Genomic DNA, 42134 nt, shown 5'->3' on the forward strand with positions numbered 1-42134 from the left:
GGCCACCTTCGGGCCATTTGGTTCTCGAACCGCTCGAGACTGGAAATCGCTGACACCGACCGCGCTGTTCACGACTTTCCACACAGTCTGTTTGAGTTTTGCATCAGGCGCCCGAAGTTTGGTCTCGACTGCGGTCTGCTAGACGAGTTTAGCCGGGAGGAGTACGTCACTAGAATGGCGACCTACATGGCAGGGGTGCGAGGGCGGCTTCGTGAAATGTTGGTTGTCGTCGCTCAGACGCTGCCGATCTTTGTAGTCGTCGCATATTTCTCGACGGCCGAGAAAGCTCTGGTAGCTACGATGGCCTTCTTCTCAATTTGGATCGGCGTATCGGCGCGCTGGGAAGGGCGTTCCAGATCAGGTTTTTGGTGGCTGGTCGGCCTAGTGGTGCTTGCCAACGTAATCGCTATTTGGGCCGTTCCTATCAACCATAGGTTTTCGTCAGGCCATGCCGTCGCATATCCCCTGGGCATGGCCGAAGGCTTCCTCGTCTATTGGCTGCTCGGATGGTGGATTAGCCGCGATCGAAGCGCTCAATAGCGGCAGTCCGTTTGGAGCAAAACTTTTGATTTTGCATCAGAATGACCGGCTTTGGAAGGAAAGCGGACCTTGGCTTTCAGCCGGTCGAGCCGATTGGGAAGGATATGCGTCGCCCCGGAGTTGTGCAACCTTGCGCGAGCGAGTGACGAAAATTGGACAACGATGCAAAAGCCAGAAGATCGAGATTACGACTTTTTCGCAACGATTAGTATGCGGGATAAGATAATCGGGTGGGCTATAATATTTACTCCTATGCTTGCGATGCTGCTTCTTTTAAAGCTGTGTTATCGACCAGAGTCCATTGATCCTCGCTATGTATATGGCTGCTACGAGAGCAAAGTAGCCCCCCGCATACTTGTCGATGTGAAATCAATTTCATTTGATGGTTCTAGTATTAGTCCGAAAGACTATGAAGTGGGAGCGGAGAAACAAGGATACTCTATTTATACGAAAGCGAATCTTATTCTCGATCGAACGACAGGTAGCCAGTTTGCGTTCGTGAGATCGCCCGATGAAACGTGGTTTCCACTGCTACCCGAGCATTACAGCGAACCACGATACCTTCGGCACCTAAGCGAATTTAGTGGTAAATTCTACGCGTTCTCTCGTCAGGCGGATGAAGTGGTCTACTCGCGGATAACGCCGAAGGGCGCATGCCTCACGCAACCGAGTGTCCGTTAATAGGCGTTTTTGTCGTCCCCACCCTTTCTCGGAAAGGAACCTCCTGCCGGAAGAATCTGGCCGGTCGCATTCTAAAATTGCGTCGAGCTATCAATTTCTCGAAATCTGTTCCCGATTGGCTTTTCTCGAAATTAACGAATTTGGATGGGAAAACGGGAATAGCGGCGCGAGAAGACGTTGCCGATTTTGAATTTTGAGCATGATAAGGGAGGATGTCTTGAGGTGGACTGCGTCTGCCCCAGGCCCCGCCCCATCGATCGGCGAAATCGATCACTGGTTGGCCTGTCGGGAACCACACGATTGTCGGCAGGTGGTAGGACAGGCGACCGAGGCTGTCCCAACCTTTGCGTGGCACATGCGACAAACCCTGTCGCCTTGTCCGATTGTGCGGAAAACAAAATCTAGAGGTTTTCCGTCACCTACCAAAAAGGGCAGGACGTCACGCTCAGCGTCAATCCGGGTATACCGTGAGTGAACACACTGCGCTGGACAGTCTTCCCGTTCAATCAGGGTCACTTGCATAGAGATTGAACACTCCGTGCAGGTGGTCTAGAACCTGATTGAACAAATGAGGCTCCAATGACGCTTTTTGGTTACGCGCGAGTATCGATCTCTGAGCAGGATCTCGGAATACAGGAAACCGCGCTGCAGGCCGCTGGCTGCCAGACCATCCGCTCGGAGAAAAAATCAGGGAGCGAGCGCGGCGCACGGACCGAACTGCAAGTCCTGCTCGACTTCCTTCGCAAAGGCGACACTCTGGTAGTGACCCGTATTGATCGGCTCGCTCGGTCGATGAAAGATCTGCAGGATATTGTACACGAGCTGAAGGGCAGGGGGATCGCTCTCAAGGCGACGGAGCAACCGATCGATACAAGCACGGTAACGGGAAAAGCATTTCTCGATATGCTCGGCGTATTTGCAGAGTTCGAGACGAACCTCCGACGCGAACGGCAACTTGAAGGTATCGAGGCAGCAAAGGCGCGGGGCGTCTACAAAGGCGGTAAGCCGCGTATTGATCCCGACGCGGTGCGTAAGCTGATCGCCGACGGTATAAAGCCCGCACATATCGCTCGCCAACTCGGCATTTCCCGAGGCACCGTCTATAAGTTCGTCCCCAAGCTAGATACGGCAGCAGACTCGGACACGTAGGACAGCTTTTCGGCCTTTCGTGGTGGAAAGCGGAATGGCCGCTTTCGGGGAGGGATCGGCGTAAGTAGACGTTCATTCAGGCTGTGAGGCAGAGGTCTGGCTTACCGTTTATGGCAGCAAGCCAACGATAGGCAGTAAATAGCCGCTCGTTTGAAGACGACCGTAATCGAATAAAGTTGCGTTTGGTGTGTACCGGCCCAGCCGTCAAAGCGATGTCGTACTCATTCTGCGGCTAGTTTCGCATCTCCACGACGGTTTATCGTCAACATGACGCGGTCAGTATCACTGTAATTTCGCCAGACGGCATCTGCAGCACCCCCTGGGTTGCCGTTCTTCACGAAGTTGATCAGATACTGGCTCGTCAAACGGCCGACACGTCGGTCGGTATCTGTAATTTTCGTGCCGTATTTGACGGCGACTGTATCGAAGAAAAAGGGAATATCAGTTGCATGGGCGGCGCCGCCGGTTTCGGATGTCTGCGCAGAGTTCGCTACGTAATCGAAGCGATAGTAGTATACCGGCAGATTATTGTGTGCGAACAACATAGCAAGATCGCGAGCGCCTTTGATCATTAAGCCAGTCGGCCCGCCAATGTCGTCGCTGGTCGCGCCGATCATAATCGGTACATGCAAGAAGCGTCCGGCACGGTAGGCGGCGATGCTATCCACAAACGTGCGGCCATCTGGCACAGGTCCGCTATAGTCAGGCCGGGACATTGTTGCGAGATTGAGGCCATCGACGACCTGATCTGCGGGTAGCGCACGCAATTTGATCGCAGCGTCTCCATCTTCGGGTGCGATACCCTTGCCGACTGCGAATTTCGTGCCCGAGGCCCGAGCAGTCGCCATAGACGTCCCATTGGCCGAAGCGTCGCCACCTGATTGAATCACGGCACGTTGAAACAGGCCAATTGCGTCTGGCGAGGTAAGTAGCGCATGGACGGACTTCCCGCCGGCACTCTCTCCAACAACCGTCACATTATCGGGGTCGCCGCCGAACCGCGATATATTCTTCTTGACCCAACGCAACGCCGCCAATTGATCCAGTAGGCCATAGTTAGCCACTTCCGAAGCAAGGCCAGGGTGGGCGAAGGTGCCGAACCGACCCAGCCGATAGTTAAAGCTCATCACCATGATGCCGGCACGTGCGAGTGTTGCACCGCTATAAGTCGGGGGTGACGATCCTCCATTCACAAACCCGCCGCCATAAATCCATATCATTACGGGTAACTTCGATGTCGCTTTGGCAGGTCGCCAGATATTAGCGTAGAGGCAGTCTTCGGATGGAGTAGTACCTAGCGGAGCAGCATCGCTCGGGAACGGCAGCTGCATACAGTCGGCAGCGTAGTTCGACGCCACGCGTACCGCGGTCCAAGGTTTTGCTGGCTGCGGTGGTTGCCACCGTAATGCGCCAATCGGCGGAGCGGCGAAGGGTACGCCTTTGTACGAAATCACATCAGCATTGCGTACGCCGCGAACCGGCCCAGTTGCCGTCCGCACCACGGTCTCGGTTTGTGCGGGTGCTGCACTTGCTATGGCGACGCCGGTCAGCGTAACGACGCGTAGAAATCTACCCGGCATGCTCTTATTCTCCATAGTTTACTGCGCTTTGGGCAAGATCCAACATAGTTTTCAGTTCAAAGCGGCCATCGTCAACATATTCCAGCCACGCGTTTTTCTAGCCTGTCAGCAACCGATGATCGAATAGGCTGACCCGCGCGAACCTTCCGCCAGGTATTATAGCTAATGCCGAAAGCGGCCATGAGCGTAGCATCCTGCTGAACCGGAAGACCTCGCTGCATTGTATGGACGACATTCTCGTCCACCGGTCGCATTCTACTCCCTGCCGATGTCATGCAGATCTCCATCGATATTATTGGCGAACCTCTTACACATCAAAAAAGCTAGCAATAATGCCCAAGGTATTCACTTCTGAGTCACGGCTACCCTCGGCTGAAGGGTAGCTTTCCCGAGGCACATGGCGCAGGGCGTTGTTCGCGGAAGATCAGTGCCAGCCCTTGACCGTTCGCGGTGCGCCACTGACGTCGAACGTCCCATGATTTGTCGTGTTTGAGCTATTTCCGAGCCAGACGTCGAACTTACCGGGATCCACGACCCAATCCTTTACGGCGGCATTCCAGTATCGCACGCTAGTTTCATCGAGATCGAATGTGACGGTACGGCGTTCGCCAGGCTGAAGGGTGACTCGCTGGAAACCTTTCAGCTCCCGTACCGGGCGTGATGCGCGACCGGCCTGCTGATGAATATACAATTGTACGACTTCGTCACCCGAACGACGTCCTGCGTTCGTTATTGTTGCCGACACCGTGACTTTACCGCCTGGAACCAGAGCCGTCTTGTCTAGGTTTGGCGGCGATATGGTGAAATTGGTGTAGCTCAGGCCGTAGCCAAATTCGAATTGCGGGGTGGATGGGATATCCCAGTAGCGTTTGCTCTGGTCTTTTGGGGCATGGGTCGTGTTGTGAGCGTAGTAGATCGGCACTTGCCCGACCGACCTTGGCCATGTGATCGGAAGCTTTCCACCAGGGTTTACATCGCCGAACAGCGCGCGGGCAATGGCTACGCCGCCACGACTTCCGCCATACCAGGCGTGAAGGATTGCGGGCGACTGGTCGAGGACCTCACCCAGTTCGAGGGGCCGGCCGCTCATGGTGACGACGATAACCGGTTTGCCTAGCGCCTTGAGCGCAGAGAACAGCTTGATCTGGTCTCCAGGCAACTTGAGGTCCGACCGGGAGGCATTCTCTCCGCTCATATCCTCGGCTTCACCAAGGGTAAGAACGACGAGGTCGGATCTCTTGGCGAGGGCGACCGCTCGATCGAACTCACTTGCCGTTCGTGCTGCGTCCCAGCGAGGCTCCGGTTTGGCGGTGCCAGGGATGACGATGCTGTCGAACATCGACGGTACAGCCCGTTTGAGCTGGACGCCGGGTGCCGTCTCCACCGATACTGCGCTACCAAGTCGGTCTCTGATGCCTTCAAAAACCGTTACCGTCTCGGGAAGGTCATACTGGAAAGCCCAGGGGCCGAGCATGTCCCGCTTCGAATTCGACGTCGCACCGATAACGGCGATCTTTTTCTGTGCACCAGCCGTCAGCGGGAGTGTGTTCCCGTCATTCTTGAGCAGGACAAGCGCACGTTCGGCAGCGAGCTGCGCAACCTGGCGATGTTCGGGCGCTGACAATATGGTCTTGGCGGCGACCTCGTCGACATAAGGATGCTCGAACAGGCCCATCTTGAACTTTCCGGTCAAGATGCGCTTCACGGATTGATCGAGAGTGGCTTCGGAAAGCTTTCCGGCACGCACCGATGCCGCGAGCGTTTCTGCGGACGCAGCCGGGCCGAATGACATTTCCATGTCGTTCCCGGCGCTGACGCTTTTGACGGCTGCGTCTGCGTCGTCCTTGGCGAAGTTCTGGATGACCTGATTCTTGGTGCCGTTCGCGTCGGAAACCACCCAACCCTTGAAACCCATTTGCTCGCGCAGGACCGTCGTCAGCAGCCACTTGTTTCCGACTGCCGGTATGTCGTTGAGATCCATGTAGGCGCTCATGACGTTGCCCGCACCGGCTTGCACGGCCGCAGCGAAGGGGGGCAGGATCACATTGTAAAGTTGAGAATCTGAGATGTAGACGCTGTCATAATCTCGGCCGCCGTCGGCCGCGGCGTATCCGGCGAAATGCTTTGGACCCGAAATGATGTGCCCCGGCGCGCCGATTGCAGCGCCTTGGAAGCCGCGGACCTGCGCACGCGCCATTGCCGAACCAAGGAAGGGATCCTCACCGTTCCCTTCGACAATGCGGCCCCACCGCGGATCTCGGGCGATGTCGAGCATCGGGGAGAACGCCCAGTGGATGCCGACGGCGCGCGCCTCCGAAGCCGCAACGCTCTGCGCCCGCTCGACGTTATCGGGATCCCACGAAGCGGCATTGCCGATCGGCACTGGGAAGATGGTACGGAAGCCGTGGATGACGTCGTATCCGAAGATCAGCGGTATTTTGAGACGGGTGTCCTCGACGGCGACCTTCTGCAGCCGGTTGATGATCGCGGGATCGGTGACGAACAGCAGCGAGCCCACCTTCTGACCGCGCACTGCGGGGGCGAATTGTTCGAATGCGCCGAACATGAACTGCTGCGAAACCTGGCCGGCCTTCTCTTCAAGGCTCATCACTTTCAGCAAGGCTTCCGCCCGTTGTTCGGCGGTCAGCGACGCGTTCATCCAGGGCTTCGTACCCGCTCCGGTCTGCTGCCGCTGCGCAACCACGGCGCCTGCAGCGAACGTCGTGCCGGCTACGCCTGCGAGTGCCAGCGCAACGATCCCGATTTTTTTCATATTCATATTCCTTCGCATGCCGGAATCGTACTGTCAGCGTTCGATCGTCAGCAATCTATCGCCCGCCGGGCCGCTCTTCCTAACAAGCGGCACCGGCAACGGATCGAGGCAGCTGATTACCGCGTCTCTTAAAAGCCTACGCGCGTGCGAATGCCGAAGTAGCGGCGCGAATTACGCGGCAGGAGCTGCGCCACGGCCTGGAAATTCGAGCTTCCGGTGTAGCCGAGCGATGTCGCGTATTCCTGGTCGAAGAGGTTGTTGACGAAGAGCGCTACGCGAAAGTTGCCATCCTTGCGGCCGTCGATACCGATGCTGCCGTTCACGACGCCGTAGGAGTCCTGATACGAGACCGGGCTTCCCAAAAGGTCGAGCTTGACACGGCTCTGGTGTGCGAATTCGGCAGTGACGAAACCGTCGAAAGGCAGAGAAGGCAGCGCGACGTCATAGGTCGCAGCGATGTTGTATTTGAACTTTGGTGAGTTCGCGAGCTGCGCACCGGACAGGTCCTGTAGGGTCGTGTTACCCGCGGGACGGCATCCCTGTGCGAGCGTCTGACCGCCGAAGCAGGGTGCGTTCGTAAAATCCCGAATTTTGGCGTCGGTATAGGCAGCAGACGCATCGATGCGCAGTGCTCGCGTCGGCTTGGCGGACAACTCAGCTTCGACGCCCTTGCTGCGCAGCTTGCCGACGTTGCTGAGCTGGGGGTTCACCGTACCGTCGGGCAGCGTGACCGCACCCTGAGCCTGGAAGTCCTTGAAGTCCGTCCAGAAGCCCGTGACGTTCAACTGAACCTTGTTGTCGAGGAAACGGCTTTTCACGCCGATTTCGTATGCGTTGCTCGTTTCCGGACGAACCGGGTTCGCTGCTCGGGTCGGGTTGAAGCCCGTGCTGATATCGAAGCCCTGGCCTTTGTATCCGGTCGAGTAGGAGGCGTACGCCATCACCGCATCCGTCAGATCCTGTCGAACAGACACCTTGTACGTGACCTGGTTGTCGCTGTCGCGACCGCTGCATTGCGTGAGGCACGTGGCGTTGTTGGCTACGGGAACAGCCCCTGCAGTTACGTTCTGGAAAATTGCCCCGATCTTTTCACGATTGAAGCGGAGGCCACCGTCGATGTGGGTCGTGTCGGTCACGTCGTACGTTAGCTGACCGAAGGCAGCAAACGTCTCCGTCGATGCGCTCGCATTCCAAGCAGTCGCCGCGTTCGGGCCTCGGTTCAGATCACGGGTCGTATCACCGTTCGCGTAGAAGAGCGCGAACAGGTAATCCAGCCTGCGGCTTCCCGACGACACAAGTCGAAGTTCCTGAGTGAAATTCTTTGCATGGAAGCTGGCGAGGGCGGCAGACCCGAACGGAAGTACGGTGCTCGCCGGATTGGTCGGCACCAGAAGGGTTGGGGAGCCCAGCGTATCGAGGTCTTCGATAAACCGGAAGCGCCAGTCCTGATACGCCGTGATGGAAACCAGGTTCGCACCACCAAGATCCAGCGTGGCCCGCCCGGTGAACATTGCCTGCTTGCTGCGATTCTCCGGCTCGGTGTCCAACCTGATGCGGTAGTTGGTATCGGAGGGCGTAATTCCGACAATCGAGTTCGCAACCGGCGCACCGAAGACAGTCGCACCGGGGTTCACGCTCCTGAAAGTCCGGACCTGGCCATCGGTCTTCGTATTCGTGTAGGTCCCGGTCAGCGCGATATTTAGATTGTTGACAGGGTCCAGGTCGACGCGGGCGCGGGCCCCATAGCTACGTTCGCCGTTTAGCTTGTTGCCGGTGTTGAGGTTCTTCACATAGCCGTCGCGGTCATCGTAGAAAGCGTTGAGCCGGAACCCAACGCCCTGCGCGACCGGTCCCGAAATCATTCCCTCGATGCGATACTGATCATCCGTGGTAGCAACCGCCCCGACCGACCCCGTCAGCGTGGATGTCGGCCCCTGGGTTACGATATTGATGACGCCGGCAGACGCGTTCTTCCCGAACAAAGTTCCCTGGGGACCACGTAGGACCTCGAGCCGTGCAATATCGTTGAGACCCGAGAATGCCTGAGCCTGCTGAAGCAGTGCAACGTCATCGACGACGATGGCCACGCTCGGCTCGATGCCGATGCTGAACGAGAAAGTACCGATACCGCGCAGATTGATACTGTTGCCGGTAGCGTTCGTATTTTCGGTGATTGTCAAGCTGGGCGACACGCGAGCAACGTCGGTAACAGCGACGACGCCGCGAGCCTCGAGTTGGTCTGCCGTAATAGCAGTGACGGCAACGGGAACGGACTGAAGGCTCTGCTCACGCTTCTGTGCCGTAACCACAATCTCTTCGAGGGAGCCGTTGTCCTGGGGCCCAGCTGCTTCCGAAGTGTTGGACCCCTGCTGCTGACCTGGGGGCGCCAGTGGACTCGCGACCGGGCTGGTAGGGGAGGGAGGAGCCGGCGCGATCGCACCCGTCTGTGCGGCTGACGATAGAGGCGACATGGTGGCGATGGCGACCGATGCCAAAAGGACATGCTTCATCTGCATTATATCTCTCCCTGAGGTCAGCCTTGTACCCCGGCTGATTTTCTGCCTGACCAATTCCAGAAACCTATTTGCGAGTCAATCACTATCTAAAGAGGTGTTGAAAGTACCCGGTGGTCCTATCGCCTAGCCACTACGTAGCTCTAGCGTTTCTGTTGGCTGCATTGGTAAGATCAATCGTATCGTCAAAATGTTTCGCCTCGGTATCTCAGTTTGCCTTGGCACAACTCCAAGAACGAAACCCGGCGGCGAGGTCGACCTAAAACGGCACGGCGTAGTAGATTGACGGTAAAAATATGATATTGGTCAGTCAGCTACCACCTAGAGTGAACTATTATGGCCACGCGTTTGAATCCCGTATCCGCCCCTGCGGCAGCAAATAGCGAGCGGCTATACCAACGCCTTGCTCGCCTTCTGATTGATGACATGGTCGCAGGGCGGTACACGGTTGGTGACAGGCTCCCCGCCGAACGTGAGCTCTCAATCGAGCATAATGTAAGTCGTCCTGCTGTTCGTGAGGCCCTCATTGCGCTTGAAGTGCAAGGTTTCATCGAGGTTCGAGTGGGGTCGGGAGCTTTCATCCTACGCCTTCCAGGCGACAGTGATGATCGCCCGGATTTTGCGATAACTGCCTTTGAGTTGACTGAGGCTCGGATAGTTTTTGAGGGTGAGGCTGCGGCCCTGGCGGCAGTACATATTACTGACATAGAATTGGATGAACTGACACATCTCGTTGATCAGATGGCAACCGCAGCATTTGATAACGCTGAGGTCGCTGACCGTGCATTCCATTTTCTCATTGCAAAAGCGACTCGCAACAAAGCCATTCAAATGACAATCGAGGAGTTTTGGCGGGTCCGTTCCACATCTCCCGCCTGTACCCTTCTACATAATAAGGCGAGAACGGCGAACGTGCGTCCAGTGGTTGAGGAGCACCGGGTTATACTAGCGGCATTGCGTTCTAGAGATAGCATTGCTGCTCGCTCGGCCATGCGAACTCATCTTACTGCTGTTATGGATCACCTTTTGTTTGCAACTGAAGAACGCGCGGTCGAGGAAGCGCGGAAGGCTGTGGCATCTACCCGAGCGCGATACCGCCTAGCGGCTCAGACTTAATATGACTGCTCGGTTGCGACGATAGGTTAAACGGACTGGTAAGGCCGGTTGGTTGATGCTATTTCCCAAAAAAAGGGAGAGGGTAGATGACCCGTCGTTTTGCAACGTTAGCTGCGGCAACTGTGATGCTGGCAGGTATTCCGTTAGCGCCGAGTTGGGCCCAGGCGTCCGGCGGTGTTCCGCAGTCCAAGAGTTCTCGCGCCGCGAAGGTTCTTGATGATGGTTGGCGTTTCCGCCAAGGGGGCGAGCCGGCAAATGTCACGGACAACGGCTTCGACGACTCTGCGTGGCAGACCGTATCGGTCCCGCACACGTGGAACCGCGTCGGGTTCTACCGGCCTGATCCCGCGACCCACATCCACCGTGCTGAGACGGTCGACAAGACGCAGGGCTTGGGTTGGTATCGGCAACGCTTCACCGTCCCCGCCGAAATGCGGGGCAAGAGCATCTGGCTCGAGTTCGATGCCGCCAGCCGCATCGCCAGCGTCTGGCTGAACGGCAAGAAGCTGGGAGATCATGCAGGTGGCTTCTCCCGCTTCCGCCTGGACGCCAGCAAGGCGCTCGTACCTACCGGCGAAAACATACTGGTCGTGCGAACCGACAATACCGCGCCGGGGGGCAAAGATGCCACGACCGCCGACGTACTGCCGTTGACGGGCGACTTCTTCGTCCATGGCGGATTATACCGCCCCGTACGGTTGATCGCGGTCGATCCGATCCACGTCGATCTCGCGGATTTCGGCGGTTCCGGCATTTTCGCGACGACGGCCGGTGCCACGGCCAACCAGGCCAGGATCGACGTACGAACGCGAATCACCAACACGGCTGCTCGCGCCGCGGCGGCACGTGTGACCGTAGGCCTGATCGATGCCGAGGGACGAAGCGTCGCAACCGCACAGTCTTCGTTGAAGCTGGCGGGTGCGGCCACGCAGGAGGCGGCGATCGGTCTTGACGTTGCCAATCCGCATCTGTGGCAGGGCGTTGACGATCCGTATCTCTACACGCTGTCGGTCGCCGTCTTTGATACACGAGGGCGATTGCTTGACGAAGTTCGCCAGCCGTTCGGTATCCGGACGATCCGTATCGATCCCGATAAGGGCTTGTTTCTCAACGACAAGCATGTCCAGCTGCGCGGGGTCGGTTACCATCAGGACCGCGAAGGCAAGGGCTGGGCGATCACACCCGCCGACGTTGCCGCGGATGTCGCGATCATGCGCGAGATGGGCGTAAATGCCATTCGCCTGACCCATTATCAGCACGGGCAGACGATCCATGACCTTGCCGACCGGAACGGCATTCTGGTGTGGGATGAAATCCCGTTGGTCTCCGCGTGGACCCGGCGCGGCGAACTGGAGCCACGCGCCGCACTCGTCCAGAACGCTCGGCAGCAAATGCGCGAGCTGATCCGCCAGAACGGCAACCACGCGTCTGTCGTGACCTGGGGGATCGCAAACGAAGTCGATTTCGGCAATTCTTTCCCGGCTTTTCTGACAGGCTATCCCGATGGCAAGACGCCCGACCCGATGCCGTTGTTGAAAACGGTGCAGGAGATCGCTCATGCCGAGGATCCGAGCCGACGCACGGCGCTGGCGACTTGTTGCGAAGGGCGGCTGTTCGATGACGGCGTTGCTATCCCGACGACCGCGGAGGCCGCCGATCTTGGCGGGGCAAACCGCTATTTCGGTTGGTATTTCGGCGTGCCGGGCGACCTCGGGCCGCATCTTGACGCGCTGCATGCCAAGCGGCCGCAACAGCCGCTTTCGGTGACCGAGTACGGCGCCGGTGGCGCTACCAGCATTCATACCGACGACGTCCTTGGCGGGCCGATCGATTCGCGCGGCGTCATCCAGCCGGAGGAATATGAGAGCTACATTCACGAGGAGGCGTGGAAAGCCTTGAAGGCTCGCCCGTATCTCTGGGGTACGTTCCTGTGGAACTCGTTCGATTTCGCCACCACCATTCGTGCCGAGGGTGATGCGCAGGACATCAATACCAAGGGTCTGGTCACCTACGATCGCGCTATCCGCAAGGATGCGTATTATTTCTACAAGGCCAACTGGAGCACGGCGCCGACCGTCCATATCAACGGGCGGCGCTACGCAGATCGCGCCTATCCGGTCACCGACGTGCGCGTGTACAGCAATGCGCCTTCGACCGAGCTACTGCTGAACGGACGTTCGCTCGGTATCCGTGCAGACTGCCCGGATCGCGTCTGCGTGTGGCGTGACGTCACCCTCGCCGTGGGGAGTAATACGGTGTCGGCGCGTGGCGGTACCGTTGAGGATCACGTGACTTGGACAGTATCCGATGACGTAGCCAAAAATGTGAGGATCGACGCAGGTGCGATCGTTGCGGCTAAAGCAAGCAGACGGTTTGGATCTGATGCCTACTTTACCGGTGGTAAGGCCGGTACGCTGACCAAGCCAGCTGAGTATGGTAAGCCAGCCGTGGCTGCCGTGATAGCCGGTACGAACGACGTTGGCATCGTTGCGACTTACCGCGAAGGGCGCTTTAGTTACGCCATACCGCTCGCCGACGGACTCTACACGGTGACGTTGACCTTCGTCGAACCGACGCTTGCGGCGGGCGCGCGCGTGTTCGACATCTCCGCCAACGGCAAGACGATCGTCAAGGCGGTGGACATAGCCCGCGAGGCGGGTGGGCCGGCCAAGGCGTTGAGCCGGAGTGCGTCCGTCGTCGTGCGCGGCGGCAAGCTTAATCTGGCATTCGTCCCCCGCAAGGGCGACGCGATCGTCTCGGCAATCGAGATCGCGCGATGAGCAACGGCCACCGAGTGTGGCGCGACATACCACTGAGGTGGCGGCTGATCGGGCTGGTCACGCTGGGTACGATCCTTAACTATCTCGCGCGCTCGACGCTGTCGGTCGCGGCGCCGCAGTTGAAGACCGAATTCGGCATGACCACGGAGGATTACAGCTGGGTCGTGCTCGCGTTCCAGGCGAGCTACACGGTCATGCAGACCGTTGCCGGCGGCGTGCTCGACGCGCTCGGCACGCGGCTCGGTTTCTTTCTGTTCGCTGTCGGCTGGGCTCTGGCTAATATGGCGCATGCATTGGCGACCGGCTGGCCAAGCCTCGCGCTGTTCCGCGCCTTGCTAGGCGCCAGCGAGGCGGCTGCGATCCCGGCCGGTGCCAAGACCGTGTCCGAATGGTTCCCCCCGCGCGAACGCCCGCTGGCGACCAGCGTATTTCAGATGGGCACCAGCGTCGGCAACATGATTGCACCGCCGCTGGTCGCGTTCTGTATCCTGGCGTGGAATTGGCAAGCCGCGTTCATCGTTACCGGCGCGCTGAGCCTCGTTTGGGCTGGCCTGTGGTATTGGAGCTATCGCAGCCCGGCGGATCACCCGGCACTGACGGACGTCGACCGTGCGGCGATGACCGCAGCACGCGAAGAGGATGTCGGTGCCAAGCCAGCAACGCGCAAGGACCTGCTGAAGAGCCGCGCCTTCTGGGGGATCGCGGTACCGCGTTTCCTAGCCGAGCCGGCGTGGCAGACGTTCAACTTCTTCATACCCTTGTATCTCGTCTCGGTGTGGAAGCTTGATCTTAAGAGCATCGCGTTATGGGCATGGATGCCATTCCTTGCCGCAGATTTCGGCAGCTTGGCGGCTGGCATGCTTCCCGGCTGGCTGATGAAGCGCGGCGTGCCGATGGTCGCGTCGCGCAAGATCACGATGACCGTCGGGGCGCTTTGCATGATCGGTCCGGCTTGCATCGGGCTGGCGGGATCGCCGGGTGTCGCGATCCTGCTGTTCTGCATCGGCGGCTTTGCCCACCAGATGCTGAGCGGCGCGCTGATCACCTTATGCGCGGACATGTTCGACAGCCGCACCGTGGGCACTGCAAGCGGCATGGCGGGGACATCCGCCTGGGTCGGCGGGATGCTGTTCACGCTGCTGATCGGGCAAAGCGCCGATGCTTGGGGGTATGATCCGCTGTTCGCAGCATTGGCGGCGCTCGATCTGCTGGCGGCGGGTGTTTTGTGGAGCCTGTTGCGCGCGACGCCGCGCACGGCTCGGGTTACTCAGGAAGGCGAATAAGCGTGTTGATGACACAGACTATGCGGTGGTTCGGGCCGAACGATCCAGTGCGACTGCGCGACATCCGTCAGGCAGGTGCGACCGAGGTCGTGACCGCGCTGCACGAAGTGCCAAACGGCGCTGTTTGGACGCTGGAGGCAATTGCCGCGCGGAAATCCCAGGTGCGAGCGGTAGGGCTCGACTGGACGGTGGTCGAGAGCCTGCCGGTAGACGAGGCGCTGAAGACCCGGTCGGGCGACTGGGACAGGCTAATCGACCATTACTGCCAGAGCCTGCGCAACCTGGCGGCATGTGGCGTTCGCGTCGTCACCTATAATTTCATGCCGTTGCTCGACTGGACGCGGACCGATCTTGCTTGGGAACTGCCAGATGGCGCCCGCGCGCTCCGCTTCGAGGCGGTCGCGGTTGCGGCGTATGACCTGTTCATCTTACGTCGCCCCGGTGCAGCCGACGATTATGACGTCGCGACGCAGTCAGCGGCCGAAGCGCGCTACGCGGCGATGGACGATGACGCACGCGCGACGCTCGAACGGACCATCATCGCCGGGCTTCCGGGTAGCGAGGAAGGGTTTACGTCGCCGCAATTTCTCCGTGCGATTGACACCTATGCGGGCATCGATGCATCGACGTTGCGCGACAACCATGTCGCGTTCCTCCAGGCAGTATGCCCGGTTGCGGACGAGCTTGGCATGCAGCTGGTGGTCCATCCCGACGATCCGCCATTCCCGATCTTCGGCCTGCCCCGGGTGGTCAGCACCGAGGCGGATGTTGCCAATCTGTTCGCGCGTGTCCCCAGCGCCTCGAACGGCCTGTGCCTGTGCACCGGCTCCTTCGGCGTGCGGGCCGACAACGACCTGCCGGGCATGGTCGACCGGCTGGGGTCGCGGATAGGCTTCCTGCATCTGCGATCGGTCCAACGTGAGCCACTAGGTGCATTTCACGAGGCGGAGCATCTTGGCGGGGATGCGCAAATGGCGGCAGTGATCGCCGCAGTCCACAACCTGTCGGTCCGTGAGGGGCGGAGCATTCCGATGCGGCCAGACCACGGCCATCAGATTCTCGACGACCTCAATCGTACGACCAATCCGGGCTATTCTCTGCTCGGCCGGATGCGCGGGCTTGCCGAACTTCGCGGCCTCGAACGCGGCATCGCGCATGCGACGGGACTTTCGGCATGACCCGTCCGCTGCGGCTTCATCCCGACCGGCTGTTTCCCGCCGATCCGACGACGCGCAACATCGCGCGTACTTTGTATGCGGAGATTGCCGACCTGCCGATCGTCAGTCCGCACGGTCATGTCGACCCCACATGGTTCGCGGATGATCGCAACTGGACCGATGCGACAACGCTGCTGCTCGCGCCCGATCACTACCTGTTCCGCATGCTCTACAGTCAGGGCATCGACCTCGACTCGCTGGCCATCCCGAACCGCACCGGCATTCCGGCGACCGACCCGCGCGCGGCGTGGCGAATGCTGGCTCAGCATTACCACCTGTTCCGGGGCACGCCGTCGCGGCTGTGGCTTGATCACGTCTTTGCCGAGGTGTTCGGGTTTGAGGTCGCGCTGGAACCCGCCACCGCCGACCTGTATTTCGATGCGATCGGCGCCGCGCTCGCGACCGATGCATTCCGCCCGCGCGCGCTGTTCGACCGGTTTTGTATCGATTTCCTCGCCACCACCGAAGGCGCGCACGACAGCCTCGATGCGCATCATCGAATCCAGGCGAGCGGCTGGGACGGACGTGTCGTCACGACCTATCGCCCCGACGGCGTTATCGACGTCGAGCATGAGCAGTTCGCAGGTGCCTTGGAGCGCTTCGGCGATCTGACCGGGGAGGACGTTCACAGCTGGCAGGGCTATCTCGCCGCGCATCGTCGGCGCCGCGCCGACTTCCGCGCGGTAGGGGCCACTGCCACTGATCATGGCCATCCCACCGCCGCCACCGCCAACCTCTCCACGTCCGAATGCGAAGCACTGTTCGCGCGGATCGTCGGTGGCAGCTGGACCGCGGCCGACGCCGAACTGTTCCGGGCGCAGATGCTGACCGAGATGGCGGCGATGAGTGTAGAGGACGGGATGGTGATGCAGATTCATCCGGGATCGGTGCGCAATCACAATGCGGGGCTTTTCGTGAGCCATGGCCGCGACAAGGGCGCGGATATCCCTGGGCGTACCGACTATGTCCATGCGCTCAAACCGCTGCTTGATCGGTTCGGGACCTCGACCGATCTGTCGATCATCCTCTTCACGCTCGACGAAAGCGTCTACGCGCGGGAGCTGGCTCCGCTTGCCGGGCATTATCCGTGCCTGAAGCTTGGGCCGAGCTGGTGGTTCCATGACAGTCCCGAGGGCATGCGCCGGTTCCGCGAGATGACGACCGAGACCGCGGGCTTCTACAACACCGTCGGCTTTAACGACGATACACGCGCGTTTCTTTCGATCCCGGCACGCCATGACGTCGCGCGGCGGATCGACTGCGGCTTCCTCGCGCGCCTGGTTGCCGAGCACCGGCTGGAAGAGTGGGAGGCCGTCGATCTTGCGCATGAACTAACCAGTGGGCTGGTACGCAAGGCCTATCGGATATGAGGTTGTCACACGCGACCGTGGCGATACTTGCGGGCGATGTGGCGCGGCCCTCCGTGCAGTCCGAGCCGGCGAAGCGGATCGTTCATCTTGGGATCGGCGCGTTCCACCGGGCGCATCAGGCGGTCTATACGCAGGATGCGGGCGATGGCTGGCGGATCACGGGGGTATCACTGCGCTCGCCGCAAGTCCGCGATACACTCGCCCCGCAGGACGGGCTGTATACGGTGACCGAGCGGTCGAATGGTGCGACCAGTATCCGACTTATCGCTGCGATCGACACGGTCCTGGTTGCGGCAGAAGATCCCGACGCAGTGATCGCCGCGCTCGCCCACACCGATACGCACGTCGTCACGCTGACCGTGACAGAAAAAGGCTATTACCGGGATCCCGTGACCGGCCGATTGCGTACCGACGATCAAATGATCGCGAGCGACCTTGACGGCGGCGTTCCGGAGACGATCTTCGGCTATCTCGCCGCCGCGCTTGATCGCCGAAGGGTTGAGGGGGCCGGGGGGCTGACCTTGATCTCTTGCGACAATCTCTCGGGGAATGGCAGACTGCTCATGAGCCTGCTGCTAGAATTCGTCGAGCGTCGTAACACCGATCTCGCGGTGTGGACGCGCGAACATGTCGCGGCGCCTGATACTATGGTCGATCGGATCGTCCCAGCCTCGACTGCGGTGGACCGGGGGATGGTAGCGACTGCTATCGGCGTTGAAGATGAGGCGGCGATCGTGACCGAGCCGTTCCGGCAATGGGTGATCGAGGACCGCTTCGCCGGTCCCCGACCACAATGGGAGCAAGCCGGCGCGCAGATCGTCGAGGATGTCGCACCGTTCGAACTCGCCAAACTGCGGCTTTTGAACGCGAGCCATTCGACGTTGGCTTATGTAGGACTGCAACTCGGCCATGCCTTCGTCCACGAAGCGGTCGCAGACCCGGACTTGCGGGCGTTCGTTGTGGCGCAGATGCGGGACGAAGCCGTTGCAAGCCTGACCCCCGCAGCGGGGCTCGATCCGTCGGGCTATATTGATGCGCTGCTCGATCGCTTTGCAAATGCCGACCTGCATCATCGGCTCGACCAGATCGCAATGGATGGTTCGCAGAAAGTGCCGCAGCGCTGGCTCGCGACGATCGCGGCACGGCTGGGGCAGGGGCTCCACAGCCCGCGGCATCTGGCCAGCCTTGCCGCTTGGATGGCCTATACTGCGGCCGCACCAAACATCGCCAACGATCCGCTGGTCTCAACATATACGGCGATCTGGACGGAGAGTGCAGGCGATCTCCATGAGGTGGCCGCACGCTTCGTCAGCGATCTTGGTATCTTTCCGCCCGCAATCCAGGACAGTTCGCAGACGATCACTGCGCTCGCCGATGCGCTGGCGAACTGGCAAGCGAATGGACCTCGTACTTCCTTGCGAACCGCCACGCAGGAGCCTGGACGATGAAGATAGCCTGTTTCGGCGAGATGCTGTTGCGGCTTGCAGCGCCCGACCGTGGCCATTTGTTTCAGGAGGCGCGGCTCGATGCGCATTTCGGCGGGGCGGAGGCGAACGTTGCGGTAGCGCTTGCCCGGATCGGCACGCCCGCGACGCTGATTACGATATTACCGCATGGGTCGATCGGCGATGCTGCGATTGAGACCGTCCGTGCGGCGGGTGTCGACGTATCGCGGGTGATGCGGGCCGATGGCCGGCTCGGGCTGTATTTCCTCTCGCCGCCGAGCGGTCCGCGTGGTGCCCATATCGTCTACGATCGGCTCGGCAGCGTATTCGCGGTAACGCCGCCTGAAGCGTATAACTGGCCAATCCTGCTGCGAGGTGTCGACTGGCTGCATCTGTCGGGGATCATACCAGCGATCGGACCCGAGGCGGCGCGGCTGTCGCTCGACGCGATTGCTGCGGCACGGGCGGCCGGTGTGCGTGTGTCTTTCGATGGCAACTTCCGTGCGAGCATGTGGGCGCGCTGGTGTGACGATCCGCAGCCGATCTTGCTAGACCATGTCGCTAGGGCGGAACTGCTATTTGGCAATTATCGCGATATTTCGCTGCTGCTTGGGAAGTCGTTTGTTGGCGATACCCCTGAAGCACGACGCCAAGCTTGTGAGGCGGCATTTGCGCGCTTTCCGCAGTTGTCAGCTATCGCTTCAACCGCGCGAGAGGTTCTGGACGCTGACACGCATCGCCTGTCCGCCCGCGTCGATCGCCGAGACGATTGGTTTGAAACAGACGCGATTGCCGTTACGCAGATCGTCGATCGGATCGGGACAGGCGACGCGTTTGCCGCTGGCGTTTTGTCTTGTCTTGAAGATGGCTGTAAGGCCGCTGCCGAACGCGGCTTAGCACTAGCTTCGTTAAAACATGCGACTGCTGGAGATCAAAGTCGAACCAGTGCGTCTGATCTCGAATACTTTACAACAGACGCAAGCGACGTTCGACGTTAGTGTTGTGGTACGTGTTGATTATTAAACTGGTGAATATATGACGTTTTGTAAACGGGAAATCTGCGAGCTGCTCAAATATATGAAATAAAGTAATTACGGCCTTTGCAACATTATTCGTGGAAAGCGGCCCGGCCGTTTTCGGGCAGTGAGGGCGGTAAACAGACGTTCGTTCATTCGATGGGGCAAGGTGGCTAATCGGCCGTTTCTCTGGTGATAGCGGCCCGTCCGTTATCGGGCGGCAGTCGGCGGTAAGCAGCGGTTCGTTCACGTAGCAGAGCCAGGCTGAGAGGCTGCGAGTGATGGATTGCTTGATGGTCGTATCGCTCCGAACAGGCGAGGTCCCACTTGCGACACGACGCGCTTGACTAACTACGGGTAACCCGTACATGTTTCCTCGTATGCAGTCCGTCATCGAAACCAATGCCTACCTTGCGGCGGCGAAGGACGTTGGCATGAGTGCCGAGGAGCAGCAAATGGTGGTCGACCTGATCGCTGCCAATCCAGAAGCCGGTGAAATCATGCCGGGGTGCGGCGGGGCCCGTAAGTTACGGGTAGCGCGGCCGGGCGGCGGTAAATCTGGCGGCTATCGGGTCATCACCTATTATGCGGGCATCGATGCGCCGACGTTCCTGCTGACCGTGTTCGGAAAAAACGAAAAAGCCAATCTCACCAAGGGTGAGCGAAATGCCCTTGCCGCTTTCACCAAGACGCTGACCGACAGCCTTAGGAGGAAAAAATGAAGAGTGCCTTCGACAAGATCGCAGCCGGCCTCAGTGATGCTATTGCCCACGCCAATGGGGAAACGGGTCACGCAAGGGTAGCGGCGCCCATTGATGTGGCCGCGATCCGCAAACGTACGGGCAAGACACAGGATCAGTTTGCCCGCGCATACCATCTCCCACTGGGTACGGTGCGGGACTGGGAGCAGAGCCGCAGCCAGCCAGACGCGCCGGCGCGTGTCCTGTTGTCGCTGATCAAAGCCGAACCAGACACTATCGAGCAGCTCGTTCAGCGGGCGTAGCGTCCTGAACAAGAACGCAATAACAATGATGTTTGCCAGCAGTATGGCAAAGTGGCGGCAGCGTTCGACACGTGGGTCAGAAGTTACCGAGAGAGCCCTATGCTACGCTTAATCCACACCGCAGACTGGCAGCTGGGCAAGCCGTACGGTCGCTTCGACAGCGAAGTCCGCGCAGCGCTCAGCGAAGCGCGCTTCGACGCGATCGATGCGATCGGCAAGGCAGCGGTCGAGCATGGTGCCGCGCATGTTCTGGTCGCCGGAGACGTGTTCGATACCGAGGGTCCCGAAGATCGCGTCATTGTGCAGGCAGTGTCGCGGATGCAGCGATATGCCTGCACGTGGTGGCTGCTCCCCGGCAATCACGACTTTGCCCGTAACAGTGGTCTGTGGGACCGTGTTCGCGCCAAGGGGGCGGCGAACATCCGGATCGTCACGGAGCCCGTGCCGTGCGAGCTGGATCCCGGACACTGGCTCCTGCCAGCACCGCTGACGCACCGGCACAACCTCGATGATCCAACGGCCCTGTTCGACACCATGGAGACGCCGGGCGCGACACTGCGCATCGGCTTGGCCCATGGTTCGATCCGTGATTTTTCGTCGCGCGGTGAGGCGCAAAACCAGATCGCTCCCGATCGCGCACAGCGCTCCAGCCTGGACTATCTGGCGCTCGGTGACTGGCACGGAGCGCTGCGGGTCGATTCACGAACCTGGTATTCCGGCACACCGGAAACAGATCGCTTCCAGCGCGACGAACCGGGATATGTGCTGCTCGTAACGCTTGAGCCAGGCGTTGAGCCGGTCGTGTCACCAATCCGCACGGGCAGGTTCCAATGGCTAATGCGGGATTGGACGATCCCGGACGCGGACGGCTTTGCCGCCGAGTGCGACCGGCTGCTCGGTCCGATCGAACCGTCGGCAACGCTCCTGCAGCTGTCGTTGGCCGGGATCGTCAGCCTCTCCGACCGGATCGCGATCCTTGGCAGGCTCGACAATGACCTGCGCCATCGTCTGCGCCATCTGGCGGTTGCGGCAGACGATCTGGTCGGTCGGCCGAGCGAGGAGGATATGGCCGATCTGCAGGTCGAAGGGATGATAGGAACGGCCGCGGCAAAACTGATGGGCATGATCGAGGCGGGGGCTGCCGACGCCGTCACGGCCAAGCGGGCGCTCGAACGCCTGTTTGTAGAATATCAGCGCGGACAGGACGCACCATGAGCCTCAAGATCCGGCGCATCGCGCTGTCCAACTTCCGCAAGTTCCGTGATCCTTTCGTTCTCGATGGGCTCACCGACGGCTTGAACGTCATCATCGAGCCCAACGAGACTGGTAAGTCGACACTGCTGGAAGCCATGCGCGCGGCCTTCTTCATTCGGCACAACACAGCCAACCGCCTGGCGCGCAGCTATGCGCCGCACGGTGAAGCCGTAGCGCCGCAGATCGAGATCGGCTTCGAGGCCAGAGGCGAAGAGTGGCAGGTCAACAAGCGCTTCCTGAAAGGTGCGTCAGTCGAGGTCCGTGGGCCAAACGGCCGGGCACAAGGCGAAGATGCCGAAGCCCAGCTGCAGGCATTGCTCGGCGCGCGGCGTGACACGAGCCAAGCCGGCGACGCGGCCGCACACGGTGCGCTGGGGCTGCTTTGGGTAGGGCAGGCGCAGGCGCTCGAAGTCACCGCCCCGGGCGACATCGTCCGCGATAGCGTGCGTACGACGCTAGAGGCTGAGGTTGGCACGATCATGGGCGGCGCAGCCTACCAGCGTGTCCGGCCTCGGATCGACAGCCAGTTCGCAGACTATTGGACCACCACCGGCCGGCCTAGCGGTCGCCAGACGACAGCACGTACCGAGCATGACGCTGCCGAGAGCGCTGCGACCGAAGCCGCCACCCGGCTCGCCGCCCTTGAACAGGGCTTCTCTGATCTCGAGGCAGCTCGCGCCAGGCTGAAGGTGTTGGACCGTGATCTTGCCGATACGACCGACGCAGATCGGCGAAAGGTTCTGGTTGGTCAGATCGACGTGGCGCGGTCCGCGGCGCAGTTGCGCGATACCCGACTGGCCGAGCAAGGCCGCCTTGCTGATCAGGTCAAGGGACTGGAGGATCTTACCGCGCGTCTCACCGATGCTCGGAAGGCCGTCACTGACACGGCCGCAGCGCTAAGCAAGGCTCGTGAGAAACGATCCGGCCTGGAAGAGGAATTGACCAGCACGCGTGAGCGAGCGGGTACGGCGCGTGATCGGCTGGCGACCGCCCGCGACAACCGGCGCAAGGCGCACGCGGGGCTCGAGGGGGCCACCAAGTTGGTTGCCGCACGAGCACGTCATGTCGAGATCGCCCGGGTACGCCATCGGCACGCCGAGCTGCTTCCCCTCGAAGCCGAACTGCAGGCAGCCCGCGAACTTGGTGCGACCGTGATCCCACCCAGCGTCATCAAGACGCTGGAGGAACGCGAACGTGGCGTCGACAAGGCGCGCGCGGCGGTCGAGGCGGGCGCGACCCGGATCGAGTTCGCGGGCGATGTCAGCGGTGTTCGGATCGACGGAATGCCGGCTGAGCCGGGTGACCGAACGCTATCGCGTGAGACGCGCATCCAGTTTGATGGCGCTGAGCTGATCATCCGACCGCCAGCGGGGCTGCAAAGCGCCGAAACGGCGCTCGCCAATGCCCGCGATGATCTGGGCGCCGCCTTGACTGACCACGGGGTCACGAGTGTCGCTGATGCGCGGTCACGTAACGAAGTCGCGCGTGATGCTGTCGCCAACGTTCGCACGCTCGAAGCACGGATCGTCGGGATCACTCCGGCCGTGCCGTTGCTCGGTATCGCGGCCGGTGCTTCGGCCCTGAAGACATTCATAACAGGATTGCCGGAAAGCGCGGAAGGGGAGGGGGGCGAGGAACCAGACGTCAACGCATTGACGGTGATCGCGGCGGAGGCGGATTCAGCGCTCGCAAGGGCGGAGGGTGTCGATGAGGTGGCGTCGGCGCAACTGCGCGAACTGGAAGCACGCAATGCGCCGCTGATGGTCCAGGCGGCTGGTGCCGAGCGTGATGCTGCAAACGCCGTAGCGCAGCTCGCTGCTCTGGAGGGCAAGCCTGAGGTAGCTCGCTTGGATGAGGCTCTGCTGGAGGCGCGTCAACGGGAAGCGGCAGCGCTGGTTAGTCTGCAGGACGCCGAACGTGCTGCGACAGCCCATGATGTAGCGGCGATCGAACGCCAGATCGGGGTGTTGGACAAACGTGTCGAGGTCGCCCGGACGCAGCGGATCGATCTGGAGAAGGCGGTCGCCGGGCTCGAGGCGCGGATCGAGGCGGAAGGCGGCAAGGGGCTGGCGGACCGCGCTGCTGCTGCGCGAGAAGAAGCAGATGCCGCGGCCGCCAACCTGGCGCGCGTGACGCAGGAGGCGGAAACGTTGAAGCTGCTTCGCGACACGCTGGAAGGGGCGCGAGCAGAGACCTCAAGGACGTTCGTCGGGCCGGTTGCGCGGCGTGCGCGTCGGCACATCGAACGGCTACTGCCCGGTTGCGATCCGAGCTTTGGGGATGATCTGGGCCTGACGTCGATCACGCGTGGTGGTCTGGGCGAGATTTGCGGCGATCTTTCGCGAGGAACGCAGGAGCAATTGGCGGTGCTCACTCGGCTAGCTTTCGCTGACATGCTACTCGAGCAAGGTGTACCGGTGTCGTTGATTCTCGACGACCCGCTGGTCTATTCCGATGATGCCCGCTTGGATCTGATGACCGAGATCCTGACCGATGCGGCAACGCGAATGCAGGTCATTCTGCTGACCTGCCGTGACCGCGCGTTCCGCCATCTTGGCAATCGGATCAACCTGATCGGGGCGCAGTGAGAACGAAGAGCGGAAGCCCGGTGGTGGAAAGCAGAATGGCCGCTTTCGAGCGAACCGTGGCCTGAGCGGACGTTCGTTCATACGGCGGAGCGGATTTAATGATTGAATCCGGCTCCAGACCCAGCGCGTTCTTCGGATCCGCTGGTCACGACGACCTATTGAGCTATGTCTTTGATCAGGTGTTTCCTTTTCCGCCAAAAATCGATGCGGTGGACTCGCGAACGGTCATCCTCGCGGGTACCGTAACCGGGGTGGCGGTCGTTGGGCCGTTGACGTGGTCGGCGATGATGAGGTTGACGGCCAGCGCGGTGACTTCGGCGATCGGCTGGACGATGGCGGTCAGCGACGGATGCGCCAAGCGGATGATCGGGGTATCGTCGAAGCTGATCAGAGATAGGTCCCCTGGCACGGCGAGGGTACGCTCGCGCGCGAGTTCGAGCGTCGCTAGCGTCATCTGATCGTTGCTCGCGATGATCGCGGTCGGCGGCTCGTTCAGCGTCAGGAGTTCCGATGCCGCGGCGCGACCAGAGGCGTGGCTGAAGTCGCCGATCGCCAGCAGATCGTCCGTCGCCAGGCCAGCCGCCTGCATCGCCGCACGCCAGCCGTCGACCCGCCACGCGCTCAGCTCATATTCCGCCGGCCCGGCGATAAAGCCGATCCGCCGGTGGCCGAGGTCGAGCAGATGCTCGGTCGCGATCCGTGCCGCTCGCGTGTCGTCCATGATCAGTCGGATGCCAGGCCCGTCGGTCAGCGAGCCGATCCGTGCGAAGCTGATGCCGTGTGCCTCGAGCAGGTTGATGATCAGCGGATTGCCCGAATGCGGGGGCGTCAGGATCACGCCATCGGGTTGCAGTGCGGCGATCGCGGCCAGCAACTCGCGCTCGATATGGTCGCTATGCGTGTCGACGAGCTCAACGATCAGGCGATAGCCGTGTTCGGCGCAGGTCAGCATCCCGCCGAGCATCATCTGGTCGAACCAGTCGGTCCCTTGCCGCGCGCGCCAGTCGGCGATGGTTCGCTCGCGGTCGTTGAGCGCGAGGATCAGGTACGAGCGTGATCCGCCCATGCGTTGCGCGGCGATCGACGGGACATAGCCGAGCTTGTCGATCGATGCCTGGACGCGTTGCATCATCTCGGGCCGGACACCCGTTTCCTTGTTCACCACGCGGCTGACAGTCTGCAGCGAGACACCAGCATCAGCCGCGACATGCTTGATCGTTACCGCCTGACGCCGCCGTGCCATGCGTCTGAACTCAGGCTGCGAGGACGGGTGAGGGGGCGGGTGCGGCGCCGCAGTAGCGCGCGACGTACTCGGCATGCTCGGGCAACCCGGCGACGGTCGCGTTGGTGCCGTCGCGCAGGCCGCCGAGCAGCCGCGCCAGTTCGTCGTCGCGCAGCTTGGTCGCGATCGGGTGATAGCTCCGCGGGACGATGCCCTGGCCGAGCATCACCTGCACCCAGCTGTTCTCCGCGAACAGCTCCTCGTTCTTGCGGAACACGCGGCCGGTTTCGCGGAATAGCTCTATCTTGTGTTCGAGCGAGGCGGGGATCGGCATCGCCGCGCATTGCCGCCAGAACGCGCTGTCGCGGCGGTTCGTCGCCTTGTAGTGCAGGATCAGGAAATCGCGGATCTGCAGCATGTCGGTATGCTGCTGGTCGTTGAACTCGGCGACGTCGCGGGGGCTGACTGGGCTCGACGGGAACAGCCGCAGCAACCGCAGTACGGCACGCTGGATCAGGTGAATGCTGGTCGATTCCAGCGGCTCCATGAACCCGCCCGACAGCCCAATCGCGATGCAGTTGCGATGCCATTGCTGCCGCCGCGCGCCGGTCACGAAACGGATCACGTTCGGCTCCGTCAGCGTCTTGCCCTCGATATTGGCGAGCAGCCGGTCGAGCGCTGCGTCGCGGTCGAGATAACGGCTGCAATAGACGATGCCGTTGCCGGTGCGATGCTGGAGCGGGATGCGCCACTGCCAGCCCGCATCATGCGCCATTGCCCGCGTATAGGGCAAGGCAGGCCGCACGCTCTCGGTCTGAATCGCGATCGCGGAATCACACGGCAGGTAATGCGTCCAGTCATCGAACCCGGCGTGCAGCGCGCCTTCGATCAGCAACGCGCGAAACCCCGTGCAGTCGAGGAACAGGTCGCCCTCGATCCGCGCGCCGGACTCGAGCACCAGCGCGGCGATGTCACCGCTCTCACCGTTCAGCTCGACCTGCGCGATCCTGCCTTCGAGGCGGCGCGTGCCGTCGGCCTCCGCCATCTTCCGGAGGAACTTGGCGTAGCGCGTCGAATCGAGCTGGTACGCATAGTTCATCCGGTCGTCGGGCAGATGCGCGAATTTGCCCTGCAACGCAGCACGCAGCTCGAGACAGTAATCGTCGTAGGGCTGCGCGTGACCCTTGGTCAGGCCGTGCAGCCAGAAATGCTGGAAGCCCGCGGACCAGTGATCCTTGCCGGTGATCCCGAACGAGTGGAAATAGCGCTCGCCACGATCCTTCCAGTCGTCGAACAGGATGCCGAGTTTGAACGTCGCCTGCGTCTCGCGCATGAACTCGGCTTCGTTGATCCCGAGCAGGCGGTTGAAGGTGATCATCGGCGGGATCGTCGATTCGCCGACGCCGACCGTGCCGATCGCATCGGATTCGACCAGCGTCAGCTCGATCGTGCTGCCCATCGTGCGCGCGATCGCGGCGGCGGCCATCCAGCCGGCGGTGCCGCCCCCGGCGATTACGACGCGGCGTATAGGGTGTTCGGTCATCGGCTGAGCGCTCTCAGGAGGAAGGCGCGGAGGCGACCCGCGGTGTCGGCGGTGAGCGGCGCGAGCACGCCGCGCGCCGCCTCGGGAATATGGTCCGTGACGTCGGGACCGTTGGCGAAGACATACTGGTCGAACATCTCGCGCCAATGCGCCTTCTCGTCCGCGGGCAGGTCGCGGATCGCCAGCATCGCGTGGTTGAGCGCATCCTGCGGCTGGCCGAGCCACCGCGGCGTCTCGCGCCACCAGTAATTCACCAGCACGTTGAAGTCGGACAGCCCCTCGACATGATGCCACCACATCGCGGGAATGTAGAGCGCGTCGCCAGCCTCCAGTTCCGCGACCTGGCCGTGCTCCAGCGCCTGTCGGAAACGGGGGTGTGCGGCGAAGTCCGGATCGTGGAAATCGACCATGCTGACCGCGCGCCCGGCCGGCGTGTTGTCGACCGGGCCGAGGTAGAGATTGCGGAACTGGTCGCGCGGGAAGACCGTGAAGCGGCGTCGCCCGACCGCGACGCAGGCGAGATTGTCGGGCACGTCGTTATGCGCGGCGATCCGCGTCCGGGTGCCCATCCAGATACTGGCGAGCGGCGTGCGGACGCCCAGCGCGACATGGTTCGCCTCGTGCAGCCCGACGAAGAATTGGTGCATGTCGATCGACGCGAGATAGATGGCATGCGCGTTGGCCACGCCTTCGTTGGCGTCGATCCGTGCGAAGATCTCGGGCAGTTTCGCGCGCAGCATCTGGAAGTTCATCGCGTGCGCGGCGTCGTAGAACAGTCGCCCGCCGCTGTCGGGCATCGCGACGGAGACCGCGAAGGGCAGGTCGCGGGCGTGGCCCTGGATATAGTCGCGTGCCGCTCGCGACGATTGCAGTCCCGCGCGCACCATAGGCCAATCCGCGATCAACCCACGGCCAATGAACGGCGTGGTCGCTGCGCGCAGATGCACGTCCAAGTCTGCGGGATCGCGGATCTCGATCTCGCGGATGCGCGGCATGGTCGCAAAGATACCGGGATCGGCGTCAGCCACGCGTCATCCGCCGGTTCTTTCGCGCGATCAGGTCGCCGATATTGCCGAGCGACGCGAGCGCCATGAAGATCGGCATCAGGTACCCCGCGGCGTGCAGGTCGGCGACCGCGGCATCGTCGAGCGCGACCAGTCGATCCTCGTCGATGACGTGATAGCCGACCAGCCGGTTCTTCGAGCCATCGTCGAGCGTGACGTCCATCGTCAGCGGTTCGAGCAATTCGTAGCGGCGCAACGTGGCGAAGAAGTCTGCGGACGCGACATAGTCGGTGTCGAGTGCGCGGAGCTGATCGGCGATCCGTTCGAGATACGGCGTCGGCCGCCCGGTATCGTCGAACACGCGCGTGCCTTCGCGGGCGCCGATACGGGGGCTGGCCATGTCGAGGTGGACCTGGCGGACGTCGCCCGCGCCGCGCCCCACCAGGAACGGCTGGCTGTCGATCGCGAGCGGGCGATAGCTCGCGTCCCATCCGGCGTCGGTCAGGAACAGGTTCTCGCCGGGCTCGAACCCGAACATTGCCAGCGCGGTAAAGCTGTCGCGCGTCTGGTCGAGCTGGAACAGGATAGGATAGTGCGTTTGGACGCGGCGAAACTCGCTGGGGACGGTGATGCAGGTCATCACCGCGTCGCCGAGCTCGGGCGTGCGCTCGGTGCGGATGCGCAGGTCGCGGTGGTCGTCGGCGGTGAGGATGACGTGGTCGGACATCAGGCTGATAATTCCATCGCAGGAGCAGTCGTATGCCGCAGGGCGTCGAGATACGCACGATTGCTCGGCAGGCCGGCAGCCAGCATACGCCTGCGCTGATCGATCTGTGCGAGCAAGGTTTCCGTGCGCGCCCGGTCCGCCGTCGCGATCGGTCCGCGGGTCGGCGGCGGAAAGCCCATGCCGTACAAGACATACTGATAGCTCGCGGCGGGGAAGATCTCGTCGATCATCGGGAAATCGGCGCGCGACGGTGGCTGGTGCCGCCACAGCGCCAGCAGTTCGACGAGGCGCGGGGGGATAGAGGCGGCGTCGCGGTGATCGCGCCAATAGGGTTCGTCGCGTTCGCTGAGCACGTAATGTAGCTTGAGGAACTCGACGATCCGGTCCCAGCGATAGCGGAACAGCGTGTTGAAGCGGGTCGCTTGGATGTCCATCGCGCCGCGGTGACTGGGGAAATTATCGAGCAGCGCATCGAGCGACAGTTCGATCAAAACGATCGCCGAGGCTTCGAGCGGCTCCAGGAACCCGGCGGAGAGCCCGACCGCGAGGCAGTTGCGCTCCCAGAATTTCGCGCGGTGGCGGGACTGGAACTTGAGCTGGCGGAAGGTCGGCAGCGGCGCGTCCGGCGCGTCCGGCGCGGTGGCGCGGATATGCCGCGTAAGCGTGTCCGCCGCGGCATCGTCGCTCAGATGCCCGGAGGAATAGACGCAGCCGATGCCGCGCCGGGTGGGCAGGCCGATGTCCCAGATCCAGCCGGCGGCATGCGCGGTGGCGTTGGTCTGAGAGGCGATCGGGCTGCCGGCCGCGACGGGCATCTGCACGGCGAGCGCGCGGTCGTTGAACAGTTCGCGGTCGCGGTCGATCGTTGCGACACCGTAATGGTCGCCGATCAGCAGTGCGGCGTGGCCGGTGCAGTCCACGAAAAGGTCGCCGGCGATGGCGCCCGATGCGCGCGTGCGGACCGCGACGATATCGCCGTGCTCGGTGCCGTCGATGCCGACGACGTGGTCGCGGACGTGACGGACGCCGAGCCGCTCGGTCGCGTGACGCGTCAGCAGCGCCGCGAGCTTGCCGGCGTCGAGATGGTAGGCATAGTTCAGCGTGCCGGCATAATCGGGCATCGCCCGCTGGCGTGGTGCGAGGTCGTGATGGCAGATCGCGCCCTGCGCGCCGACCATGTCCGCGAACCGCCCGCCATGCTCCGACCAGGCCGAGACGAGATCGCGCGGGTCGCCGTCGACGGGGGCGGTAAAGGGGTGAAGATAGCTGTCGTCGGCCGCGCCCGTGCGCCAGCCGTCGAACCGGGAGCCCTGCTTGAACGCGGCATCGCAGGCGAGAAGGAAGTCGGTTTCGGTGATGCCGATACGTTCGAGCGTGCGACGCATCGTCGGCCATGTGCCTTCACCGACGCCGATCGTCGCGACATCGGGGGACTCGACGAGTGTAACGGAGAGCGGGCGCGCCGTGTCGCGATCGGCACGCGCGCCGATCAGGCAGGCGGTAAGCCAGCCGGCCGTGCCGCCGCCGACGATCACGATGTGCGTGATCGGGTGGTCGCTCGTGATTCCGGGGCCGGTATTCGTGGCCATCGTCCGTTTCCTGTTTCCCTATCTGCGCGTGCCAACTCGTTCCGTCCGCGGCGGTTGCGCCATCCTTGGCCGTCATTCTGACGAAAGTCAGGACCCAGGGTACCTGAAGACGGTCGTCATTGGCTCTGGGTCCTGACTTACGTCAGGATGACGGAGCAGTTCGAGACCGTCCATACCTCACGATCTTCCCCCGCCAGGGGGAGGTGGCGCCGTAGGCGACGGAGGGGGAGGACACGGAACCGCTGTTACCCTTACCTCCCTTTCCGTCTGGCAAGTGCCAGCCACCTCCCCTTTGCGGGGGAGGATCGTTCGCCTTAGAAGTTGAAGCGGAGGCCTGCCGAGTAGCGTGCATACCCCGGTTGCGCGAACGTCACGAAATTGTCCGAGCGACGATGCCCGCGGCGGCCCTGGCCGGTGAGGTTGATCGCTTCGGCGAACACCGCGAGCCCCTTGGTCATCTGGACACTCGCGCTCGCATCGACCTGGCCATACGCCTCGACATAGGTCGGGTCGAACGCACCCCCGGCATAAAATTGCCCGCGCCAGTTATACGCGACGCGCGCCTGGATGCCGTTCTTGTCGTAATAGCCGACCGCGTTGGCGCTGTCGCTCAGCCCGGTCAGCGCGAACTGGCCGATGTTGGGATCGAGCGTGTTGTCGTATTTCGCGTCGCCGTTGACGATCGTGTAGTTCAGGATGACGCCGAAGCCGGTTTCCCACAGCCGGTGCTGGATCGCGAATTCCCAGCCGTTGATGTTCGCGGTCTGGTCGCTGTTGAACGGCTGGCTCAGCTGGAAGTTGAACAGATCGTCCTCGGGTAGGCCGAAGATGTTGCCGTTCAACAGGCCGGCATCGCTCGTCCCCGTAACCTGCGACGAGGCGGGGAAGTTGCGCAGGATGTAATCGCGCACGCGCAGATTGTCTGTCGTTCCCAGCGCCGCCACCGCTTGGCGATAGCGCGGGCCCGAGCCTGGGTTGCGGAGGTTGAACGCGGGCGTGTTGAGCTGAGTCGTGCCGATGAAGTTCTTCACGTCCTTGGTGAAGTATCCGACCGAGACATAGCTCTCAGGCCCGTAATACCATTCCGCCGACAGATCGATGTTCTTCGATTTGAAGGGGAGAAGGTTCGGGTTGCCCTGGCTGCCCGTGCCGCCGCCGATACGCGGGTTGGAATCGATGTTCAGGCCACCCTGCAGGCTGCCGTAGTCCGCGCGCGTGATGGTGTGGCTGTACGAGGCGCGCAGCTTGACGTTGCGCACCGGTTCGATGTCGAAATCGACCGCGGGGAGCCAGTTGTGATAGTTGCCCTTGAGCGAGGTGAACGAATTGGCGCCGTATGTGAGGGCGAATTCATTGGCGCCGGTCCAGCGCGTGCCGTTCGGAATCGGCACCAGTGCGGACGAGTTCACCTGCGTCTCGTCATAGCGGACTCCGCCGATGATGTGCGCCGGGCGACCGAACACGTCGAACTTGCCGTTGAACTGGATATACGGCGAGATCGTCTGCTCGCGAATCCGGCGATCGTTGGTGTAGTTGGCAAGGCAGGTGCCGGGCGCGGCGACGCCGGTCTGCGGCGCACTGCAGATGTTGTACTGCGCGCGCAGCAATTCGGCCATCTGCTCGAAATTGAAGGTGTAGATCGACTGCGGGATCGCCGGATTGCCGGACCCCGAGACGCCCTTGAACTTGTCGGGGATGCTGGTGAGGTTGAAGAAATCGTCGGGCACCGCGGCCGCACCGAACGAGGCGCCGCGCGGATCGATGCCGCCCCAGGTCTCGTTCTGGATGAAGCCGTAGGCCGAGCGGACCTTGTTGTCGACGTACGAGAAGCCCCAGTCGATGCTGTCGAGAAACTCGCCGTCGTGGTCGTAATGACCCTTCAGCTGGAGCTGGTTGATCTCGTCCTTGAAATACGCGTTGCGGAACGCGTTGCCGGTCGGCGTGATCAGCGCAGCGTTGAGCGGGTCGATCCCCGGATACATCTGGTACGAGATGATCGGCAGGTCGTTCTCGAAGTTCACAGTCTGCGACTGGACGCCAAAGATCGCGCCGCCAATCGACGTGCTGCTGCCGTAATCGTTGGTCGGCTTTGAGACCGCGGTCGAGTGATGCGCGTCGAGCGACATCGTGACGTTGCCCGGCGCTTCCCAGGTCAGGTTGCCGCCGATCGACTTGTTCTCGGATTTGTTTGCGGTAAGCGAGCTGCTGTACGACAGATCCTTGCCGGGCGCGAAATTCTCCGAATAGAAGACCGGCCCTGCTGCGGGGCCATTGGTCCAGGCGCTGCGCGTGTCGCCGAAGTTGAACCAGATCCCTACGCTGCTGTCGCGCACCTCGACCTTGTTGCTCGAATAGGTGAAGTCGAGCGTCGCGGTCAGCGTGTCGGTCGGCTTTGCCTGCAACACGAGCTGGCCGTTGATGCGCTCGCGATCGATGTCGATGACGTCGTAGGCGGCGCTCTGCGGGATCTCGTAAACGTCCGTCGGACCGGGGCGATTGGTGATGTTCGCGGCGCCGGGCGTGCCGGGCTGCGCCAGCGTGCCCCAGTTGTTCTCCGCACCGAGGAACCCATCGCGGAAGCCGACGCTCGCCGAGTTGTTGCTCGCCTTGCGACGCTGGTACGCGCCGCTGAACAGCACGCCGATGCGGTCGTCGGCGAACGTGGTGGACAGGATACCCGAGACTTCGGGCGTGATCTGGTCCTTGCCGTTGCGCGAGCTGTCGAGCACGCCCTTTGCGGCGATGCTGCCGCGCGTGCCCGGCTTGTCGAGCGGGCGCGGGGTGCGGATGTTGATGCTCGAACCGATGCCGCCCGACGGTATGGCGGCGCGACCGGTCTTGTAGACCTCGACCGCGGCCACGCCTTCGGAGGCGAGGTTGGCGAAGTCGAACGAGCGCGAGGCGGGCGCGCTGGCGCCGTCGCCGAGCGTCGAGGTCGGCATCTGGCGGCCGTTCAGCGTGACGAGGTTGTACTCGGGACCGAAGCCGCGGACGGTGACGGTCGAGCCTTCGCCGTTCGAGCGGTCGATCGACACGCCGGTGATGCGCTGGAGCGACTCCGCGAGGTTTGTGTCGGGGAACTTGCCGATGTCCTCGGACGAGATCGCGTCGACCACGCCCTGGCCGTTGCGCTTGATGTCGATCGCTTCACGCAACGATGCGCGGATGCCGGTCACGACGATATCGTCGGTGGTCGCGTTGGGGTCGGTCGGGGCGGCCTGTGGCGCGATGTCCGACGGCCCTGGATTGCCGACGGTTGCGGCCGCGTCCTGCGCCATGGCGATACCGGGCGTGCCGACCAGAGCCAACGCGGACGTGCCGATGATGAAACGCGAAAGCGAGCGAGCTGCGAAGCTACGCATGGTAATCCTCCCCTGTAGACGACGCTATGACCTGCGCCTTTCCCGTGAACGTTCACTTTCCCGCTGCATGACATAGTGTCAAGCGCGGTAGCGCTACCGTTGTGAACGTTCTCAAAATATGCTGTTGATAGTGGCTCTGGCGCAACACGCCGCCGGACGACCGCCTTCGAGAGCGGTCGCCGCATCGGGAAAGGACGCAAGAATGTCGAACAGGTTTCGCGGGATGCTGCTGGGGGCGTCGCTGCTTGCACTCGCAGGGGCTGTCGATGCTCGGGATGCGGGCAAGCCCGGCACCACGATCGTCGCCAGTGCCGATGCGCGCGCGCGGGCCCGGGCTATCGTCGCGCGGATGACGCTCGACGAGAAGATCGCGCTGGCGCACGGGCTGTTCCCACCGATGGCCGCCGGCAAGACCGCCAGTGAACTGATCCCGTCGGCCGGGCATATCGACGGCATTCCGCGGCTTGGCATCCCGTTGGTGCGAGAGAGCGATGCGTCGCTCGGCGTCGCGAACCAGGTCGAACAACGCAAGGGCGACGTCGCTACCGCGCTACCGTCGAGCCTCGCGACCGCGGCGAGTTTCGACGTCGCGATCGCGCGTGCGGGCGGCACGATGATCGGCGCGGAGGCGCGCGCCAAGCGGTTCAATGTGCTGCTGGCGGGAGGCGTGAACCTGACGCGTGACCCGTGGAACGGGCGTAATTTCGAGTATCTGGGCGAGGACCCATTGCTGGCGGGGGAGATGGCTGGCGCGCATATCGCCGGGGTGCAGTCGAACCACATCGTGTCGACCGTGAAGCATCTTGCGCTCAACGCGCAGGAGACCGGGCGGATGGTGGTCGACGCGCGGCTCGACGAGGCGAGCCTGCGGATGAGCGACCTGCTCGCCTTCCAGATCGCGATCGAAAAGGGGCGGCCGGGATCGGTGATGTGCGCCTATAACAGGATCAACGGCGACTGGGCGTGCGAGAACCGACACCTGATGACCGACGTGCTGAAGCGCGACTGGGGCTATCGCGGTTGGGTGATGAGCGATTGGGGCGCGGTGCATTCGACCGCCAAGGCGGCGAATGCGGGGCTCGACCAGCAATCGGGGCAGGAGCTCGACAAGGCGATGTATTTCGCTGCCCCGCTGAAGGCTGCGGTCCAGTCTGGCGCGGTGCCGGTCGCACGGCTCGACGACATGATCGCGCGCTATCTGACTGGGCTTATCGAGACCGGCGCGTACGATAATCCGGTCCCGGCTACCGCGCAGGTGCCGCCCTATGCCGCGCATGCCGAGGTCGCGCAGCGCGCTGCGGAGGCGGGCATCGTGCTGCTCAAGAATGACGGCGACCTGTTGCCGGTGGCGCGGACAGCCAGGCGCATCGTGGTGATCGGTGGGCGGGCAGATGTCGGCGTACTGTCGGGCGGCGGATCGAGCCAGGTCCGCTCGGTCGGTGGCGCACCGATCGAGATTCCGCTGACCTCGGGCGCGGCGATGTCGTTCGCGCGCTACACCTATCACGCGTCGTCGCCGCTGAAAGCGCTTCAGGCCGCGCTGCCGGGTGCAACCGTGACGTTCGTCGACGGAAAGGACGTCGGGGCAGCGGCTGCTGCGGCGCGAACGGCGGACATCGCGATCGTGTTCGCGACACAGTGGACGACCGAGGCGCAGGACGTACCGAATTTGTCGCTTCCCGATAACCAGGATGCGCTGATCGCCGCGGTCGTCAAGGCCCAGCCGAGAACGGTCGCGGTGCTCGAAACCGGCGGGCCCGTCCTGATGCCGTGGATCGGATCCGTCCCGGCGGTGCTCCAGGCCTGGTATCCGGGCCAGCGTGGCGGCGAGGCGATCGCCGACATCCTGACGGGCAAGGTCTCTCCGTCCGGCCGGCTGCCGATCACCTTCCCCGCCGCGGCATCGCAGGCGCCGCGCGTTGCACCGGTCGGGCTGGACCGGCTGACGTCGGTCGAGGCGCAGGCCGCGGCAAACCCCGCGAACGCATCGACCTTCCAGCTCGAGAGCTTTCCGGTCGATTATGTCGAAGGCGCGAACGTCGGCTATCGCTGGTACGAGAAGCAGGCGCAGCGTCCGCTCTTCGCGTTCGGGCACGGGCTGAGCTACACCAGTTTCGCCTATCGCAATCCGGTAGTGACGGGCGGGCGATCGCTGAACGTCACGTTCGAGGTCACCAACACCGGCAAGCGGGCAGGGGCGGACGTCCCGCAGATGTACGTCGCGCGCGACGGTTCGGCCACGCCGATGCGGCTCGCGGGCTTTGCGCGTGTGACGCTGAAGCCGGGGGAGACGCGGCGAGTCACGCTGACCGCCGAACCGCGCATTGTCGCCGATTACGACACGACGCTGCCCGGCTGGCGGATTGCGGGGGGTGCTTACCGGGTGGCGCTCGCGCATGATGCGCAGGACCGGGCGTTGGTTGTTACGACCACGCTCGATGCGGCGACGATGAAGCCGTAGTCTTTTCTCTGTCCGGGTCCGAAATCCTCCCCCGCCAGGGGGAGGTGGCTGGCGCTTGCCAGACGGAGGGGGCGGTACGCGATGAACTATCGTTCCGTGTCCTCGCCCTCCGTCACTTTCAGCGCCACCTCCCCCTGGCGGGGGGGATTGAAGAGACTGGCAACCGTCACCGTACGCTTGCCCTCGATACGCATGTTTCCTCGCGAAGGCGGGGATTTAGCCTGAGCTCCCGCCTTCGCGGACGAACAAGGAACGCGCTAAATTATCCTGACTCGGTAATTAGCGGGTATGAGCGCGGTTGCCTGTCCGGCTCGGACCGGCATAGGTGGACGAATGGCGCGTCTACCCGTTTCCCGTGACGTCTTGCCCACCCCCGTCCGCCGCTCCACCGGTTTCCTGCTCGTCTTCGCGCTTGCCTATGTCGGTGGGGTCGTCGGCTATCTCCCGCTGCTGACAATGTTGCTGCCGATCAAGGTCGACGCGGTCGTTACCGCGATCGGGGGTGCGGGGCGGCTCGACGTTCTTACCGTGATCGTCGTTACGGGGGCTCTGGCGGCGAGCGTGTCGAACATCGCGTTCGGGTGGCTGAGCGATCGATCGGTCGCGCGGGGCGGGGGGCGCCGGGGCTGGCTGGCTGGGGGCTTCGTGGCGACCGCGATCGCCTACGCCGCGATGGCTGTCGCGAGTACGCCGATCGCGCTGATCCTCGCGGTCGTCGCGTTCCAGGTGGCGGTTAACGCGGTGCTCGCGCCTCTGCTCGCGATCATGGCCGACGAAGTGCCGGATACACAGAAAGGCTTGGCCGGCGGCCTGCTCGCGATGGCGAGTCCGGTGGCGTCTGCCTTGGCGGCGCTGCTGGTGGCGACCGCGTCGCTGAACGAGACGCTGCGGCTTGCGATCTTGCCGGTCGTGGTCGCCTGCTGCATCGTTCCGCTGTTGCTGACACCGGCGCAACCGATCGCGCGAATCGATCCGAGATCGCCGATCGAGGCGGTGCTGCGCCGGGATCTGGCGCTCGCGTGGAGCGCACGGCTGTTCGTGCAAGTCGCTGGCAGTGCGCTGTTCGTCTATCTCTTCTACTATCTCGAAAGCATCGCCCCGTCGGTGGCGCCGGGCAGTATCGCGGCGCGGATGGGGATGGTGATGATCGTCGGGTACACCGTGCCGCTGCCGATCGCGGTCCTGGTCGGACGGCTGGCTGATCGTTCCGGGCGGACCAAGCCGTTCCTGTTCGCCACCACCATCGTTGCTGCGTCCGGACTGTGTGGCATGGCCTTCGCCAATGACTTTACAAGCGGCGCGGTCGCATTCTGCGTCTATACCGCGGGGGCGTCGGTGTTCCTCGCGCTGCACGCGTCGTTCGCCATGCAGTTGCTGCCGAACCCACTGCACCGCGGACGTGACCTGGGACTGCTAAATCTGACCAACACGCTGCCGGGGCTGCTCGGGCCGACGCTGACCTGGGCGCTCGCGACGCCGACCGATTTCGATGCGGTGATGCTCGTGCTCGCGGCGCTGACACTGTGCGGCGGCGGGATCATCCTCGCCGCGCGCGGCCGACACTAGCGGCGCCAGTAGCGGACGTAATCGACCGCCATGCGCTGCGGGAAGGCGGCGTCGTCGATTCCCTTCTGGCCACCCCAGTCGCCGCCGACCGCGAGGTTGAGGATCAGTTCGTACGGACGCGTGAACGGCCAAGCCGCCTTGCCGCCAGGCTGATTGTTGGCGACCCGCATGACCGCGCGGCCATCGACGCCGATGGTGATTGCATCCGCCCGCCAGTCGAGCTGATAGCGGTGATATGTGGTGCACGCCGTTGCGACCTGTGTCTGGGCGCCACGCTGCGTACCCTTGACGTGATTGAAGGCGGCGGTGTGCAGAGTCGCGTGGACGGTGCCGGCATCCCAGCCGACCATTTCCATTACGTCGATCTCGCCTTCGTCGGGCCATTTGCCGCCTGACGGCAGCAGCCAGATGGCCGGCCAGCTGCCGCGACCGCACGGCAGCTTCGCACGGACTTCGTAAAAACCGTAGCCGCGGGGCTCGCGAGAGACGAGCTTGGCGGAGGTGTACGCCTGGCCGCCCCAATCGGCGAACTTCGATCTGTCCAACGTCTCGCGCCGGGCCTCGATTACCAGCGCGCCGTCTTCGATGCGGGTGTTTTCGACGCGGTCCTTTGCGTAATATTGCCGTTCGTTATTATACCAGCCTTCGGTGTTGCGCGACACGTCGAAGCGCCATTTGGTTTTGTCGACCGCCTTGCCGTCGAACTCGTCGGCAAAGCTCGGTTTTTCCTTGGGCGCGACCATCGGCGCGCTGGCGCTGTAATTGGTCGCGCCCAGGGTAGCGGCTTGCGCGGCGAGTAGCAGCAGGATCATCGGATGGCCCTTTTCGTCATGGATAGCGTGTCAGCGTCTGGCGAACCGCGCCCGGTCGCGCGGCGGCGCCTGCATCGTTGACCAGATGCGCGATCGTACCCTGGCCGGTGCCGAGCGAGATGGTCGTTATGCTGGCAAAGCGAACGCCCGGTCGCCGCGGTGCCTCGATCGCGCTGTCCAGCACGATCGAGGGGTCGGCGGTAAAGTTGGCGTAGATGCCGAGGCCGGTCGCCTCGTGCGACGTGACTGTGTCCGCGACCTTGTACGCGGCCCAGCCTCGCGTCTTTCCCGCCTTATAAGCGGCCTGGTTCGGCGGGTCATAGGGCAGTTCGCACTGGTAGAAATTGGTCCGGCCGCGTTCGCCGTTCCACGTCACCTGGTATTTCTGGAAATGCTCGACGAAGAGGCCGTGAATGGTCACGTCGTCACCGTTGACGATGAGCCCCTGGTCGGCGGTGCTTTCGGTCCAGCCGACATGCACGCGTCCGCCATCGCGGTTGCCGTGGTCGGCGCGCCAGATCCAGAGATGATCACCGATCACGTGGTGGCTGTTGATCTCCAGGCAGGTCTGCGCCTTGCCCACAGTCTCGCCGCCGACCCGGAAGAAAAGGTCGGCGAGCAGGGTCGGGTTGCGGCTGTGGTCGTGCTTGGCACCGCGGGGACCGACCTGGATAAGTACCGGCGTTTCGACCGGCCCGGCGTCGATCAGCAGGCCGGCGATCGCGACACCCGGCACGTCCGCGACGACGATCGCCGCGGAACCCTGTTCGACGAGCAGGGTCGCCAGTCCCAGACCCAGCACCACCGTTCCGGCATGTTCGATTCGCAACGGCTCGCGGATGCGGTAGATACCGGGGGTGAGCAGAAGATGCTTTCCCTTGGCCAATGCCGCGTTGATCGCCGACACGGGCGTATCGGGATGGGCGATCAGGAACCGGGACAGCGGAATGGACGTGCCCGCGGGTGCGCCGCCGGCCCAGCTCGTCCCGCGCGTGTCGCGTCGCACGGCAGGGACGAAGACCGCCCATTCCCCTAAGCGCGTGATGTGCAGGAAAGGCTTCTCCCTTATCAAGGCCACCGTCTGCAGGCTGGTATAAGGCGGCTCGGGGAAACTCGTCGGCGGGGCGCCCTCGACGCCCGCGAACATCATGTTCCAGTTCGATCCCCGCCACCCGCCGATATGGCTGTTGCGGGTGAACCATTGCTGTTGCGTACCCGAGCGCACGGTTCCGTCGATTTGGCAGTCCGCCATGAACCCGCCGCTCGACCAGCCGCCATCGTCCAGCGCTAGGTCGCCGTTTAGATGCACGCGGCGATAAGGTGCGGCCTGCGACACCGCCCAGCGATCCGCGCCATCGGTGGGGCGCACCGAAAGGTTCTCTACGCCGCGCCAGAAATTGACGAGCGCCATGCCCTTTGCCCAGTCCGCTTCGGCATGGACGTGCCCGTCGATCGCGACGTCGCCGGGCAAAGGGCCAAGCCCTGCGACTTGCGTGAAGAACCCGACGTTCACGTCGATCGAATAGCGCCCCGGCTTGAAGAGAATCGCATGACGCGCGTCCGTGAAATGCGCGCGTTCCTGTTCGCGGAAGATGGCGTCTACGCGGGTCTGTACGACGTCTGCTGGCATGGCGGGGTCGACGATAAAAACGTTGGGGCCGAAATCCGGCGAGGCTGGACTTGCGGATGCGGCAGCGGTTGGGAACGCAGCGACGAGACCCGTTCCGCCAAGTCCTTCGAGAAACGCCCGGCGCGTGTGGTTCAAGGCTGGCCTCCCCAGTATATGCTCCGGAACCGTCGCAGCGTGGTGCGGGCGCAGTCCGGTAGCGCGACCGGGTTAGGCCAAGTGAACCCGTGGCTCAACCGCCCTCATTCGATCGCGAGGAATGCGGTGATCGTCAGTCGCCCAACCGCTGGATCGGCGGATAGTGGCGCATCGCGTGCGATCGCGCCGCTGTGCAGGACGTAGCTTCGATACAGCAAAGCGCGATTATAGGCCGCATCGACCAGCGCCGTGCGTTCGAACAGCGCCGTATCGCTGGCGATATACCCGTCGGGCGGCGTCGCTGCGACTTCGTGGCCGAGGTGCTCGAAAAATGCGGGCGCGCGCGTCTCGTCGATCGTCTCGAACCCGGTCTTGCGATGTCGGAAAAACGCCGTACCTTCTCGGATCGTCGGCGAGAGGTAATGGATCAGCGCAATCCGGTCGCGCCCGTACGCGTCGACATGGGGCAGGCGTTGCCGAATATCGAGCGCTTCGGGCGTGGTCGTGACCATCGAGAATTGCGCATCGACGACGCGGATGCGGCGGTATGGTCCGAACTCCCGCCCCAGGGCGCGTGCGACCACGGGAAGTTGATCGCGCAGATACGTATCGGGAAGGGCCGCGCGGATGCCGGGATAGTGCTGCCCCGCGGGGACGAACGCGGCCTCAGCAGCCGCTGCGCGCAACCCATCGGGATCGCTGACAAAGCCATCGATGACGATGAGTGGTTCGGCTTCGCCACCGATATGCCGTCTGGTGATACTACGCATGGTCATGGCTCATCGTCCGTTATCGGTGTTTGACGCAGCACAACGCAAGGGCGTCGTTGATCCGTGGCCAACCTAAGACGGTCCCAAATCGGCATGTAGGATCGCTTCGTAGTTCGGCTCGAGCGGAGAGTTCGTCATATGCGTGCCATTACCGCAGCGCTCATCAGCGTGAAACCAACCGAAGATGGCTTCCGAGAGGGCGATATACAGCGCTTAGTTGCCCGTGGCGCGAGCATCGTTACGACCTAGCGTCACAGATCCAACCGCTCGCGCGCCGGCTCGCGAAGGAACTTGCTTACTTCATTGATTAAAAAACAGCCGAACTTTATCGCATCTATGAATCACCACACCTGACGACTGAGATAATAACGTAGTGCGGCGTCAATTTGCCGTACGGTACCGATTTTAATATTCATGCAATTTTTGTATATTTGCCGTCTGCCGGCCTCCCATTTCGGGAAGCTTGCTCCTTTTCGAGCGCACAAAAGCGCCGGGCGATATCAGCTATTTCGAACCGCCTATCGTAATTCATCGGTTCGTAAGCGGCGGCGAGGTAGGCTCGTGCAAGATCGAGCATCTGCCCGAGCGAAGCCCTCGCGCCAGGGTACGTTAGATAGGCTCGGGTTTCAGCCTCAGAGACCTCCGTTTAAGGGGGTGCCAAGCAACTCATTAATTGTGAGTTTCGGCACCCCCCGGTCCGGGTCAGCGAGAAGCTGACGGCTCATTGAAGGCAAAATCAATGTGAATGGACGACCGGTTTCGGGAGGCGGCGGAAAGGGCGTGAATGTGCAAAAGTGGGTCCTTCCCTCGACACTGGACGTAGCTCGGTGGCTTCCGGCCTTACCAGGCTCGTCTGTCGGCATGTCTAGGGTCAGGACTCGTTGATCAAAGCCAGAAGATGACGGTGGCAGGTAAGCGCGGTCTGAGGGCCGCCTTGCAGGCGGAGCGTTCAACGGGTTGATGGCAGCTCTTTGAACGGGGCCGTAATGTCGGACGAGACTATCG

General features: G+C 62.5%; 27 protein-coding genes. 15 read left to right on the forward strand and 12 right to left on the reverse strand.

Going from position 1 to position 42134, the window contains the following annotated elements; all coding sequences use genetic code 11:
* Together C8J42_RS18780 and C8J42_RS18785 are read left to right on the forward strand one after the other, a co-directional pair.
* A partial coding sequence (locus C8J42_RS18780; RefSeq protein WP_207897184.1) for a hypothetical protein occupies window positions 1–540 on the forward strand: 540 nt, incomplete at its 5' end.
* A 1260-nt stretch (window positions 541–1800) separates the two neighbouring features.
* Window positions 1801–2370: a recombinase family protein gene (locus tag C8J42_RS18785; protein ID WP_133021355.1), complete on the forward strand. Its 570-nt coding sequence runs from the start codon at window positions 1801–1803 to the stop codon at window positions 2368–2370.
* A gap of 221 nt (window positions 2371–2591) precedes the next feature.
* Here C8J42_RS18785 and C8J42_RS18790 read toward each other — a convergent pair whose 3' ends face one another.
* From C8J42_RS18790 to C8J42_RS18800, 3 genes are all read right to left on the reverse strand, one after another.
* Window positions 2592–3950, reverse strand: a complete 1359-nt coding sequence (locus C8J42_RS18790) for a carboxylesterase family protein (RefSeq protein ID WP_207897185.1) — start codon at window positions 3948–3950, stop codon at window positions 2592–2594.
* Between the two features lie 424 nt (window positions 3951–4374).
* Window positions 4375–6723 carry a glycoside hydrolase family 3 N-terminal domain-containing protein gene (locus C8J42_RS18795; RefSeq protein ID WP_243644617.1) on the reverse strand — a complete coding sequence of 783 codons (2349 nt, stop codon included), beginning with the start codon at window positions 6721–6723 and terminating at the stop codon, window positions 4375–4377.
* Window positions 6724–6851: 128 nt separating this feature from the next.
* Window positions 6852–9239, reverse strand: a complete 2388-nt coding sequence (locus C8J42_RS18800) for a TonB-dependent receptor (RefSeq protein WP_243644618.1) — start codon at window positions 9237–9239, stop codon at window positions 6852–6854.
* A gap of 333 nt (window positions 9240–9572) precedes the next feature.
* Here C8J42_RS18800 and C8J42_RS18805 point away from each other — a divergent pair, with 333 nt between their 5' ends.
* The 11 genes from C8J42_RS18805 to C8J42_RS18855 all read left to right on the forward strand — a co-directional run bounded on the left by C8J42_RS18805 (window position 9573) and on the right by C8J42_RS18855 (window position 24308).
* Window positions 9573–10352 (forward strand): FadR/GntR family transcriptional regulator, encoded by a 780-nt coding sequence (locus tag C8J42_RS18805; protein ID WP_133021357.1) that lies wholly within the window; start codon window positions 9573–9575, stop codon window positions 10350–10352.
* Between the two features lie 86 nt (window positions 10353–10438).
* Window positions 10439–13132 carry a glycoside hydrolase family 2 TIM barrel-domain containing protein gene (locus C8J42_RS18810; protein WP_243644619.1) on the forward strand — a complete coding sequence of 898 codons (2694 nt, stop codon included), beginning with the start codon at window positions 10439–10441 and terminating at the stop codon, window positions 13130–13132.
* Complete coding sequence (locus tag C8J42_RS18815) at window positions 13129–14415, forward strand: MFS transporter (RefSeq protein WP_133021358.1); 1287 nt, start codon at window positions 13129–13131, stop codon at window positions 14413–14415. The genes C8J42_RS18810 and C8J42_RS18815 overlap by 4 nt, the downstream gene beginning before the upstream one ends.
* An 8-nt stretch (window positions 14416–14423) precedes the next feature.
* The gene (uxuA, locus tag C8J42_RS18820; protein WP_133021359.1) at window positions 14424–15593 is read left to right on the forward strand and encodes a mannonate dehydratase; all 1170 of its coding nucleotides are present in this window, start codon (window positions 14424–14426) and stop codon (window positions 15591–15593) included.
* A complete protein-coding gene (gene uxaC / locus C8J42_RS18825; protein WP_133021360.1) occupies window positions 15590–17002 on the forward strand; it encodes a glucuronate isomerase in 1413 nt (470 codons plus the stop codon). Before uxuA ends, uxaC begins: the two co-directional genes overlap by 4 nt.
* A complete protein-coding gene (locus C8J42_RS18830) occupies window positions 16999–18450 on the forward strand; it encodes a mannitol dehydrogenase family protein (protein WP_133021361.1) in 1452 nt (483 codons plus the stop codon). The genes uxaC and C8J42_RS18830 overlap by 4 nt, the downstream gene beginning before the upstream one ends.
* Window positions 18447–19445 carry a sugar kinase gene (locus C8J42_RS18835; protein WP_133021362.1) on the forward strand — a complete coding sequence of 333 codons (999 nt, stop codon included), beginning with the start codon at window positions 18447–18449 and terminating at the stop codon, window positions 19443–19445. Before C8J42_RS18830 ends, C8J42_RS18835 begins: the two co-directional genes overlap by 4 nt.
* 398 nt (window positions 19446–19843) lie before the next feature.
* Window positions 19844–20185, forward strand: coding sequence for a type II toxin-antitoxin system RelE/ParE family toxin (locus tag C8J42_RS18840; protein ID WP_133021363.1), 342 nt, complete (start codon window positions 19844–19846; stop codon window positions 20183–20185).
* Window positions 20182–20466 carry a transcriptional regulator gene (locus tag C8J42_RS18845; protein WP_056485555.1) on the forward strand — a complete coding sequence of 95 codons (285 nt, stop codon included), beginning with the start codon at window positions 20182–20184 and terminating at the stop codon, window positions 20464–20466. Before C8J42_RS18840 ends, C8J42_RS18845 begins: the two co-directional genes overlap by 4 nt.
* A gap of 99 nt (window positions 20467–20565) precedes the next feature.
* Complete coding sequence (locus C8J42_RS18850; protein ID WP_133021364.1) at window positions 20566–21681, forward strand: DNA repair exonuclease; 1116 nt, start codon at window positions 20566–20568, stop codon at window positions 21679–21681.
* Window positions 21678–24308: an AAA family ATPase gene (locus C8J42_RS18855; protein ID WP_133021365.1), complete on the forward strand. Its 2631-nt coding sequence runs from the start codon at window positions 21678–21680 to the stop codon at window positions 24306–24308. The genes C8J42_RS18850 and C8J42_RS18855 overlap by 4 nt, the downstream gene beginning before the upstream one ends.
* A gap of 175 nt (window positions 24309–24483) precedes the next feature.
* Here the strand turns inward: C8J42_RS18855 and C8J42_RS18860 are convergent, their stop codons facing one another.
* The 6 genes from C8J42_RS18860 to C8J42_RS18885 form a co-directional block, all read right to left on the reverse strand.
* Window positions 24484–25551, reverse strand: a complete 1068-nt coding sequence (locus C8J42_RS18860) for a LacI family DNA-binding transcriptional regulator (protein ID WP_056059918.1) — start codon at window positions 25549–25551, stop codon at window positions 24484–24486.
* A gap of 10 nt (window positions 25552–25561) precedes the next feature.
* The gene (locus C8J42_RS18865; RefSeq protein WP_133021366.1) at window positions 25562–27073 is read right to left on the reverse strand and encodes a tryptophan halogenase family protein; all 1512 of its coding nucleotides are present in this window, start codon (window positions 27071–27073) and stop codon (window positions 25562–25564) included.
* The gene (locus tag C8J42_RS18870; protein WP_133021367.1) at window positions 27070–28101 is read right to left on the reverse strand and encodes a cupin-like domain-containing protein; all 1032 of its coding nucleotides are present in this window, start codon (window positions 28099–28101) and stop codon (window positions 27070–27072) included. Before C8J42_RS18870 ends, C8J42_RS18865 begins: the two co-directional genes overlap by 4 nt.
* A complete protein-coding gene (locus tag C8J42_RS18875; protein WP_133021368.1) occupies window positions 28094–28804 on the reverse strand; it encodes a SapC family protein in 711 nt (236 codons plus the stop codon). The genes C8J42_RS18870 and C8J42_RS18875 overlap by 8 nt, the downstream gene beginning before the upstream one ends.
* Window positions 28804–30393, reverse strand: a complete 1590-nt coding sequence (locus C8J42_RS18880; protein ID WP_133021369.1) for a tryptophan halogenase family protein — start codon at window positions 30391–30393, stop codon at window positions 28804–28806. The genes C8J42_RS18875 and C8J42_RS18880 overlap by 1 nt, the downstream gene beginning before the upstream one ends.
* 314 nt (window positions 30394–30707) lie before the next feature.
* Complete coding sequence (locus C8J42_RS18885) at window positions 30708–33755, reverse strand: TonB-dependent receptor (protein ID WP_133021370.1); 3048 nt, start codon at window positions 33753–33755, stop codon at window positions 30708–30710.
* A 202-nt stretch (window positions 33756–33957) separates the two neighbouring features.
* Between C8J42_RS18885 and C8J42_RS18890 the strand changes: the two genes are divergently transcribed.
* Together C8J42_RS18890 and C8J42_RS18895 are read left to right on the forward strand one after the other, a co-directional pair.
* Window positions 33958–36216 carry a beta-glucosidase gene (locus tag C8J42_RS18890; protein WP_133021371.1) on the forward strand — a complete coding sequence of 753 codons (2259 nt, stop codon included), beginning with the start codon at window positions 33958–33960 and terminating at the stop codon, window positions 36214–36216.
* A gap of 333 nt (window positions 36217–36549) precedes the next feature.
* Window positions 36550–37782, forward strand: a complete 1233-nt coding sequence (locus tag C8J42_RS18895) for an MFS transporter (protein ID WP_133021372.1) — start codon at window positions 36550–36552, stop codon at window positions 37780–37782.
* On the opposite strand, the gene C8J42_RS18900 is transcribed toward C8J42_RS18895, so the two are convergent.
* From C8J42_RS18900 to C8J42_RS18910, 3 genes are all read right to left on the reverse strand, one after another.
* Window positions 37779–38594: a glycoside hydrolase family 16 protein gene (locus C8J42_RS18900; RefSeq protein ID WP_133021373.1), complete on the reverse strand. Its 816-nt coding sequence runs from the start codon at window positions 38592–38594 to the stop codon at window positions 37779–37781. The genes C8J42_RS18895 and C8J42_RS18900 overlap by 4 nt on opposite strands.
* 16 nt (window positions 38595–38610) lie before the next feature.
* The gene (locus C8J42_RS18905; RefSeq protein ID WP_133021374.1) at window positions 38611–40224 is read right to left on the reverse strand and encodes an adenylyl cyclase; all 1614 of its coding nucleotides are present in this window, start codon (window positions 40222–40224) and stop codon (window positions 38611–38613) included.
* Between the two features lie 239 nt (window positions 40225–40463).
* Window positions 40464–41129, reverse strand: a complete 666-nt coding sequence (locus C8J42_RS18910; protein ID WP_243644621.1) for a DUF6445 family protein — start codon at window positions 41127–41129, stop codon at window positions 40464–40466.
* Window positions 41130–42134: the final 1005 nt, after the last annotated feature.

Source organism: Sphingomonas sp. PP-CE-1A-559 (assembly GCF_004340965.1).
Lineage (GTDB): Bacteria > Pseudomonadota > Alphaproteobacteria > Sphingomonadales > Sphingomonadaceae > Sphingomonas.

What these genes read in the sequence shown, in the direction of transcription:
- C8J42_RS18785 (WP_133021355.1), top strand. Translation starts at nt 1,801, where the DNA reads ATGACGCTTTTTGGTTACGCGCGAGTATCGATCTCTGAGCAGGATCTC.
- C8J42_RS18790 (WP_207897185.1), bottom strand. Translation starts at nt 3,950, where the DNA reads ATGCCGGGTAGATTTCTACGCGTCGTTACGCTGACCGGCGTCGCCATA.
- C8J42_RS18795 (WP_243644617.1), bottom strand. Translation starts at nt 6,723, where the DNA reads ATGAAAAAAATCGGGATCGTTGCGCTGGCACTCGCAGGCGTAGCCGGC.
- C8J42_RS18800 (WP_243644618.1), bottom strand. Translation starts at nt 9,239, where the DNA reads ATGCAGATGAAGCATGTCCTTTTGGCATCGGTCGCCATCGCCACCATG.
- C8J42_RS18805 (WP_133021357.1), top strand. Translation starts at nt 9,573, where the DNA reads ATGGCCACGCGTTTGAATCCCGTATCCGCCCCTGCGGCAGCAAATAGC.
- C8J42_RS18810 (WP_243644619.1), top strand. Translation starts at nt 10,439, where the DNA reads ATGACCCGTCGTTTTGCAACGTTAGCTGCGGCAACTGTGATGCTGGCA.
- C8J42_RS18815 (WP_133021358.1), top strand. Translation starts at nt 13,129, where the DNA reads ATGAGCAACGGCCACCGAGTGTGGCGCGACATACCACTGAGGTGGCGG.
- uxuA (WP_133021359.1), top strand. Translation starts at nt 14,424, where the DNA reads ATGACACAGACTATGCGGTGGTTCGGGCCGAACGATCCAGTGCGACTG.
- uxaC (WP_133021360.1), top strand. Translation starts at nt 15,590, where the DNA reads ATGACCCGTCCGCTGCGGCTTCATCCCGACCGGCTGTTTCCCGCCGAT.
- C8J42_RS18830 (WP_133021361.1), top strand. Translation starts at nt 16,999, where the DNA reads ATGAGGTTGTCACACGCGACCGTGGCGATACTTGCGGGCGATGTGGCG.
- C8J42_RS18835 (WP_133021362.1), top strand. Translation starts at nt 18,447, where the DNA reads ATGAAGATAGCCTGTTTCGGCGAGATGCTGTTGCGGCTTGCAGCGCCC.
- C8J42_RS18840 (WP_133021363.1), top strand. Translation starts at nt 19,844, where the DNA reads ATGCAGTCCGTCATCGAAACCAATGCCTACCTTGCGGCGGCGAAGGAC.
- C8J42_RS18845 (WP_056485555.1), top strand. Translation starts at nt 20,182, where the DNA reads ATGAAGAGTGCCTTCGACAAGATCGCAGCCGGCCTCAGTGATGCTATT.
- C8J42_RS18850 (WP_133021364.1), top strand. Translation starts at nt 20,566, where the DNA reads ATGCTACGCTTAATCCACACCGCAGACTGGCAGCTGGGCAAGCCGTAC.
- C8J42_RS18855 (WP_133021365.1), top strand. Translation starts at nt 21,678, where the DNA reads ATGAGCCTCAAGATCCGGCGCATCGCGCTGTCCAACTTCCGCAAGTTC.
- C8J42_RS18860 (WP_056059918.1), bottom strand. Translation starts at nt 25,551, where the DNA reads ATGGCACGGCGGCGTCAGGCGGTAACGATCAAGCATGTCGCGGCTGAT.
- C8J42_RS18865 (WP_133021366.1), bottom strand. Translation starts at nt 27,073, where the DNA reads ATGACCGAACACCCTATACGCCGCGTCGTAATCGCCGGGGGCGGCACC.
- C8J42_RS18875 (WP_133021368.1), bottom strand. Translation starts at nt 28,804, where the DNA reads ATGTCCGACCACGTCATCCTCACCGCCGACGACCACCGCGACCTGCGC.
- C8J42_RS18880 (WP_133021369.1), bottom strand. Translation starts at nt 30,393, where the DNA reads ATGGCCACGAATACCGGCCCCGGAATCACGAGCGACCACCCGATCACG.
- C8J42_RS18885 (WP_133021370.1), bottom strand. Translation starts at nt 33,755, where the DNA reads ATGCGTAGCTTCGCAGCTCGCTCGCTTTCGCGTTTCATCATCGGCACG.
- C8J42_RS18890 (WP_133021371.1), top strand. Translation starts at nt 33,958, where the DNA reads ATGTCGAACAGGTTTCGCGGGATGCTGCTGGGGGCGTCGCTGCTTGCA.
- C8J42_RS18895 (WP_133021372.1), top strand. Translation starts at nt 36,550, where the DNA reads ATGGCGCGTCTACCCGTTTCCCGTGACGTCTTGCCCACCCCCGTCCGC.
- C8J42_RS18900 (WP_133021373.1), bottom strand. Translation starts at nt 38,594, where the DNA reads ATGATCCTGCTGCTACTCGCCGCGCAAGCCGCTACCCTGGGCGCGACC.
- C8J42_RS18905 (WP_133021374.1), bottom strand. Translation starts at nt 40,224, where the DNA reads ATGCCAGCAGACGTCGTACAGACCCGCGTAGACGCCATCTTCCGCGAA.
- C8J42_RS18910 (WP_243644621.1), bottom strand. Translation starts at nt 41,129, where the DNA reads ATGCGTAGTATCACCAGACGGCATATCGGTGGCGAAGCCGAACCACTC.